The organism is Deinococcus aestuarii, assembly GCF_018863415.1.
In the GTDB taxonomy this organism is placed as follows: domain Bacteria; phylum Deinococcota; class Deinococci; order Deinococcales; family Deinococcaceae; genus Deinococcus; species Deinococcus aestuarii.
On record NZ_JAHKSN010000006.1, the window covers coordinates 112,265 to 169,935 of the forward strand.

At 68.5% G+C, this 57,671-nt stretch carries 48 protein-coding genes (1 of these 48 cut by a window edge); 26 read left to right on the forward strand and 22 right to left on the reverse strand.

The window, feature by feature from the left end; translation table 11 throughout:
- Positions 1-521 precede the first annotated feature (521 nt).
- Together IC605_RS10150 and IC605_RS10155 are read right to left on the reverse strand one after the other, a co-directional pair.
- Positions 522-1,364 carry a DNA adenine methylase gene (locus IC605_RS10150; protein WP_216322793.1) on the reverse strand — a complete coding sequence of 281 codons (843 nt, stop codon included), beginning with the start codon at positions 1,362-1,364 and terminating at the stop codon, positions 522-524.
- A gap of 245 nt (positions 1,365-1,609) precedes the next feature.
- Positions 1,610-1,879 carry a hypothetical protein gene (locus tag IC605_RS10155; protein ID WP_216322796.1) on the reverse strand — a complete coding sequence of 90 codons (270 nt, stop codon included), beginning with the start codon at positions 1,877-1,879 and terminating at the stop codon, positions 1,610-1,612.
- Positions 1,880-2,175: 296 nt separating this feature from the next.
- Between IC605_RS10155 and IC605_RS25095 the strand changes: the two genes are divergently transcribed.
- Positions 2,176-2,658, forward strand: coding sequence for a hypothetical protein (locus IC605_RS25095; RefSeq protein ID WP_216322798.1), 483 nt, complete (start codon positions 2,176-2,178; stop codon positions 2,656-2,658).
- Between the two features lie 315 nt (positions 2,659-2,973).
- Here the strand turns inward: IC605_RS25095 and IC605_RS10165 are convergent, their stop codons facing one another.
- Positions 2,974-4,194, reverse strand: coding sequence for an ROK family transcriptional regulator (locus IC605_RS10165; RefSeq protein WP_216322801.1), 1,221 nt, complete (start codon positions 4,192-4,194; stop codon positions 2,974-2,976).
- 153 nt (positions 4,195-4,347) lie between these two features.
- Here IC605_RS10165 and IC605_RS10170 point away from each other — a divergent pair, with 153 nt between their 5' ends.
- Together IC605_RS10170 and IC605_RS10175 are read left to right on the forward strand one after the other, a co-directional pair.
- Positions 4,348-5,976: a carboxylesterase/lipase family protein gene (locus IC605_RS10170; RefSeq protein ID WP_216322804.1), complete on the forward strand. Its 1,629-nt coding sequence runs from the start codon at positions 4,348-4,350 to the stop codon at positions 5,974-5,976.
- 88 nt (positions 5,977-6,064) lie between these two features.
- Complete coding sequence (locus IC605_RS10175) at positions 6,065-8,044, forward strand: glycoside hydrolase family 3 protein (protein WP_216322806.1); 1,980 nt, start codon at positions 6,065-6,067, stop codon at positions 8,042-8,044.
- 842 nt (positions 8,045-8,886) lie between these two features.
- On the opposite strand, the gene IC605_RS10180 is transcribed toward IC605_RS10175, so the two are convergent.
- Complete coding sequence (locus tag IC605_RS10180) at positions 8,887-9,171, reverse strand: hypothetical protein (RefSeq protein ID WP_216322809.1); 285 nt, start codon at positions 9,169-9,171, stop codon at positions 8,887-8,889.
- Between the two features lie 582 nt (positions 9,172-9,753).
- Between IC605_RS10180 and IC605_RS25380 the strand changes: the two genes are divergently transcribed.
- Positions 9,754-11,532 (forward strand): S9 family peptidase, encoded by a 1,779-nt coding sequence (locus IC605_RS25380; protein WP_216322812.1) that lies wholly within the window; start codon positions 9,754-9,756, stop codon positions 11,530-11,532.
- An 82-nt stretch (positions 11,533-11,614) separates the two neighbouring features.
- On the opposite strand, the gene dinB (IC605_RS10190) is transcribed toward IC605_RS25380, so the two are convergent.
- Entirely contained in the window at positions 11,615-12,703 is a 1,089-nt protein-coding gene (gene dinB / locus IC605_RS10190; protein WP_216322833.1) for a DNA polymerase IV, read from the reverse strand.
- A 253-nt stretch (positions 12,704-12,956) separates the two neighbouring features.
- Here dinB (IC605_RS10190) and IC605_RS10195 point away from each other — a divergent pair, with 253 nt between their 5' ends.
- Entirely contained in the window at positions 12,957-13,859 is a 903-nt protein-coding gene (locus tag IC605_RS10195; protein WP_216322836.1) for a phosphotransferase, read from the forward strand.
- Positions 13,860-14,147: 288 nt separating this feature from the next.
- Positions 14,148-14,555 (forward strand): HU family DNA-binding protein, encoded by a 408-nt coding sequence (locus tag IC605_RS10200; protein ID WP_216322839.1) that lies wholly within the window; start codon positions 14,148-14,150, stop codon positions 14,553-14,555.
- Positions 14,556-14,629: 74 nt separating this feature from the next.
- On the opposite strand, the gene nucS is transcribed toward IC605_RS10200, so the two are convergent.
- On the reverse strand, positions 14,630-15,391 hold the full coding sequence (gene nucS / locus IC605_RS10205) for an endonuclease NucS (RefSeq protein ID WP_216322842.1): 762 nt from the start codon (positions 15,389-15,391) through the stop codon (positions 14,630-14,632).
- A 145-nt stretch (positions 15,392-15,536) separates the two neighbouring features.
- Here nucS and IC605_RS10210 point away from each other — a divergent pair, with 145 nt between their 5' ends.
- Positions 15,537-17,822: a 3'-5' exonuclease gene (locus tag IC605_RS10210; protein WP_246580670.1), complete on the forward strand. Its 2,286-nt coding sequence runs from the start codon at positions 15,537-15,539 to the stop codon at positions 17,820-17,822.
- A 22-nt stretch (positions 17,823-17,844) separates the two neighbouring features.
- Here IC605_RS10210 and IC605_RS10215 read toward each other — a convergent pair whose 3' ends face one another.
- The 3 genes from IC605_RS10215 to ung all read right to left on the reverse strand — a co-directional run bounded on the left by IC605_RS10215 (position 17,845) and on the right by ung (position 23,759).
- A complete protein-coding gene (locus tag IC605_RS10215) occupies positions 17,845-19,962 on the reverse strand; it encodes a UvrD-helicase domain-containing protein (protein ID WP_343216571.1) in 2,118 nt (705 codons plus the stop codon).
- A 399-nt stretch (positions 19,963-20,361) separates the two neighbouring features.
- A complete protein-coding gene (gene dinB, locus IC605_RS10220; protein WP_343216572.1) occupies positions 20,362-21,465 on the reverse strand; it encodes a DNA polymerase IV in 1,104 nt (367 codons plus the stop codon).
- Entirely contained in the window at positions 21,432-23,759 is a 2,328-nt protein-coding gene (gene ung / locus IC605_RS10225; RefSeq protein WP_343216573.1) for a uracil-DNA glycosylase, read from the reverse strand. Before ung ends, dinB (IC605_RS10220) begins: the two co-directional genes overlap by 34 nt.
- Before the next feature lie 598 nt (positions 23,760-24,357).
- On the opposite strand from ung, the gene IC605_RS10230 reads away from it, so the two are divergent.
- Complete coding sequence (locus IC605_RS10230) at positions 24,358-24,981, forward strand: SOS response-associated peptidase (protein WP_216322850.1); 624 nt, start codon at positions 24,358-24,360, stop codon at positions 24,979-24,981.
- 245 nt (positions 24,982-25,226) lie between these two features.
- On the opposite strand, the gene IC605_RS10235 is transcribed toward IC605_RS10230, so the two are convergent.
- From IC605_RS10235 to IC605_RS25385, 5 genes are all read right to left on the reverse strand, one after another.
- Entirely contained in the window at positions 25,227-26,255 is a 1,029-nt protein-coding gene (locus IC605_RS10235) for a LacI family DNA-binding transcriptional regulator (protein ID WP_216322854.1), read from the reverse strand.
- 272 nt (positions 26,256-26,527) lie between these two features.
- Positions 26,528-27,406: a carbohydrate ABC transporter permease gene (locus IC605_RS10240; RefSeq protein WP_216322856.1), complete on the reverse strand. Its 879-nt coding sequence runs from the start codon at positions 27,404-27,406 to the stop codon at positions 26,528-26,530.
- Complete coding sequence (locus IC605_RS10245) at positions 27,403-28,311, reverse strand: carbohydrate ABC transporter permease (protein ID WP_216322858.1); 909 nt, start codon at positions 28,309-28,311, stop codon at positions 27,403-27,405. Before IC605_RS10245 ends, IC605_RS10240 begins: the two co-directional genes overlap by 4 nt.
- An 88-nt stretch (positions 28,312-28,399) precedes the next feature.
- On the reverse strand, positions 28,400-29,707 hold the full coding sequence (locus IC605_RS10250; RefSeq protein ID WP_216322861.1) for an extracellular solute-binding protein: 1,308 nt from the start codon (positions 29,705-29,707) through the stop codon (positions 28,400-28,402).
- Between the two features lie 219 nt (positions 29,708-29,926).
- Positions 29,927-31,462 (reverse strand): alpha-N-arabinofuranosidase, encoded by a 1,536-nt coding sequence (locus tag IC605_RS25385; RefSeq protein WP_216322865.1) that lies wholly within the window; start codon positions 31,460-31,462, stop codon positions 29,927-29,929.
- A gap of 245 nt (positions 31,463-31,707) precedes the next feature.
- Between IC605_RS25385 and araB the strand changes: the two genes are divergently transcribed.
- The 10 genes from araB to IC605_RS10305 all read left to right on the forward strand — a co-directional run bounded on the left by araB (position 31,708) and on the right by IC605_RS10305 (position 42,792).
- Entirely contained in the window at positions 31,708-33,354 is a 1,647-nt protein-coding gene (gene araB, locus IC605_RS10260) for a ribulokinase (protein WP_216322868.1), read from the forward strand.
- Positions 33,354-34,031 (forward strand): L-ribulose-5-phosphate 4-epimerase, encoded by a 678-nt coding sequence (locus IC605_RS10265; protein ID WP_216322871.1) that lies wholly within the window; start codon positions 33,354-33,356, stop codon positions 34,029-34,031. The genes araB and IC605_RS10265 overlap by 1 nt, the downstream gene beginning before the upstream one ends.
- Positions 34,028-35,575, forward strand: a complete 1,548-nt coding sequence (gene araA / locus IC605_RS10270; RefSeq protein ID WP_216322874.1) for an L-arabinose isomerase — start codon at positions 34,028-34,030, stop codon at positions 35,573-35,575. The genes IC605_RS10265 and araA overlap by 4 nt, the downstream gene beginning before the upstream one ends.
- 14 nt (positions 35,576-35,589) lie before the next feature.
- On the forward strand, positions 35,590-36,597 hold the full coding sequence (locus IC605_RS10275) for an arabinan endo-1,5-alpha-L-arabinosidase (protein ID WP_343216574.1): 1,008 nt from the start codon (positions 35,590-35,592) through the stop codon (positions 36,595-36,597).
- A complete protein-coding gene (locus IC605_RS10280; protein ID WP_216322879.1) occupies positions 36,594-37,622 on the forward strand; it encodes a zinc-dependent alcohol dehydrogenase in 1,029 nt (342 codons plus the stop codon). Before IC605_RS10275 ends, IC605_RS10280 begins: the two co-directional genes overlap by 4 nt.
- Positions 37,623-37,643: 21 nt before the next feature.
- The gene (locus IC605_RS10285; protein ID WP_216322882.1) at positions 37,644-39,620 is read left to right on the forward strand and encodes a glycoside hydrolase family 127 protein; all 1,977 of its coding nucleotides are present in this window, start codon (positions 37,644-37,646) and stop codon (positions 39,618-39,620) included.
- A gap of 481 nt (positions 39,621-40,101) precedes the next feature.
- Entirely contained in the window at positions 40,102-40,542 is a 441-nt protein-coding gene (locus IC605_RS10290) for a hypothetical protein (protein WP_216322885.1), read from the forward strand.
- 212 nt (positions 40,543-40,754) lie between these two features.
- Positions 40,755-41,771, forward strand: coding sequence for a tyrosine-type recombinase/integrase (locus IC605_RS10295; protein WP_343216575.1), 1,017 nt, complete (start codon positions 40,755-40,757; stop codon positions 41,769-41,771).
- Positions 41,772-42,043: 272 nt separating this feature from the next.
- Entirely contained in the window at positions 42,044-42,364 is a 321-nt protein-coding gene (locus tag IC605_RS10300) for a hypothetical protein (RefSeq protein ID WP_216322889.1), read from the forward strand.
- A gap of 44 nt (positions 42,365-42,408) precedes the next feature.
- Positions 42,409-42,792 (forward strand): hypothetical protein, encoded by a 384-nt coding sequence (locus tag IC605_RS10305; RefSeq protein ID WP_216322892.1) that lies wholly within the window; start codon positions 42,409-42,411, stop codon positions 42,790-42,792.
- A gap of 1,535 nt (positions 42,793-44,327) precedes the next feature.
- On the opposite strand, the gene IC605_RS10310 is transcribed toward IC605_RS10305, so the two are convergent.
- Positions 44,328-44,693: a hypothetical protein gene (locus tag IC605_RS10310; protein ID WP_216322897.1), complete on the reverse strand. Its 366-nt coding sequence runs from the start codon at positions 44,691-44,693 to the stop codon at positions 44,328-44,330.
- Positions 44,694-44,923: 230 nt separating this feature from the next.
- Here IC605_RS10310 and IC605_RS10315 point away from each other — a divergent pair, with 230 nt between their 5' ends.
- Positions 44,924-45,616 (forward strand): hypothetical protein, encoded by a 693-nt coding sequence (locus IC605_RS10315; protein ID WP_216322900.1) that lies wholly within the window; start codon positions 44,924-44,926, stop codon positions 45,614-45,616.
- Here the strand turns inward: IC605_RS10315 and IC605_RS10320 are convergent.
- Positions 45,591-46,355 carry a hypothetical protein gene (locus IC605_RS10320; RefSeq protein WP_216322903.1) on the reverse strand — a complete coding sequence of 255 codons (765 nt, stop codon included), beginning with the start codon at positions 46,353-46,355 and terminating at the stop codon, positions 45,591-45,593. The two genes, IC605_RS10315 and IC605_RS10320, sit on opposite strands and share 26 nt — an antisense overlap.
- Positions 46,356-46,520: 165 nt before the next feature.
- Here IC605_RS10320 and IC605_RS10325 point away from each other — a divergent pair, with 165 nt between their 5' ends.
- From IC605_RS10325 to IC605_RS10335, 3 genes are read left to right on the forward strand one after another with little or no spacing between them, the layout of a single operon-like run.
- Complete coding sequence (locus tag IC605_RS10325) at positions 46,521-47,003, forward strand: hypothetical protein (protein ID WP_216322906.1); 483 nt, start codon at positions 46,521-46,523, stop codon at positions 47,001-47,003.
- Positions 47,000-47,785: a hypothetical protein gene (locus IC605_RS10330; RefSeq protein ID WP_216322909.1), complete on the forward strand. Its 786-nt coding sequence runs from the start codon at positions 47,000-47,002 to the stop codon at positions 47,783-47,785. Before IC605_RS10325 ends, IC605_RS10330 begins: the two co-directional genes overlap by 4 nt.
- Before the next feature lie 13 nt (positions 47,786-47,798).
- Positions 47,799-48,020 (forward strand): hypothetical protein, encoded by a 222-nt coding sequence (locus IC605_RS10335; RefSeq protein ID WP_216322912.1) that lies wholly within the window; start codon positions 47,799-47,801, stop codon positions 48,018-48,020.
- Positions 48,021-48,656: 636 nt separating this feature from the next.
- On the opposite strand, the gene IC605_RS24595 is transcribed toward IC605_RS10335, so the two are convergent.
- Positions 48,657-49,967, reverse strand: a complete 1,311-nt coding sequence (locus IC605_RS24595) for a J domain-containing protein (RefSeq protein ID WP_246580672.1) — start codon at positions 49,965-49,967, stop codon at positions 48,657-48,659.
- Between the two features lie 114 nt (positions 49,968-50,081).
- Positions 50,082-50,855: a hypothetical protein gene (locus IC605_RS10345; protein WP_216322914.1), complete on the reverse strand. Its 774-nt coding sequence runs from the start codon at positions 50,853-50,855 to the stop codon at positions 50,082-50,084.
- A gap of 390 nt (positions 50,856-51,245) precedes the next feature.
- On the opposite strand from IC605_RS10345, the gene IC605_RS10350 reads away from it, so the two are divergent.
- Complete coding sequence (locus tag IC605_RS10350) at positions 51,246-51,542, forward strand: helix-turn-helix domain-containing protein (RefSeq protein WP_216322930.1); 297 nt, start codon at positions 51,246-51,248, stop codon at positions 51,540-51,542.
- 210 nt (positions 51,543-51,752) lie between these two features.
- Here the strand turns inward: IC605_RS10350 and IC605_RS10355 are convergent, their stop codons facing one another.
- Positions 51,753-52,193 (reverse strand): hypothetical protein, encoded by a 441-nt coding sequence (locus tag IC605_RS10355; RefSeq protein WP_216322932.1) that lies wholly within the window; start codon positions 52,191-52,193, stop codon positions 51,753-51,755.
- 309 nt (positions 52,194-52,502) lie between these two features.
- On the opposite strand from IC605_RS10355, the gene IC605_RS10360 reads away from it, so the two are divergent.
- Positions 52,503-52,739 (forward strand): helix-turn-helix domain-containing protein, encoded by a 237-nt coding sequence (locus IC605_RS10360; RefSeq protein WP_216322935.1) that lies wholly within the window; start codon positions 52,503-52,505, stop codon positions 52,737-52,739.
- Positions 52,740-52,844: 105 nt separating this feature from the next.
- On the opposite strand, the gene IC605_RS10365 is transcribed toward IC605_RS10360, so the two are convergent.
- Positions 52,845-53,753: a nucleotidyl transferase AbiEii/AbiGii toxin family protein gene (locus IC605_RS10365; RefSeq protein WP_216322938.1), complete on the reverse strand. Its 909-nt coding sequence runs from the start codon at positions 53,751-53,753 to the stop codon at positions 52,845-52,847.
- Positions 53,750-54,346, reverse strand: a complete 597-nt coding sequence (locus IC605_RS10370; RefSeq protein ID WP_216322941.1) for a type IV toxin-antitoxin system AbiEi family antitoxin domain-containing protein — start codon at positions 54,344-54,346, stop codon at positions 53,750-53,752. The genes IC605_RS10365 and IC605_RS10370 overlap by 4 nt, the downstream gene beginning before the upstream one ends.
- Positions 54,347-54,608: 262 nt before the next feature.
- Here IC605_RS10370 and IC605_RS10375 point away from each other — a divergent pair, with 262 nt between their 5' ends.
- Positions 54,609-55,019, forward strand: coding sequence for a hypothetical protein (locus tag IC605_RS10375; protein ID WP_216322944.1), 411 nt, complete (start codon positions 54,609-54,611; stop codon positions 55,017-55,019).
- A 560-nt stretch (positions 55,020-55,579) separates the two neighbouring features.
- On the forward strand, positions 55,580-56,878 hold the full coding sequence (locus tag IC605_RS10380) for a replication initiator protein A (RefSeq protein WP_216322947.1): 1,299 nt from the start codon (positions 55,580-55,582) through the stop codon (positions 56,876-56,878).
- Positions 56,879-57,279: 401 nt separating this feature from the next.
- Here IC605_RS10380 and IC605_RS10385 read toward each other — a convergent pair whose 3' ends face one another.
- Positions 57,280-57,671: the final stretch of a hypothetical protein gene (locus tag IC605_RS10385; protein WP_216322950.1), read on the reverse strand. The gene runs 625 nt beyond the window's last position; only the last 392 of its 1,017 coding nucleotides appear in the window; its start codon lies beyond the right edge, outside the window — the gene reads right to left on this strand; the stop codon is at positions 57,280-57,282.

Genomic DNA, 57,671 nt, shown 5'->3' on the forward strand with positions numbered 1-57,671 from the left:
TGGAGGAGGTGACGTTCGGTGCCCGTGGGACAGGGCCGGGCAGCCTCAGAACGGAATCAGCGGGTGGAACCGCCTCAGCTCGTCCGGCGAGTCGTCCGCCGTCCGGGTCGCCGCGCGTGCCGCCAATACCCGGAATTCCTCCTGGGGGGGCAGGGGCTGGCGCCCACACGCTGACCGTGGCTGCCAAGCACAGTCCCGGCCCCGCCCTCCTGGACCTCGCCGGGGTCATCACGAGGCCCGGGTTCCAGGTCGAAGCGGGCCCGCAGGACGCGCCCTGCGGCGCCAGGACGATGACCACGAAGGACGAACGCAGCTCCGGGACCCTGGCGCGCTGCCCGGCGTGAGCAACGCGAGCACGGCAGCCCCCCGGTTCGCCCCTCGAGCTAGGGCGACGCAGACGCAGGGCGAGCCACCCTGGGATCAGGAGACCTCGTGCACCCATCCGGGTGGGGAGTGGAAGGCGACGCTTTGGGGGTGAGCCGGCGCAGTGCCCGCGCCGGGAAGCCCGCCCAGCTCAGGGCCTAGCCGATCAGCAGTTCGTCCATCACGCCGTGATGGGTGTTCTTGATGGCGACCGGCCTCACCTGGAGGCCGTGCTGCGAAGCCAGGGCACGGACCTCGGGGGCGAGGTCGTAGGTCATCACCACGTCGTGCCGGTCGGCGGCGAACCCAAACAGCCGCGGGTGATCGACCACGTTGTAGGTGTAGAGCCGACGCCCCGCCTTCTTGCCCCCGGCGGTGTAGGGCGGGTCCACCAACACACTCACGTCCCGCCGACCGGCGTACTGCGCCAGGACGGGGAAGGCGTCCCCCTGGATGACCGTCACCCGGTCTCGCACGGCGTTCAGGGCGCGGATGCGGCGGGCCAGGGTCTCGGGATACCCGCGACTCCGCACGCCCTTGCCCCCCTCGCCGCTGTTGAGCACCCCGGCGCCGGGCGCGATGATGCCGCCGTGTGAGACCCGGTTCTGGACCAGCGTCCGCCACGCCACCTCCAGGGGGTTGACGGGGTCGCTGGTGAGGAGGGCCGCTGCCGTCTGCGGACTCAGGTCGAAGTCCAGGATGCGCCACACCAGCGCTTCCGCCTGCTCGCTGAAGATGACCTGCCACACAGCCGCAACCTGGTGGTCGAGTTCGACCATCACGACATGGTTGGCCAGCCCCTCCAGCAACGCGGTGCACGAGATGGAGCCACCCCCCGCGAAGGGCTCCACAAAGACCGCCGGACGCTCCCGGGAAGTCAGCCAGCGGCGCAGGCGGGGGATGAACCAGGACTTGCCGCCGGGGTAACGGAAAGGGCTGTATTGCGGCACCTGGGCGACGCTCACCACCCCGCCGGTCGGCAGGTCAAGCAGGCGGGACATCGAGGCGGGCACCCGGGCAGCACAGGACAGGACCCCCGGGCCGTGGCGGAACTGTCCGGCGGGCGCAGGATCACCCCACCCCGCGACCGTCAGGCTTCGCTGCCCCCTCTCCGGGCTGGGGTGGATGTCCTCCCGCGGGTCGCTCTTCCTCGGCACACCTGCCCCGGCGAGTGACCGGAGGACCCCTGTGGCCGCCCTGAAGGCGGGGGAACCTCGTGTGAGCCGTCTCGACGTTGGGAGTGCGATCACCCATCCGGGGAACGGGTCTCCACGTCAATGAACACCGTCAGGTACGGATAGCGGGGGTCTTTGCGCGGCAATCCGGCGACCGACCACTCGAGGAACGCCTTCCCCACCACCTGCTGGAGCCGGCACTCGTCCGTCTGGTTCGAAAGGTCCAGGTTGACCGCCAGGGCGACGCCGTGGTGAGGAAAGGTGGTCTTGTCCTTGAGACGGAAGCAGACGAGCTCTTTCTCGTTGTGCTCCAGGAGGTCCCACTCCGCGTGGTCGAGCACCGCCGAGAACCACTCGCTTCGGTGCTCGACGTAGGTCTGGACAGCGGTGAGGCGGGAGTCTTCTTGAGCCGTCGGGAAGTCATGCGGTCATTCTCGGTTCGGCCTCACCTCACGAACGCGCGCCCGGTGACAAGCGTGGTGACGTTCGTGAACGTCCTGCGTAAGAACGCCCGGAGGGGACCGGCCTCACGCTCGTCCTTGGCCGCCCGGCCACCCACCTCTCCCGAACCCACTGCCGAGGTCCATGCCCACGTCCACAGTCAAGTCAGGGCAACGCCCCCTGCTCCCACACGAATGTGCCCGACCACCTGCCCGTGACGGTCAAGCAGGGGTTCGTCTCCTGCGGCGAGAGAAGGGATTCTCCCGAACTGGTGGTCTCCCCGAGGGCCACGGGGTACGTCGTCTCTCCCAATGTGCGCCTCAACGACGTGTTCCTGATCTCGCGGGCGACCGAGCATCGGCAGAGCGTGCTGGGTCACCCGCGAGATCAGCACGTGGGCGTTCTGATTTTCGAAGAGCGCGACTTCAGACTGGTGCTCGCCATCATGGGCGAGACCGTCGCCCGTCTTCTGGGAAAAGCAATCCAGGAACGCGGCAAGCCGAAGATCCTGATCAGTGATGACGGGTCAACTCGACCCGTCGTGCCCTGGACGCCTGGGCACACCAAGAGGGCTCGAACGGAGCCTGATCGTCCCAGGAAAAACCCGTCCTGGAGGCCTGCCCTGAATCGCTGGGCGGACGCTTCCGTGACGGGTGCTTGCACCAGCACTGGTTCGTGAGCCTGCCACAGGCACGGCTGGTCCTGAGCGTGTGACGACGGGATGACAACGGCGTCCGGCCACACAGCTCGCCGAGCAACCTGGCGCCGCGAGAGGTTGCCTCCCGTTCGACGGGCTGAGGTCGGTTGTGATGAGGGGTTCAGGCTGAACCACAGGGTGGGGCAGGCTCAACGGCCTCCGGTCGGAGGGTGACGTGACCTGTCCTGCGGTTCGCCGTCAGCAACCCCATCGACGGAACGGAAAACCGCGGCGGGGACACCCCGTTCCGCGCCACTGGTCCCGACTGGCCCCGGGCGTCGGGCATGTGGTGGTGACTCACCGGCTGATGGACGGGGTGGGGTCGGGACGGGTCACCGCGTACAGCCGCTCCAGCCCGCCCGGGCTCAGCAGCCGTTCCAGCAGCAGGGCGCCGATGCCGAGCACGCCGGCCTCCGCACCGTGAGTGCTCAGGCGAATCTGCACGTTTCTCTGGCCGAGCGGCGTCCCCCGTTGCGCGACGGACCGGCACAGGGCCTCCAGCAGGGGCGTTCCCGCCGAAGCCACCTGTCCCCCGACGACGACCACCGACGGGTCCAGCAGATGGAGGAGGCTGGCCGTGAGGCGTCCCAGCAGGTCCCCGAGCACCTGCACGACCTCCTGCGCCGCCGCGTCCTCGTGGAGCAGGCCGACCACGTCCTCCATCCCGCTGTCTGGTCTCAGGCGCACGGACGGGACCCTGGCGAGCACCTGGCTCAGGACGGTGGGCAGAAGTCCGGCGGGGCCGCTCCCCGTTGGGGCAGGGACGCGCAGGTCCTCGGCCAGCAGGGGCCACACCTCCCCGGCCCCGCCGTGGACGCCGCGGTGCGGTCTGCCGCCCAGGATCAGGCCCGCGCCGACGCCCGCCCCCACCTTGAGGTAGACAAGGTCCTCGTTATGGTGGGCACCGAAGTACCACTCGGCGAGGGCCCCCAGGTTGGCGTCGTTCTCGATCAGGACGGGCACGCCAAAGAGCGCCCGCAGGGTGCCCGGCACGTCCTCTCCCCCCCAGCCCCGCATGAAGGGCGTGTCGGCCACCTGTCCCGAGACCGGGTCCACCGGCGCGGGCAGGCCGACGCCCATCAGGGCCACCTGCGCCAGGCGAACGTCGGCCTGCCCCAGAACACCCTCCACCAACCCGGCCAGGGTGCGGTAGGTCGCCTGGGGTCCCTGACGGATGTCGAAGGGCACCTCCCGCTCGGCGACGGGCCGACAGCGCAGGTCGAGCAGCGCCACGCGCAGGTGCCGGGCCCCCACATCTGCGGCGAGGAGGTGGGCCGCCCGGGGCTGGAGGGTGAGCCGGGTCGACTTGCGGCCCGTGGAGGCCGTCTCGAAGGGGGCGCCCTCGCTCACCAGCCCCGCCTGGAGAAGCCCCTGCACGATGTCGGACATGCTGCTGCGCGCCAGGCCGAGCTGCCGCGCCAGCTCCACCCGGGGCAGGTCACGCTGCCACAGCAACCGCAGCACCTGCACGACGTGGTGGTCACGAACCCCGGTGGCCTGCTCCAAGCGAAACGGCATGGTGGCTCCCAGCGTACCCGGTCCCCGCCCCTCCACCGTTTGTTAGGCGAACGAACAATGTCTAGCCGGGCGGCCACCTCCCGGCGGGGCCGGTGCTACCGTCAGCGCGTTCACACGTCACAGCCCGGGTCCGCCCGTTGCTCAGGAGGTCGTATGGAACGGCGTTTTCCCCACGTGTCTTCGTCGCCGCCGTCTTTCTCGCCCCGGGCCCGCCGACGCCGGGCGCTCCTGGTGACCACCCTGGGGCTGACCCTGGCGGCCTGCGCCGGGGTCACGCCCCCCGACGCCCTGACCGTCCAAACCGACCGGGGGGCCGTCCGCGGCGTCAGCGCCGGGGGCGTCGAGAGCTTCCGGGGGATTCCGTACGCCGCCGCGCCCGTGGGCGACCTGCGCTGGAAGGCGCCGCAACCCGCCCCCGCCTGGTCGGGCGTGCGGCCCGCCGGGGAGTTCGGGAACACCTGCCCGGCCCTGGAGAGCACGAACGGGCCCCGCTCGGAGACCGAGGACTGCCTGTTCATCAACGTGCAGCGCCCGGCGGGGACGAGTGCGGGCGCGGGGCTGCCGGTCTACGTCTTCATCCACGGGGGCGGGCTGACGAACGGCAGCTCCAACCAAGCCGACATGGACAAGATCGTCCGCGAGACGGGCGTGATCGGCGTGAGCCTCAACTACCGCCTGGGCGTCTTCGGGTTCCTGGGGCACCCGGGCCTCACCGCCGAGGCGGGCGAGTCGGGCAACTTCGGGTTCCTCGACCAGCAGGCGGCCCTGCGCTGGCTTCAGCGCAACGTCGCCGCCTTCGGGGGGGACCCGGCCCGGGTGACGGTCGGCGGGGAGTCGGCGGGCGGGTACTCGGTGTGCGGGCACCTGGTCTCCCCGGGGTCGCGGGGGCTCCTTTCCAAGGCCATGCTCCAGAGCCCCTACTGCTCCAGCCGGACCCAGGCGCAGGCCGACGCGGGCGGCACGGCCTTCGCCGCGCGGCTGGGCTGCACCGACCCGGCGAACGTGCTGGCCTGCCTGCGGAACGCCTCACCCGCCGCGCTGCTGGACGCCAGCGCCGGCTTCTCCTCCCTGTTCGTCCGGGGCACCTCCGCGCTCCCGAACGATCCCCGCGAGGCCGTCCGCACCGGGAACTTCGCCCGGGTGCCGGTGGTCATCGGGGCGACCCGCGACGAGGGCCGCACCTTCTCCCAGGGCAACATCGGCTGGACCCGGGCGCAGTACGAGGCGTGGGTGCGAGAGACCTTCGGGAGCAATGCGGGCGCCGTGCTCGCGCAGTACCCGTGGCCGCAGGGCGCCGACGAGTACACCGGGGCGGAGTTGTCCGGGGACATCCTGACGGATTCGGGCCTCATCGTGGGGATCGGGGGGTGCCCGACCCGCACCTTCGTCCAGGACTTCGCCCGCTCCACCCGCACCTACGCCTACGAGTTCGCTCACCGCACCGGCCCGGGGCTGGTCGACCGGGGCGAGTACGAGTGGGGGGCCGGGCACGCGGCGGAGCTGGCCTACCTCTTCCCGAGCTTCAATAACGGCACGCCCATCGCGCCCCTCTTCGACGCCGCCGAGCAGCAACTCGCCCGCGAGATGGTGGCGTCCTGGGGCTCGTTCACGAAGAGCGGCAGTCCCGAGGTCACCGGGCAGGTCCCCTGGCCGCCCCACAACGAGCAGGGCCGCACGCTCTCCCTGCGCGCAGGCGGGCAGAGCGTGATGATCGACGACGCGACCTACGTCGCCGAGCACCAGTGCGACTTCTGGAACACCCTGCCCGCGCCGACGAACTGAGCGCCGACCCGGGCGACCGCCCCCGGCGCCCCATTCACCCCCGGGAAGGCCGGTCCCGCGCTGCGGCCTTCACACCGACAGGAGAACCATGACCCCCAGATCCCTGCCCCTGATCGCCCTCACGTCCACCCTGATCCTCGCGGCCTGCACCCAGGTCTCCGGGGAGGTGCAGCCCGAGTTGGGCGCCGGGCCCGGCGTCACGCTCATCACCGAGGGCGGGCGAAGCTTCAAGGACCTGAACAAGAACGGGGCGCTCGACCCCTACGAGGACTGGCGCCTCACGCCGGGAGCGCGCGCGGACCACCTGATCTCCCGGATGACCCTGGAGGAGAAGGCGGGCGTGATGATGCACGGCACCGCCCCGACCACGGCGGGCGGCGTCGGCCAGGGCAGCAGCTACGACCTGACCCAGGCCACGCGGATGATCCGGGACGAGCACGTCAACACCTTCATCACCCGCCTGGACGGCGACCCGGTGAACCTCGCCACCCAGAACAACCGGCTCCAGGAGATCGCGGAGGCGACCCGGCTGGGCATCCCCGCCACCATCAGCACCGACCCGCGCAACTCCTTCCAGTTCGTGCTGGGCGCGACCAACGAGGCCGGGCAGTTCAGCAAGTGGCCCGAGACGCTGGGGCTGGCGGCCACCCGCGACCCGAACCTCACCCGCCGCATGGCGGACGTCGCCCGGCAGGAGTACCGGGCGGTGGGCATCCAGATGGCCCTCTCGCCCCAGGCGGACCTCGCCACCGAGCCCCGCTGGTCGCGCATCAGCGGCACCTTCGGCGAGGACGCCGCGACGGTGAGCGCCCACGTCGGCGCCTACGTGTCGGGCTTCCAGAACGGCACCCAGGGGATCAACAGGAACAGCGTGGTCACCGTCGTCAAGCACTGGGGCGGGTACGGCGCGGCGCGCGAGGGCTTCGACGGGCACAACAGCTACGGCAAGTACGCGGACTTCTCGTCAGGCGCCAGCTACGACAACCACCTGCGGGCCTTTCAGGGCGCCTTCGACGCGGGCGCCGCCGGGGTGATGCCCACCTACTCCATCCTGACCGGCGTCACCGTGAACGGGCAGGCGCTCGAACAGGTCGGGGCGGGCTTCAACCGTCAGCTTCTTCAGGACGAGTTGCGCGGGCGGTACGGCTTTGGGGGCGTGATCGTCTCCGACTGGGCGATCATGAACGACTGCAACGAGATCTGCGTGAACGGCAGCCCGGACCCTGCCGAGCGCGTCCGGGGCATCGCCATGCCGTGGGGCGTCGAGCACCTGAGCCGCGAGGATCGCTACGCCAAGGGCGTGGGCGCGGGGCTGGATCAGATCGGGGGCACCACCGACTCTGCCACCCTGATCTCGGCGGTGAAGAACGGGAAGGTCACCGAGGCGCGCATCGGCGAGTCCGTGCGCCGCATCCTGGTCCAAAAGTTCGAGCAGGGTCTGTTCGAGAACCCCTACGTGAACGCGCGGAGGGCCGGTGAGGTCGTCGGCAACGCGGGGTTCAGCCGGGAGGCGGACGACGCCCAGGTGCGTTCGCTGGTGCTGCTGGAGAACAAGAATGACCTGCTGCCGCTGGGGAGCGGCGTGAAGAAGGTCTACCTCTACGGGGTCGCGCCCGAGGCGGCTACCGCGGCGGGCTTCACCGTCGTCACCACCCCGGGGGAGGCGGACGTCGCCATCATCCGCGCCGAGGCGCCGTTTCAGACCCTGCACCCCAACTACTTCTTCGGCAGCCGCTACCACGAGGGCGACCTGGATTTCAAGGACGGCCATCCCGCCTACGAGGCCTTCAAGGCCGCTGCCGCCCAGGTGCCCACGATCCTGACCGTGTACCTCGACCGCCCGGCCATCCTCACCAACGTCAAGGACAGGGCGGGTGCGCTGATCGGCAACTTCGGGGTGAGCGACGCGAACCTCTTCCGGATGCTGACCGGGCAAGCGCGGCCGGAGGGCAAGCTGCCCTTCGAGCTGCCGTCCTCGATGGAGGCGGTCCGCGCCCAGAAGCCTGACCTGCCGAGCGACAGCGCCGCCCCGCTCTATCCCTACGGGCACGGCCTGGCGTTGAAGTAGAGGCGGACGAGTTCAGACCGCAACGAGCAGGGACAGGGCGAAGGGCCCTGCCCGTCCCTGCCCCTGCGTCCATGACTCCCGGGCGGCGCCCACGTGACCTGCCCGGGTCCGGCAGGCGGGACCGCTGAGAGAGGGTTCAGATCAGCGTGTTGGCGTTGATCTCCTCCGCCGTAGCGCCCAGCGCCCCCTCTCGCGCCCGGAACGCGTTGACGTTGCCCGGCCAGGGGTGCTCCCCGCCTTGATCACGGAAGATTCGATCCTCGCCCCGCTCCGGCAGACCGAAGAGGAGGTGCGGGTCACCCGGCAGCGGTCGAGTTCCGCCTCCGCCCCGTCCCGCCAGGAGGGGGCCCTCCCACCCGCGAAGGGATGGACTGGGCCGCTGGTGCCCTGGGGGATGCTGAGGGTTGGGGAGGGACAGAGGCCGCCGAGAACGCCGTGTCAAAAGTGTGTTCCAGACAGCCTTTCCTCGAACTGCGGGACGTCAGTCCTGCCCCATCCTCCCGCTCGCCGCGGGCGTCCGCACGCATGGGGCCGGTGAGGACCGGCCCGGGAGCGTCTGGGGTCATGAGGCAAGCTGGCGCAGCCGGTTCGGGCCAGGGAGACGCTCTGTGGCTCGGGGTGAGAGCGGCTGCTGACCGGGCCCCTCCGGTCGAGGTGAACCGGCTCACGTCTGATGGAGCCAGGGCCTCACGGAGCAGGCGGATCTGCGCTTCGTTCGCCTCGGCGTGGGCCTGGAGCTGGGGGTCGGGCACGGCCAGCAGGATGACAGATGAACCGCCCCCGGGCAGACGAACTTGCGGTACCGACTCTGGAAGGTTGCCCGTCGCCGCCCGCCCTGGGGCTCAGAACGGGATCAACAGGTTGAGGAGCCTTCGCAGCTCATCGGGGGTATCATCCGCCGTCCGGGTCGCGGCGCGGGCGGCCAGCACCCGGAACTCGTCCTCGGACGGCAGCGTCGTGGCCTCCACGGTCAGGGTGTGGGGGGACCACCCGGGCTTGGGGCCACACTCCAGGCGCACATCGTCGGGGCGGTAGCAGCGCCCGGGCTCCAGCTCGAAGCGCGCCCGCCACACCCCTTCGGGCGCCAGGACGATGAAGAGGAAGGAAGAGAGCGTCACTGCCCCCATTTTGCGCCTCCAAAGGTGAAAAGCGCGAGCACGGCGGGAACGTGGCCGCGTCCCAGCAGGGAGGGTCCGCAAATAAAGCAGGGCTCTCCCGCCGGGGGCCTCTCCGGGTGGGGTGCCTGAGGGAGGCGGCACCGTCCTCCTCCACCGCCCGTCGCCAGGAATAGCAGGTGAGGAGGTCGTTCACTCTCGTTTCTGGTCGCGAACTCGAACGGCCCATAAGAACCGGTGAACAACGCGCGCTCCGCCTGCACTCCACTCCCAGGGCTCTTGAGGATTCGGCCTTCACCCCTGGGATCAGCTTCACGCCTGGAGCAGCCTGCTCCGCTCACCGACCAGGCCCGCGAGCGCACCGCCTTCACTGTCCGGGGACACCGCGAGCGACCAGGCCGCCCACCCCGCGCAGCCCTGCCCTGCTTTCCCGGCCTGAACCGTCAGGCACCCCCGCCGAGCGGTCCCCTCCGGGTGCCTTCCTCTCCACCCCGCCGTCGCGCGGCCGCTCCACCCTGCGGACCTGCCGGGTGAGCCGGGGAGCTTCACTCCGGCCTGGAGGGCGGCACGACGCGGCGGGGGTACGATCACCGGGTGAGCGACGCTGACTTCCGCCGCTACCTCAACGTCCGCTCGTGCGCGAACGGCAGCCTGCGCGCCGACGGTGCTCGCCTGGCGTTCCTACACAACGCGGACGGCACCATGCAGATCTGGACCGTCGACGGGCCGGGCCGCTGGCCACAGCAACGCACCTTCTTTCCGAACCGCGTGAGCGGGCTCGTCTACGCGCCGCACGGCCACCAGGTCCTGTTCGGCATGGACGAGGGCGGCAACGAGCGAGACCAGCTCTACCTGATGGACGACGAGGGCCTGGAGGTGCGTGCCCTCACGGCGGACCCCCGGGTGAGACACACGTCGGGCGTGTGGAGCCCGGACGGCACGCGGATCGCCTTTACCGCCACGCGCGAGAACCCGAGCGACTTCACGCCCTACGAACTCGACGTGGCGAGCGGCGAGGTCCGCAAGCTGGCCCCCCTGGGCGGCTACGTCCTCGCCTCCGCCTGGCTGCCCGACGGTTCGGGCGTGATCCTGACGCGGGCGCACTCGCGGCTGAGACACGAACTGCTGCTGGTGCGGGGCGGGGAGGTCATGCCACTCACCGGGCCGGACGCGCAGTACCTCGCCGTGCGGCCCTTGCCGGGCGAGGCGTCCGCCCTGGTCCTCACCGACGCCGGGCGCGACTTCACGAACCTCGCGCGGCTGGACTTCACGACCCGTGAACTCACCTTCCTGTCCGACCGTTCCTGGGACGAGGAGGGCGTGCACGTCACGACAGACGGGACGTTGGCCCTGCTCGTCTGGAACGAGGAGGGCTTCGGGCGGGCCGAGCGCCTCGACCTCGCCTCGGGCGAGCGGCGCGAGGTCACGGGCCTGCCGCGCGGCGTGCTCGACGGGCCCGACCTGGGCCGCGACGGGCGCACCTTCCTGCTGACCGCTCACGGTCCCACCGAGGCGATGAACGTCTGGGGAGTGAACGCGGACGCGGGTGAAGCGACCCGCTGGACGGGGGCCACACTCGGGACCGTGCCGCAGGCGGCCATCGTGCAGCCCGAGGTGGTGCATTTTCGGAGTTTCGACGGCCTGCGGGTCCCCGCCCTGTACCTGCGCCCGCATGGCGCGCAGGGCATGCTGCCCGTCGTCGTGGTCGCCCACGGCGGGCCCGAAAGGCAGAGCCGCCCCACCTTCAGCCCGGTCGGTCAGTACCTCGTGGCGCAGGGGTACGGGGTGCTGCTGCCCAACGTGCGCGGCTCGACCGGCTACGGCAAGGCCTATACCCACCTCGACGACGTGGAGCGGCGCATGGACAGCGTGGCCGACCTGCGGGCCGCCTGGGACTGGCTCGTGCGGGAGGGCGGCGCCGACGAGCGGCGCATCGCCCTCTACGGGGGCAGCTACGGCGGCTTCATGGTGCTCTCGGCCCTGGCAACGTACCCCGACCTCTGGGCGGCGGGCGTCGACCTCATGGGCATCGCGAACTTCGTGACCTTCCTGGAGCGCACCAGCCCGTACCGCCGTGCGGTGCGCGAGGCGGAGTACGGCTCGCTGGAGCGCGACCGCGCGTTCCTGCACGCCATCTCGCCGCTCACGCAGGTGGACCGCATCCGCGCGCCCCTGATGGTGATCCACGGGGCGAACGACCCGCGGGTGCCCGTGTCGGAGGCCGAGCAGATCGTGGCGGCCCTGCGCGCCCGTGACGTGCCGGTGGAGTACCTGCGCTATGAGAACGAGGGCCACGGGCTGGTGAGGCTCGCCAACCGGCTCGACGCCTACCCGAGGGTCGCGGCCTTCCTCGCACGCCATCTGGGGAGGTGACCCGTTCCCAACGCGTCTCCCCTCGCTGCTGCCGGTGAAGGGGCTGCGCCTTGGGTGTGGCGAACCGCGCTCCCGGCTGACTTCACCGCCCCTGACTTGAGTGCCTGGGGGCGTCCCATCGTCTTTCGGCTCCTGGCCGAGGGCTGAGGTTGACGACGCTCACGCCGAGCAGCCGAACCCGGTGCCCACCCAGCAGCTCCGGCGTCAACACCTCGGCGGCGGCCTCGGCCAGTTCGTCCGCCCTCGCCAGCGGCGCCTCCCGGGTCCGGTGCCGCGTCACCCGCGTCCCGTCCTCGTACCGCAGCTTCAGGACGACGGTCCGGCCGGCGTACCCCCGCTTGGAGAGCCGCGCCTCCACCTCCGCCGTGATCCCGGGCAACTGGGCCAGCAACTCCTCTCGTGTGGTCAGGTCCCGCTCGAAGGTCTCCTCGACCCCGATGGACTTGGGCTCCCGGTGCGCCTCCACGGGCCGGTCATCCACTCCTCTCGCCAGGTCGTACAGCCGGGGCGCGAGCTTGCCCGCACCCAAGATGGCTTGCAGCTCCGGCAAGGACCGCGCCCGCAACTCCGCCCCGGTGTGGATGCCCTGGGCCTGGAGCTTCCCCGCGATCACCGGCCCCACCCCATAGAACTCCTCGACCGGCAGGGCCGCGAGCAGCGCGTCCACCTCCTCGGGAGGGATGACGGTCAGGCCCGCGGGTTTCTTCATCCCGCTCGCCAGCTTGGCGAGGAACTTGTTCACCGACACCCCGGCGGAACAGGTCAGTTCTGTCTCCGCCTGGATGTCCGCCTGGATGCTGCGGGCGATCTCCTCGGCCTCGGCGAGCGTCCGTCCCTCCTGGGTCACGTCGAGGTACGCCTCGTCCAAGACCAACGGCTCAATCACCTCGGTGTAACGGGAGAAGATCTCGTGGATCTGGGCCGAGACAGCGCGGTACACGTCCATGCGCTGCGGGATCAGGATGATGCCGGGGCAGCGCTGCCGCGCGAGGTGCACGGGCAGGGCGCTCTTTACCCCAAAACTTCTTGCCACATAGTTGGCGGTCATCACCACGTCCCTGCGGCCCGGCACGATGACGGCGACGGGTTTCTCCCCCAACTCCGGCTGGTCACGCACCTCGATGGAGGCATAGAAGGCGTCCATGTCCACGTGCACGATCAGGCGGGTCATGCCCGCAGTGTCGCTCACCCTGCCAGAACTTGGAGTCGGGAATCCCGCCTTCTGCACGGTCGCGTTGGTGCCCACCTGCCGTGGAGCGTGCGTCACCCGGCGCAGGGCCTACTGGTCCCCCACCGCTTTGTGCCTTCGCGCGCCCGTCGTGTGGACCTTGAGCGGCCGTGGTGCTCCCCACCCTCGTCCCGCACCCTCCAACTCAGGAGAGCCACCTTCGTGCCTCCGGTCCGCCGACCCTTAACATCCCGGCATGGCCCGCTCCTCCGCAGCCATCGACCTTCCCACCGCCACGGCGCTTCTTCGCGCCGATCTCCCCCAATTCGCGCACCTCGCCGTGACGCTCCTCGGCGAGGGCACCGACCACCTCGCCCTCGACCTGGGCGGGCACTACGTCTTCCGCTTCCCAAAACGACCAGACACGGCCGCCGCCCTCCAGAGCGAGGCGAGGCTCACCGGGTGGCTCGCCCCGGTGTTCCCCCTGGCGATCCCCAGGTACGAGTTTGTCCGGAGACTCGGCCAGGACCCGGCCCACAGCTACGCGGGCTACGCGAAACTTCCCGGAACACCCGCCTTGTTCCGGGAGGCCCAGCACACCCCCTTCGCCGTCGTCGGACCTCCCCTCGGCACCTTTCTGCGTCGGCTGCACGACATGAGGGTCGAGGAGGCCCGGGCGCTCGGCGTCCCAGTAGAGGACGACCCCGGGCTCGACGAGTGGGCGCAGGAGGCATTGAGCGACCTCGCTCTGGCGGTGGAACGCGGGGAGGTGTCCACCGACGCCGGGAGGCAGTGGGAACACCTGCTGATGACCCCGCCCTCGCCCGAGACCGTCGCACCCTGCCTCATCCACGGTGACCTGGCCGCCGAGCACGTCCTGCTCGACGAGCAGGGCACACCGACGGCGGTGATCGACTGGAGCGACGCCGAGGTGGGTGACCCCGCCCGGGATTTGGCCGGTGTCCTGCACTGGGGCGGCGACGGACTGCTGCACCTGGTCCTGGAGACCTACGGCAGGGTGGATGAACGCACGCTGGAGCGGGCACGCTGGTTGGCCGTGTGTCGCGCCCTCGGGGACCTCACGTACGGCGCGGAGAACGGTCTGGACGCCTACGTTCGTGCGGGGAAGCGGGCGTTGGGTTGGCTCTCCCCGCCTTGATCCTGAAGTTCCTGGGAGGAGCAGGCGGAGGCTTCGCCTGGCCGCCACGGCCCGACCTCGACGAGCACCTCGAGGTCGGGCGGCGGGCAAGACGGGGAGGTCGCTGAGCTTGCCCTGCCCTCGAATGACACAGGCAGAGGGCACGGGCGCACGAGCTGGCCCAAGACGTCTCCGAGTTGCACCGCGTTTTCCACGGAGGGGCAGCAGGGAGGCGGGAGAGCGAGCAGAACAGCGTCCTCCGGGCAAGTTCGCTTGCATTCCGAGGGTGCAGCCGTCACGATGCAGGCCATGACCAAAAAAGCGGCGAAGGCTCCGGCCAAGAAGACGGCAGCGAAGCAGCAGGCGGCGGAAGCCGAGCCGACCCCTCAGACTCCAGCCGAGAGCAGCGCGGGCGGCAAGATCGCCAAGACGCAGCTCGTCGAGCAGGTGGCCCAGCAGAGCGGTCTGACGAAGAAGCAGGCGGGTCAGGCTGTGGATGCGGCGATGGAAGTGATCGTGGACGCGATCAAGCAGGGGCAGAGCGTGGGGTTGCCTGGTCTGGGGACGCTGAGTGTGAAGGCGACCGCCGCCCGCACCGGCGTGCGCCCGGGGACCAGCGACCGGATCCAGATTCCGGCGGGCCGCAAAGTTGCCTTCAAAGTCGCCAACACCCTGAAGGGGGCGCTCGGCCCCACGGGTGACACCGCCGCCGAGTAAAACCCTGCCACCCGAGCGCCCTCCAGGGGGCGCTTTTTGCTTGAGTCACGCGGGAGGACCGACGCCCAGGAGAGTCAGGAGTCGAACAGGCCCGGTTGCGTCGAGACTGATACGGCCACGGGCAGGGCTTGCACTTCCCGGAACTCCAGCCCGCGCCCCTCCAACTGCGCTCGCGCCGGCGCCGTGATCGAAGGCGCGGCCAGAATTCCTCGCACCACCGCCGGCCCCACCGTCCGCTGCACCGCCTGCACGTACCGGGCGAGTTGCGACACCGCATCCTGCGTCGCCCGCCCCCGCTTCAGTTCCACCACGACAAAGCGTCCCTGAGCATCCTGCGCGTACAGGTCAATGCCGCCTGACTCCACCAGCAACTCCCGGTTCAGCACGCGTAAGCCCGGCTCGATCAAGTCCGGGTGACGCGCAAGGGCGTCCTGCATCTGCGCTTCCGACCCCGACAGCACAAACCCCGCTTCCTCCGAGAGTTCCAGGGCTTGCGCGAGGTGCGCTTCCAGAAAGACCACCCGCACCTGTTCCGCCGGACTCCGCCGAGAAGCCATCAACACGCCCTGCCCCTCCTCGACCCGGGCCGTGATCTCGTCCGTGCGCGGCTGCCAGTTCATCGGCCGCACGCCCTTCGGCGCATGGATTTGCACACTCCCGTCCCGCTTGAGGAGGACCAGGTAGGAACCGACGTCCGCCGTGCTGGCCGCACGACCTTGGTACGTGACCTCCGCCAAGCCCGCGACCTGCACCAGGCAGTCGCGCGTCCGCGTGTGCCGCAGCAGGAAGGCGACCAGGTCCGCCGCAGAAGGGGAGAGCAGTTGCTCGCGAATCACGCGTTCAACTCCCGGAAGACGTTGGGGAACGGCATCCCTCTATCCTGAAGGACAAACCAGCAGAAAGGAATATGCTGGAGGCGTATTTGGTAGCGCCCCCTGTGATCCCTTGGCTCCTCCCCCTTCCTCCATGAGGCCGCGAACGTTGAGTCACCCCCTCACCCACCACCCGGCTGCGGAAGGACTGGACCCCTGGGTGTTCGGGCATGACTCCACCCCGGGCATCGTGTCCGTCCACGCCGACCTCACGGGTCAGGCGCTGGTCTGGCGGCGTGATGGGGAACAGGTGGTGCTGGAGCGCACCCGCTTCCGCCCCTGGCTGTACGCGCAGGACTTGGTGGACGTGCAGCATCTCGGCCCGCGTCTCACCCGCGACAACGACCAAGCCCCCTTCAGCGTGCAAGAACTCCCCGGACCCCCAGGCAGCCTGAAGTACCTGCTCACAGCACAAGATGGCCGGACCCTCCGGCAGGCCATCCTTTCCGGCGCATCCCGACGCCTCGGGCGGCCCGTCACCAGCCTGCACGACCTCCGCGGGTACTACACGGTCGGTCCCACCGAGCAGTACCTGATGGCTTCCGGCCGCACGTACTTCAAGGGGATGACCTTCGACGACCCGCACCGCCTCCAGTTCGACCTGGAAACCACCAGCCTGAGCCCCGAGACCGGGCGCATCTTCATGATGGCCGTGCGCGATAACCGCGGCTTCGAGACCGTGCTGGAAGTTCGGCGGGCGGTGCAGGAACCCGAGCTGATCCAAGCACTCGTGCAAGTCATCCAGGAACGCGACCCAGACGTTTTGGAGAACCACAACATTCACGCGTTCGACCTCCCGTTCCTGATGGGCCGGGCGCAGATGCATGGCGTGGAGCTGAACCTGGGTCGCCCGGGGGGCCGACCAGGCGTGTGGCGGGTGCAGGACGGTCGCTCCTCCCCCCACTGGGCCTGCGCGGGTCGAGAGATCGTGGACACCATCGACGCCGTGCGCCGCCTCGACCTGCCGAGCGCGAGCCTCAAAGTCGTCTCACGACTCTTCGGCATCGCTCCCGAGGACCGAGTGTACCTGGAGGGCGACCAGATCGCCGACACCTACCGCACCGACCCCGCCACCGTGCGGCGGTACGCCTTGCAGGACGTGCAGGAGGTCGACGCCCTCGCCCGCCGCGTGCTGGCCCCCTCCTTCGCCCTCGCGAAGATGGCCCCACGTCCCTATCACCGGCTGCCCTACGCTGGCACCGCCACCGGCCTGCTCGAACCCATGCTGGTCCGTGCTTACCTGCAAGCTGGACACGCCCTCCCTGGGGACCAGCCCTTCGCTGGGGAGCCGCACCAGGGCGGGGCCGTCCACCTGTATGCCGAGGGCGTCTTGCCGCGTGTCGTGAAGGTCGACATTGCCAGCATGTACCCCAGCCTGATCCGCCACGAGCGCATTGGTCCCACCTGCGATCCGCTCGGCGTCTTCCTGCACCTCATGGATCACCTGACCGCCCTGCGGCTGTACCACAAGGCGGCGGCCAAGCGCGGCGACCCAGGTGAGCACGACGCAATGCAAAGCGCGATGAAGCTGGTCGTGAACTCCGGGTACGGGTACCTGGGTGCCGGGAGGCTGGCCTTGTTCGCCGACCGGGAGGCGGCCGACCGCATCACTCGGCGGGGACGCGAGGTGCTGCACCAGGTCGTCGAAGCCATTCAGGAGCGCGGCGTCACCCTGATCGAAGCGGACACGGATGGCGTGTTCTTCTCCTGCCCGGACGGCTGGAGGGAGGAAGACGAGCGCAAGCTCATCGCCGAGGTCGACGCCCTGTTGCCGGAGGGTGTGTCCCTGGAGTTCGACGGGCGGGCCAGGGCCATGCTCAGCCACGAGATCAAGAACTACGCCCTGCTGCGCTACGACGGCCAGCTCGTCCTCCGAGGCGCGGCGTTCGAATCCAGCCGGACCGAGGCGTATGGACGAGCGTTCTTGCACCAAGCCCTGACGTGCCTGCTCTCCGGGGACGTGCCCGGTGTGCAGGCGGCGTACCTGAGCACCCTGCGCTCGCTGGAGACCCGCCGGTTCACGAACGCGGAGGTGGCGAGCCGGGTGCGCCTCACCAAGACGCCCGAGGACTACGCGGCGACGCGTGCGACGCGCAAGGAGGCCGCGTACGAGGCCCTGCATCGCTTGGGCCGGACCTGGCGGGCGGGGGAGCGGGTGACGCTGTACCACCGGACCGGGGTGGGGCTGGTGCCGCTCGACACGAACCCGAACGGGCAGGACTATGACGTGAAGCACTACGCGGCGAACCTGCGGCAGGCGTACGCGACGCGCCTGCGCAAGGCGTTGCGCCCGGAGGATTACCGGCAACTCTTCGAACACGTCGGCCAGCCGAGCCTGTTCGATCAACCTGTCGAGGGCATGCAGTCGATTTGGTTGCCGGTCACGCCCTCCTGAGGGAGACCTGATAGTCTGACCATCACGGCGACTTCAGCCGGAGATGCATTCCCAGCGGCGTGAACGGCTCCCCGAGGAGTTCGCCCGTGCGAGGGTCGAACCGGAACGCCTGACCATCCACGGTCACGCTCCACACCCGTTCCCCCCGGCGCGTCACCTGCCCCGCTCGCACCCGCGCGAAGTGGTGGTCAAACACCACGACGGCCACTTGCTTGCCGGTCAAGGCCTGCATCAAGGGCACGGCGAGGCGGGCTTGACTCGCGGCGCGCTCCACCTGTTTCAAGGTCGCCGCGTTCACTTGGACGGAACGGCTCCCCACCGAACGGAGGAGAGTCAACGAGCCTTCCGCCCATTCGCGGAGGGCTGGACGGGGTTCCTCCAGCAAGGCTTCCAGGCGCTCGCGCAGAGCTGAAGTGGGGAGGAGGTCCGACCCAACGTACAAGGGCAGGCTCCGATGGTCCTCCACCGCTTGCGGGACGTGCACGTCCCGCAGCCGCTGAACGTGCTGCCCCCGCTCCTCAACGGAAGCCGCAGGCACCTTGAGTCTGGGAGGCAGGGGTTGAGGGAGAGCGTCTTCCACGGGCGTCTGCCACACCGTCTCGACGGGCGCAGCTTCCACCTCCACCAGGTCCTGCGGTGCAGCCTGGCTCTCCGGGAGCGCAGCAGGTTCCACCCTCCAGCCGTTCGCCCAACTCTCCTTCCCGTACGCCAGCCGCAACGTGTCCTTGGCGCGCGTCAGGGCCACGAACAGCACGCAGCGCTCCTCTTCCGGGTCCCCATGCGGAGACGGCATCAACTCCGGGTACAGCAGCGTCACCCGCTCCCACTCCAACCCTTTCGCTCGGTGAACCGTGCTGAGCAGCACGTCCGCGTCCTCGTGGTACAAGCCTCGCAGCACGCCCATCACGTCGGTCACACTGGCCGTTCCACCAGCCACGTTCGCCGCGCGTAAGGCCAACAGGCGCAGGCAGGCGCACAGGTCCTTGAGTTCCCCCAGCCCCTTCTTCGCCGCCAGGTCCCCTTCCTCCGCCTTCTTGACCAAGGGTGTCGCACGCTTCTCGTACAGCCCGTTCACCAGGTTCTTGATCTCGTCTTTGGTGAACGGGCCCGGGAACGCGTCCTGCGCCGCCGTCTCCAAGCGGGTGGCCAAGTCCCGGCCTCGAATGTTCACGCTGACGTTCTGCGTCATCAACAGCAGGGCGGCACGGACGAGTGGGGCGTTCAGGCGAGAGAGGATCACGTCCCCACGCGTGTACGTCGCCGTGTCCGCAGCCAGGTGCTCGACGGTCCCCGCCCGTGCTTGGGGGGCCGCCTGGATGAAGGTGCTGGCGTTCCGAGCGAGGTGCACGTGGCTGACCGGGCAACGAAAGGAGACGCTCAACGGTAACTCCTGAGCGTCTAAGCGCTCGGCGAGGCGCCATAAGCCTTGCGGGTCTGCCCCAGCGTAGGTATAGATCGCCTGCTCGGGGTCTCCCACCGCAATCAGCCGACCAGCACGGCGGTCATGGCCGGCCAAGCCCAGCAGGTGGGTGACGAAGCGCTGCCGAAGGGGGGTGAGGTCTTGAGCCTCATCCACGAGGGCCACACCCAGCGTCCCTTCGGCATACCCCAGTTCCAGCGGGAGCCAGAGGAAATCCGTGAAGTCCGGCCCTCCTCCCGCTTGCCAGTCGTGCAGGCTGAGTCGCTTCATCCCATGCAGGACCCAGCGTAAGGTGCCCAGGTCTTGCTCCTGGGGCCATTCCGCCGCGAGGGCCAGGGCGACGAGATCATCCTCGTGAGCATCCCCGTCCAGCGCTTGCTCCCGGGCCGCATCCCACGCGCGCGCCGCCACCCGCACCACCCGGCGCTCCACCCGCTCGCCCGCATACAGCACCCCGGCCAGACGCAGACTCTTGTCCTCCTCCACGTCGAGGGCGGCCTGGCGCTCCCGGCACAGCACCCGCAGCCCGTACGCGTGCAGGGTGCTCGCTGACACCCGGGGCGGCAAGCGAGGCCCCACGTCCACCACCGCGTGCTTGTTGTACGCGAAGTACACCACGGGGCGTGTGGTGTCCAAGTGCCAGGCCGCTTCGGTAAGCGTCGTCGTCTTCCCGCTCCCAGCGGTCGCGCGCAAGACCAGGTGCCGTTCGGTGTCACGCACGGCCACCACGAAGGCCCGTTGCTGCGGCGTGAAGTGCTGCGGGAGAGGGCGTGGTTTGGACGTTCGAGCGCGGAGCTGACTCCCCCGCCAGGACACGTAACTCACAGAGGTGTCTTTCGGGGTGGGAGTGAGGGCATCGCAAGTCCTTTCACGGCGAGGGAGCCATCCAGCGGGTGGGCGCAGCAGTCTCCGCCCGAATCCAGGCCCTCACTGTGAAGCAGCACCAGCAGCAGATGCAAGCCAACCCGTCCAGCAGGACGAGGTGGAGCCTCTGTGGCTCGACACGCCGCGGTTCTGGCTCAACGGCACTTGCTCGCCCAAGGACGTCTCGGGCGCCGCCGCGCAGCTCCTCTCGGACTCCAACCCTTCACCTGTGCGCTCCCAGGGCTGAGCAAGCCTTCACACGCCCTTCCCGATTTCGCCCGGCGCACTGGGCCCCCGGCGGACCAGCGTCATGACGCTGATCCCCAGCAACCGCACCCCCCGTCCGGCCAAGAGGTCCGGAGTCAGCAATCGCTTGGCTGCCTCGGCCAGGTCGTCCGCACCCTCCAGGGGCTGGGCCCAGGTCCGGCGGCGAGTCACGGGCGTCCAGTCCTCATACCGCAGCTTCAGCACCACCGTCCGGCCCACATACCCGCGCTTCGCGAGCCGGGCCGCCACCTCGGCCGCCACCCCCGGCACCTCCCCGAGCAGCGCCTCCCGCGTCGTGAGGTCTGAATCGAAGGTCCGCTCCACCCCGATGGACCGCGCCTCACGGTGCGCTTCCACCGGCCGCTCGTCTATCCCGCGCGCCAGCTCGGACAGCCGGAGAGCCAACTTGCCCGCCCCCAGAATCGCTTGCAGTTCGGCCAGCGACCGCGCACGTAGCTCTGCGCCGGTCTGAATGCCGCGTGCCTGGAGCTTGCCCGCGATGACCGGGCCGACCCCGTAAAAGTCCTCGATAGGCAGGGCGGCCAAGAGCGCGTCCACCGCCTCGGGAAGGATTACGGTCAGGCCGTCCGGCTTGTGTCGCCCGCTCGCGAGCTTGGCGAGGAATTTGTTCACCGAGACCCCCGCCGAGGAGGTCAAGCGCGTCTCCGTCAAGATGTCGGTCTTGATCGCCCGGGCGAGGCGTTCCGCGTCAGCGAGCGTTCGTCCCGCCTGGGTCACGTCGAGGTACGCCTCGTCGAGAGCGAGCGGTTCCACCACGTCGGTGTACCGGGCGAAAATCTCCTGGAGGTGGGCCGACACGGCGCGGTAGACCTCCATCCGCTGGGGGATCAGCACGAGGTCGGGGCAGCGTTGCACGGCAAAGTGGACGGGCATCGCGCTCCTGACCCCGAAACGCCGGGCGACATAGTTCGCCGTCATCACCGCCCCCTTGCGGGCGGTAGCGATGACGGCGACAGGCTGCTCGGCCAGGTCCGGGCGGTCGCGCACCTCGATGGCGGCGTAGAAGGCATCCATGTCCACATGCACGATCAGGCGGGTCAGGGCGCCGTGTTCCTCTCCAGGAGGCACCACGCCACCTCCCCGCGCCCAGCCTCCCGCAGCGCCGCGTTCGCTTGGCTGAAGGGCCGACGCCCCAGGAAGCGCGCCGCACTCAGCGGGCTGGGGTGCCCCGCCTCCAACACGACGTGGTGGGAGGCGGTGATGAGTCGGGCCTTGCGACGGGCGTGCGCCCCCCACAACAGGAAGACCACCCGCTCAGGCTGCGCGTTCACCGCCCGGATCACCGCGTCCGTGAACGCCTCCCACCCCCGGTTCGCGTGGCTGCCCGGCTCCCCCTGCCGCACCGTGAGCACCGCGTTCAGCAGCAACACCCCCTGCCGTGCCCACGCCCGCAGGTCCCCGTGGCGGGGAAGGGGGCACCCCAGATCGTCTGCGAGTTCCCGGTGGATATTCGCCAGGCTGGGCGGCACCCGCATCCCGGCCCGCACGCTGAAGGCCAGGCCCTGTGCCTGTCCGGGGCCGTGATACGGGTCCTGTCCCAGGATCACCACCCGCACGTCCTGGAGGGGCGTGAGGTGCAGCGCCGCGAAGACCTCCGGCTCGGGCGGGTAGACCGGGCCCCGCTCGCGCTCAGAGGCGACCAAGGCCCAGAGGTCGCGGAAGGCCGCTCGCGCCATCACCGGGCCCAGGGCCGCCTGCCAGTCCGCCGGGAGACGCGGCAGGGTCACCGGTGGCACCTCGGGAACCAGCATGTCGAAGAGCAGGGGTTGCCCAGGGGAGAGGATCGGGCGCAGAGGGGAGGGCGCTGGGCGGGTCGCGACCGTTGTCCGCTGCCCCCTTCGGCTCGGGGCCATCCGCCCTTCCGCCCGGAGCTGGGCCTTCTTGCGGCTCCCGTGCCGCTCGTAGACCTGCCGCGCCACCTCGCGCCCGGGGTCCTTCACCTGGGCCTCCCGGTGACGCTCCCTCGCCGCCCGCACCGCCTCGCGGTCGTCCACGATGGGCTGTGGGTAGCTCTCCCCCACCCGGAAGCCCACCTCGGCCTGCACGAGCGGCGGGGTCAGGTGGGGCTCATGCACGTACGCCGGGGGCAGGACCCGCAGCTCCGGGAGCCAGGTCCGCAGGAAGACGCCCTCCGGGTCCTGGTCGCGCGCCTGCTTGGTCGGGTTGTAGATGCGCAGCGTGTTGATGCCGACCATCCCCGCCTGCATTTGCACCTGCGACCAGTGGATGCCCGGCTCGTTGTCCAGCCAGTGCCGCGCGAGGTGCAACCCCACCGCCCGCCAGGGCAGCCAGAGTTGCTCGGTGGCGAAACTCACCAGCAGCGCGCGCATCCGGAAGGGCAGCCACCCGGTCGAGAGCAGCATCCGCATGCAGGCGTCCACCATCGGGAAGCCGGTGTGCCCGCTCGCCCAGGCGTCGAACGTGATCCTGGCCTGCTCGTCCAACTCCTGTGGGCGCAGGTCGGCGAGGGTGGGGTTCAGGCCGCGGAACTCCATCTCGGGCTCGCTCTCCAGGCGCTGCATGAAGTGGCAGTGCCAGTGCAGGCGACTCTCGAAGGAACGCAGCGAGCGGACCCAGCGCGGGTCGGCCTCGGGGTCGCCCGCCACGGCGGCGAGGCGCTGGCGGGTGGCGTGGACCACCGTGCGCAGGCTGAGGGTGCCGAAAACGAGGTGAACGCTCAGCCGCGAGCAGGCGTGCTCGGCGGTCAGGGGACTCGACATCTCGCGGGTGTAGTTCACCCCGCGCTCGTTGAGGAAGCTGTGCAGGGTGGCGTGCGCGAGGCGTTCGCCGAAGGTGCCCGGCGGCCAGGGCAGCACCTTGTCATTCTTGGGGAGCCCCAGGTCCCGGTGGGTAAGCAACTTCCCCGGAGGAAGGTGGCCAGGACCGCGCAGCCGTTCGGGAGCCGGTCTCGGTGAGGTGCCCAGGCGGGCTTCCCACTCCTCGGCCCAGGAGTCGCGGGAGCGGAGCCTGCGCACGACGCCGTTCTGAGGCGGCTCGTAGAAGGGGAGGCCTCGCCCCTTTGTCCAGGCCCGGACCCGCCGATCGCGCTGATAGCTCACCCAGTTCCCGGTCTCCTGATGGGCCCAGAGAGCGGAGAAGGGCGCCTCCTGCCGCAGGGCCTCCAACACCTCCACTGCCTCCCCGTGACGCATCAGCAGCGGGATACCCAACTCGCCCAGCCGCTCCCGCAACTCGGCGAGGGCGTCGTTGAGGACGCTGAGGTGGGCGGGGTGGAACTCGGGGTGGCGGTACTGCTCGGGCTCGTACACGTACAGGGCCAGGACCTCGCCGCACTCGGCGGCCCCGAGCAACGCGGCGTGATCCTGAACCCGCAGATCGCGCTTGAACCAGACGAGATGAGGCACCGGCTGAGTATCTCGGGCCACCACGAGACACACCGTAGGAAACTTGGGACTCAGGTCCGAGGTCAAGGCTCGGCGGAACCCCAGGAGCCGCCCCTGGGTAGGCTCGTGAGCGGCCAGTCCCGGAGGGAACCGTCTTCCTGTTCCACGCGGGCGAGGTGGCCTTCGAGAGCGTCCACGGTCAGGCAGCCGATGAGCACCCGCTCAGGCGGTTCCGAGGTCATGCTCGCACCGTCGCGCAGGGAGGTGCGCCGCGTGGGCTCACTTCCCCCAGAAAGAGCAAGGGTTCTCAGCTTCATGGCTTGGGCAACAGCCCTGACAGGGCGACCGCCTGCTCGTCGTCGCGTCGCTTGACCACCGGCTGCACCTCGTGGAGTTCAACTCCTTGTGCCAGCCGAACCTCTCGTGTTCTGCCGTTCGGTGAACCCCTCAGCACCCCTGAGAACACGTCCGAGGCCCCTTCCTGGCCCTGCTATGAGGACGCATGAAAAACGTCGTTCAGCACAAGGAGAATTTCGACAGTATTTCGCTGGTGTAGAAACGTCTTTTCTTGATTATGTTCTGGACGTAGAATAGAGGCAGCTTCTCAAGGAGGTGCGTCATGTGCAACCGCGCGGAAGACCAGTTCGCCTCACCCGCCCGCCAGGATCTGCAACGCTTGTTCGGTGACATCTTCACCTGGCCCGAGCCGCGGGAGCGGATCAACCCCACGGACCCGCTCCTGGCGGTTCGGTTGCAGGGCGACGGCTACGCCGCCGTACAGCTCCGCTGGGGGCTCATCCCCCCAGGGAAGAGCCCTGAGGACCTGAAGCGCCTCACGACGACCAACGCCCGCGTGGAAACCCTGAGTGAGAAACCGACCTTCCGGGGTGCGTTCCTGGAAGGTCGGCGGTGCGTGGTGCCGTTGAGCGCGTTCTTCGAGCCGGACGCCACGCACTCGCCGAAACGGGGGGAGCGCAAGCGCTGGCACCGCGTGTATCGCCCGGACCACCGACCCCTCCTCGCTGCCGGGCTCTGGGAAGTCACCGTCACGCCGGACGGCCCGCTCGAGAGCGTCACCGTCGTGACCCGCGATCCAGTGCCGGGCCTGGATGTGCATGACCGCATGCCGGCCCTGCTGTTGTCTCAGGACCTCGACGCCTGGCTGCACGGCACGCCGCAGGAGGCCCTGGAGGCCGCGATGACCAGTTGGCCTTCCGGACTGCTCGTGCAGACCACGGCGTAACGTTGTGCCTGGGCTTGACCCCGAAGCGTTGACCCAGCGGCTTCAGCCGTTCAGGCCGGGCTTCCACACCCGGATCAGGCGCGTTCTTGCGTGGGGCACAGGCGGGAGCAGGGGTGCATTTGCTGGATCGCGTGCTCCCTCCCAGAACGGTGGCCGCGACGGCTAGACCGACTCCTGGGAGAGGCGAGGTCAGCTTTCTTCACCTCCCTGGGTGTTCCAGAACGAAAAACGTCGGCACTCGTCTTCTAAGCTCGGGCACCCGGGGGCGCCGTGGTGGCCCGCACGAGGAGGTGTGGCTGAAAGACATGATGCGACGCGCCCAGCCGCTGCCCCTGGATACGGCGCATCAGCTCCTCCAGGCTTTTGCGCCCGAGCTGGGCGAAGTTCTGCTGAACCGTGGTGAGCGGCGGCTGGTAGAAGGCGGACTCGGGCGTCCCGTCGAACCCCACGACCGAGACATCCTCCGGGACCCGCAGACCCATTCGCGCGAGGGCGGACAGCACACCCAGCGCCATCTGGTCGTTCCCGGCAAAGACCGCGGTAAAGGCGGTGTCGGCCCCGCGCGCCTCCTCCACGGCCCGGAAGCCGCTCTGCGCGCTCCAGTCCCCGGTCAGCCTGGGCAGTTCGGGCAGGCCGTGGGCGGCCAAGACGTGGCGGTACCCACGGTGGCGCAGGTCCGCGTCGTTCCACTCCACGGGACCGCCGATATGGAGAATCCGGCGGTGGCCCAGGTGGACGAGGTGTTCGGTGGCGAGGCGCCCACCCTCGAACTGATCGACGCTGACGCTGGGACCCTCCACCTCCGTGGTGGCGTCGATCATGATGAAGGGGACGCTCGCGCTGATCACCGGCACGATCTCATGCGCGTCGTACGGGGTCAGCAGCACCAGCCCGTCCACCCCGAACTGCTGTAAGCGGGCCACGGCCTGCACCATCTCCGCCGCCTCGAAGCGGCGAAGCGTGGTGAGCATACTGTCGTACCCGGAGAGGCGGGCCGACTGCTCGACGTGCTGGACGATCTGAGCCGGGCCGTACTGGTCGGTCGCGGAGGCGACGATGCCGATGAGGTGCGACCGGCGGGTGACCAGCCCCTTGGCGATCAGGCTGGGCCGGTAGTTGAGGTCCTCGATGGCGCCCAGCACCCGCTGGCGGGTCGCCGGGGCCACGCTGGGGTGGTGGTTGATCACCCGCGAGACGGTCTGATAGGACACGCCCGCCCGCTGGGCGACGTCGTGGATCGTGGCGTTGCGCGTGGACGGAGCTACCTTCGACATGGGAATCTCTCCGTCCTCACCCTGGAGGGCCGGAAACGCCCAGGCCGGGTCCAGGGAGGCCGAGCTTCGTTTGAAAGGGCTGTTCATGCATGGGAAGTCGTCCTCGGCAGTCGGCGCGAATCATTTCATGACGGAGGCGCCTGTGCAGGAGGCTCCGTCTGAATCCAGCGTTCAGAAAAAGGGCGTGGGGAGGTGATGGCCCTCCGAAACGGGGCGGGACGGGAGGCCAGCCGCGCGCCCCGTCCCGCCCCGCTGCGGGCCTCCGCCTCCCGCTAGCCCTTGAGGCCCGCCGTCGCCATCACGCCCTCGGTCACCCGGCGCTGAAAGATCAGGTAGGCGATCATGGTGGGGAGGGCCGCCGTCATCGCCGTCGCCATCGTCTTGGCGTAGGCCACCCCGTAGGCTGACTGCACCTGGGTGATGCCAACTGGAATGGTGAGCTTGGGCGGGTCATTCAGGACGATAAAGGGCCACAGGAAGTTATTCCAGGCCGCAATGAAGGTCACGATGGCGAGCGCCACGGTGATGCTCCAGTTCAGGGGCAAGAAGATGCTGAACAGCACCCGCCATTCGCCCGCCCCGTCGATGCGCGCGGCGTCGCCGAGTTCGTGGGGAATCTGGTCGAAGAACTGCTTATAGATCACCACGGCGATGGGCGCGGCGAGCTGCGGGAGGATCAACCCGGCGAAGTTGTTCACCAGGCCCAGATTGTTGATCAGGATGAAGAGCGGAATCAGGCTCGCCTGGAAGGGCAGCATGAAACCCACCAGCACTAGCCAGTACAGCCACTGCCGCCCCCGGAAGTCGATCTGCGACAGCGCGTACGCGCACAGCAGCGAGAGCAGCAGCACGAGCACCGTGATCGCCAGCGAGGTCAGGATGCTGTTCGCGTACCAGCGCACCAGCGGGCTGTTCTGAAGGATGTAGGTGTAGTTGCTCAGGTCGAGAGTCTGTGGCCAGAAGGTCGGCGGCGTGACGATGGTCTCCTCGTCGGGTTTGATGGACGTCACCGCCGCCCAGTACACCGGGAAGACCCACAGGGCCGCGAGCAGGACGGTGAGGGCCGTGACTACCCCGCCCCACAGCCGGGCGAGCCGGACGGAGGGGGAAACGGTGCGGCGGGCCGTTCTTGGAGCAGAGGCGACGGTCATGCGCGTTCTCCCCGGTTGAGTACCCGCGACTGGAGCAGCGAGGCGGCGAGGATGACCACCATCAGCACCACGCCGATGGTCGAGGCGTAGCCTCCGTGCTGCTGCTGGAAGCCCTCGCGGTAGGAATACAGCAGCAGCACGAGCGTGCGGTCAAAGGGGCCGCCCGCCGTGAGCAGGTAGACCTGATCGAAGATTTTAAACTGGGCGATCAGTTGCAGTAGCAACACCAGGCTCGTCACCGGCCAGAGGTTCGGCCAGGTGATCGACCAGAAGAGCCGGGGGCCGGATGCCCCGTCGAGCGCGGCGGCCTCGTAGATCTCGGGCGAGATGTTCTGGAGTCCGGCGATGAAGAGCAGGATGTTGAAGCCCACCGTCCACCAGATCGTCACGAAGGCGACGGCGGGCATCGCCCACACCGGGTCCTGAAACCAGGCGACGCTGCTTCCGGTCAGGGTGTTCACGATGCCGAAGTTCGAGTCGAGCAGCCAGTTCCAGATGTTCGTGACCACGCTGACGGGCAGCACGTACGGCAGGAAGAAGCAGGCGAGGACCAGCCCTTTGAGTCTCTTCAACCGCGTGACCAGCAGCGCCAGCACCAGCCCCACGATGGTGTTCGGAATCACCGTCAGCAGGATGAAGTACAGCGTGTTGAGCAGGGCCGTCCAGAAGGTCGGCTCGCGCAGGAGCCGGGTGTAGTTGCCCAGCCCGATGTACTGCCCCTGCCCGGTGAGATCGGCGTTCGTGAGGCTGAGTTGCAGGACCCGGAAGGTGGGGAAGATCAGGAACACCAGGTAGATGATGACGAAGGGCGCGACCATCAGCAGGGCGGTGATCCAGCGGCGGCGCAGGTGGCCCCGCTTCTCCCGGCTGACGAGCGTGGCCCCCTGGGAGGCGGTGTCGAGCATGAGGCCTCAGGTCTCCTTTCCCGGATGAGCGGCCCGAAGGGGGAGGGCCAAAGGGGAGGGGAGGCCGTCTCGCCTCCCCCTCACCCGCTTACCTGCCGAGGTTTTGCAGGGCGGTCTTGAACTTGCTCATCCCCTGATCCACCGTGAGCTGGCCGAGCAGCACGGGCGTGAAGTTGTTGCCCACCGCGTCGTAGATCGGGCCGCCCACACCGAAGATGGGCAGGGTGGGCTCCAGGGTCGCGTTCTTCGCGGACGCGGCGCTGTACTGCACGTTGGGCTGGAGCGCCTTGTAGGCCGCGCTGTTCTGGGTGGGCACGTACGACGGGATATGACCGCCGCCCGCCCAGCCCACGCCGCCCTGCTTTTGCACGTAGGCGGCGAAGGTCATCACGGCCCTGAGTTTCTCGGGGCTGATCTGGCTCTTGGTGTTCGCCGGGATCGCCAGCATGTGCGAGTCGGCCCAGGTCCGGTTGTTGGCGTAGAGCTTCGGGAAGCTCACCACCCCGTAGTCGAACTTCAGGCTGCCCTTGGCCTTCGCGTCCACCATCGTGGGCACTTCCCAGTTACCGTTCATCATGATGGCGGTGCGCCCCGCCGTGAACAGCGCCACGTTGGCCGGGTACTGGGTGTTCTTGGGGATTAGGCCCTCTCCCGCCCAGTCCGCCATCACCTGGAGGGCGGCCTTGCCCTTGGTGTCGAGGTCCGTCAGGTCGAGCTTGCCGTTCCGTACCAGCGTGCCGCCCTGTTGCAGGAACAGGGTGTACCACAGCCGCCAGACGTTGGCGGGGTCCTGGTTGGTGCTCAGGCCCAGGGGCGTCACGCCGGTCTTGGCCTTGATCTGGCGCAGCACGTTCGTCATGCCCGCGACGGTGTTCGCGCCGGTGATCTGGCCGTTCGCGCCCAGCACGCCCGCCTTTTTCAGGAGGTCCCTGTTGACGTACAGGACGACGGTGTGGGTGTCGAGCGGCAGGGCGTACCAGCTCGCCTGCCCGGCCTGCGCCCTGGCGTCGCCCACCATCGTGTTCACGAGGTTGGTCTGGAAGTCGGTGGGGTTGAGACCCGCCCCGGTCAGCTCGGCGGGCGTGATCGCGCGCAGGTCTTTCTTCTGCAACCCGGCGGGCAGCGCCGACAGGTGGTAGGTCATCACGTCGGGCGTCTGCCCCGAGACGACGGCGGTGTGCACCTTGGTGTAGAAGGGGTTGCCCCACGTCTGGGTGGTCCGCTGCACCACGATGTCCTTTTGGGACGCGTTGAACTCGTCCACGATCTGCTTCATGCGGATGCCGTCGCCCCCGCCGAAGAAGTCCCAGAAGACGATCCGTGTCTGCGCCTGGGCGGCGGAAGCGAGGGCGGCAGACACCGAGAGGCCGAGGGCGATCATCCGGATTGGGCGCATACATTCCTCCATGAGGCGAAGTGGACGGGCAGGGATGGGGGTGCGGCGGGTGGCCGGCAGGAGGCACAGGAGCCGTCCTGGGTGGAAAAACCGGGATAAGAGGCAGGGAGCCTGAAACCAAACCACGAGGGGAGCCGTCAGAGCGCTGAATTGTCTGTATGTGAACGGTCACATCCTAAACGTTTGGTGAAACGCTGTCAAGCGGTTGTAGGAATCCTCTCAGTTCGCGGCGTGGCGGGTCAGAAGGGCCGTGAAGGAAAGGGGCGGCAACTCCAGCGTGAGGGCGCGGCCTTCCAGACGGGGAGGGGTGAGTTCGTAGGGCACCACGTTCTCGGGCTGCTCGAAGGAGTTGGCGGCGAAGGGGTCCTCGCCGTGCATCTGCCACGCGCGGGTGACAGTCTGCGGGGCCTCGTCCTCCCAGCAGAGTCTCGTGACGAGGGAATGGGTCTGCGAGCGGTTGACGAGGAAGACGGCGCCTTGCCCGGTGGCCGGGTCGAAGCTGGCGGAGGCGTCGAGCTGGGGGACTGGGCCGTGGCGCTTCGTTTCCTTGAGGGGCGCCTTGACGAGGGCGTCCAGGGCAAACCCGCTCGCGTGGTTGCTGAAGAGCGTCAGGGGGTAGAAGATCGTCTGCTTGAACATCCCGTCTTTGTTCGTCATGATCGGCGCGATCACGTTCACGATCTGGGCGATGCAGGCGATCTTCACGATGTCGGCCTTCCGGAGGAAGGTGTTCAGCCACGTCGCCACGACGAGGGCGTCCTCGAGGTTGTACTCCTCCTCCAGGATGTGCGGCGCCTCGCTCCACCCGCCGTCGCCGCCCTTGGCGCGGTACCAGACGTTCCACTCGTCCCAGCAGAGGTGGACGTCCTTTTTCGAGCGCCGCTTCGCCTTCGCCACGCGGATGGCGGCGGCGAGGGTGTCGGCGTGTTCCTCGAAATGGACGCTGCTCGCCAGGTAGGAGTCGGTGTCGACCGGCAGACGCTCGGTGTTGGAGACCGTCGGGTACGGGTTGGCCGCGTAGTGGTGCATCGAGAAGTAGTCGATGTGGTCGTAGGCGTGGCCGAGCACCGTCACGTCCCAGTCGGGGTAATTGGGCATGGCGGTGGCGGACGACCCGCAGGCGATGGTCTGGATGCCAGGGTCCATCCAGCGCATCAGCTTGGCGGCCTGGACCGCCTTTTCCGCGTAGGTCGCCGCGTCCATCTGGCCGATCTGCCAGGGGCCGTCCATCTCGTTGCCCAGGCACCAGTATTTGACGTTCCAGGGCTCGGGGTGGCCGTTTTTCGCGCGCAGGTCGCTGTAGAGCGTGCCGGTCGGCAGGTTCATATACTCCACGAGGTCGGCGGCCTCCTGAATGGTGCCCGTCCCCAGGTTCACCGCCCACATGGGCTGGGTGCCGATCTCCTGCGCGAAGTCCATGAACTCGTGCGGTCCGAACTGGTTCGTCTCGACCGAGCGCCAGGCCAGGGCGCGGCGGCGTGGACGGTCTGCGCGCGGGCCGATGCCGTCCGTCCAGCGGTAGCCGGAGACGAAGTTGCCGCCGGGGTAACGCATGATGCGGTAGTTCGTCTCCCGCAGCGCGGCCACCACGTCCTGCCGGATGCCCTTCTCGTCGGCCAGGGGTGAGCCGGGGTCGTAGATGCCCTCGTAGATGCAGCGGCCCATATGCTCGGCGAAGCCGCCGAAGATCAGGGGAGAGATCTCGGAGATGACGCGCTGGGTGTTGAGGGAGACGGTCGCGTGCTTCTGGTCCACGGCGGAGGCGTCCTTTCGGGAGCAAAGGGGCGGAAAGCCCGCCCACACGTGTGCGGCGGAACCTCTCGCCCGGGGCGAGCGTTGACAGGCTGACCCCCCCAGCATACGATGTGATCGTTCACAGTCAAGCCCAGGCAGCGTCCGCCTCTCTGCCCCAGTCCTGCGGACGTTGACGCGAGGGTCTGGAAAGGCGGACCCCCGGAGGTTCCCCTTGTCGTCTTCCGCACCCTTTTTCGGAGGTTTGTATGGTTGAGCGTTACGCGGTCGGCGTGGACTTCGGCAGCGAGTCGGGCCGCGCCGTGGTCGTCCGGGTGTCCGACGGCGCCGTGCTGGGGGAGGGCGTCACGCCCTACGCCCACGTCGTGATGGACCGCACCCTGCCCACCGGCGAGAAGTTGGGCAAGGAATGGGCCCTGCAACACCCGCAGGACTACCTGGACGTGTTTCGGCAGGCCGTCCCCCAGGCACTCGCCGCTTCCGGCGTGTCCCCGGATGACGTCGTTGGGGTGGGCATCGACTTCACCGCCTGCACGCCGATGCCCACGCTGGCCGACGGCACGCCGCTGTGCTTCGTGCCCGAGTACGAACGCCGCCCGCACGCCTGGGTCAAGCTGTGGAAGCACCACGCCGCGCAGCCGCAGGCCGACCGGATCAACGCGCTCGCCGGGCAGCGCGGCGAGTTCTGGCTGCCCCGCTACGGCGGCAAGCAGTCCTCGGAGTGGTTCTTCGCCAAGGCTTTACAGATTCTGGAGGAGGACCCGGAAGTCTACGCGGCGAGCGAGCGCTTGATCGAGGCCGCCGACTGGGTGGTGTGGCAACTGACGGGGGTGGAAACCCGCAACGCCTGCACGGCGGGCTACAAGGCGATCCACCAGGACGGGCGTTTCCCGGATCAGAGCTATTTCGCGGGATTGAACCCGGACTTCGCCGACGTGGTACAGACGCGGATGAAGGAAGACCTCGCGCCGCTGGGCGGGAAGGCCGGGGGACTCACCGCGCGGGCCGCCGCGTGGACGGGCCTCAAGCCGGGCACCGCCGTCGCCGTCGCCAACGTCGACGCACACGTGACGCTGCCCGCCGCCGGGGTGACGGAGCCGGGGCGGCTGGTGGCGATCATGGGGACCTCGACCTGCCACGTCCTCCTCGGCGACCAACTCCGCGAGGTGCCGGGCATGTGCGGCGTGGTGCCGGACGGGGTGGTGCCGGGCCTGTACGGCTACGAGGCGGGACAGAGCGGGGTGGGGGACATCTTCGCCTGGTTCGTGAAGAACGGTGTTCCGCCCGAGTATCACGAGCAGGCGAGGCGGGAGGGGATCGGCCTCCACACCTTCTTGGAGCGGGAAGCATCCACCCAGGCTCCCGGCGAGCACGGTCTCGTCGCCCTCGACTGGATCAACGGCAACCGCAGCGTGCTCGTGGACGCCAACCTCAGCGGCATGATCCTGGGCCTGACGCTGGGCACCCGGGCGCCGGACCTCTACCGGGCGCTCATCGAGGCGACGGCGTACGGCACGCGGGTGATCGTCGAGAACTTCGAGGCGAGCGGCGTGCCTGTGAACGAGGTCGTCGTCTCAGGCGGACTCAAGCGCAACCGGATGCTGATGCAGATTTACGCCGACGTGACGGGCCGCCCGCTGAGCGTCCTCGACGTGGAGCAGGGCCCGGCGGTGGGAAGCGCAATGCACGCGGCGGTTGCGGCAGGCGAGTACCCCGACATCTTCGCCGCCGCCAAATGTATGGGGAAGGTGCGGCGGGAAGCGTTCGTGCCGGACGCGGGGAACCAGCGGACCTACGACAAGCTCTACGGCGAATACGTCACCCTGCACGACTACTTCGGGCGGGGAGCGAACGAGGTCATGCACCGCCTCAAGGCGATGAGGAGGGCGGACTGATGTACGAGGACCTGAGAGCGGACCTCACCCGGCTGCACCTGGAGCTGCCGAAGAACGGCCTGGTGACCTGGACGAGCGGCAACATGAGCGCGCGGGCCGGGGAACACATGGTGATCAAGCCCAGCGGCGTCACTTTCGAGGACCTGACGCCGGAAAGCATGGTGCTCACCGATCTGGACGCGAACGTGGTGGAGGGCCAGTTCAGCCCCTCTTCCGATACCGCTACGCACGCTTACATCTACCGACACCTGCCCGACGTAGGCGGCATCGTCCACACCCACAGCCCCTACGCGACCGCCTGGGCCGCCAACGCACGCGAGATTCCCTGCATCCTGACCGCGATGGCTGACGAGTTCGGTGGGCCGATCCCCTGCGGGCGTTTTGCCTTAATCGGCGGCGAGGAGATCGGCGCGGAGGTCGTGCGGGTGCTGCGGGGGCACCGCTCGCCCGCGATCATCCTGCAAAACCACGGGGTCTTCACGGTCGGGCCTACCCCCAAGGCCGCCCTCAAGGCCGCCGTGATGTGCGAGGACGTGGCGAGAACGGCCTTCCTTGCCTCCCAACTGGGTGGGGTGCAGCCCATCGCCCAGGAACACATCGACCGGCTCTACGACCGCTACCAGGGCGTGTACGGGCAGAGGTCCAGCACGCCTGTGAGCGGGAAAGGAACAGCATGACGACCCTCACCCAGACCGTCCCCCAGGCCCAGGCTCCCGTCCACCTCGCCCCGGCGGAGGTGTGGTTCGTCTGCGGCTCGCAGCATCTCTACGGCCCAGAAGCTCTCGAGCAGGTCGCCGCCCATGCCCGGGTCGTGGGGGAGGCCCTCAACGGTAGCCCCTCCATCCCCCTTGAAGTCGTCACCAAGGGGGTGCTGACCACCGCCGAGGAGATTCGCCGCCTGTGCCGGGAGGCCGACAGCGACCCCAGATGCGCCGGGCTGGTTTTGTGGATGCACACCTTCTCGCCGTCGAAGATGTGGACCGGGGGGCTGAGCACGCTCAGAAAGCCCTTCGCGCACCTGCACACCCAGTTCGACCGGGAACTGCCCTGGGCCGACATCGACATGGACTACATGAACCTCAACCAGTCGGCACACGGCGACCGGGAGGCGGGCTTCCTGCATACCCGACTGCGGCTGGAGCGCAAGGTCGTCGTGGGCCACTGGTCCGACCCCGAGGTGCATGAGCGGCTGGGCACGTGGGCGCGGGCGGCGTGGGCGTGGCACGACCTCCAGGGGGCCAAGTTCGCCCGCTTCGGCGACAACATGCGCGAGGTGGCGGTGACCGAGGGGGACAAGGTGAGCGCGGAGGTGCGCTTCGGCTTCTCGGTGAACGCCTACCCGGTGGGCGACCTCGCCGAGCGGGTGAACGCAGCGACCGAGGCGCAGGTAGACGCCCTAATTCAGACCTACCTTCAGGAATACGAGGTCACGCCCGAGTTGCGGCCCGGTGGTGAGCGTCACGCCTCCTTGCGGGACGGGGCCCGGATCGAACTCGGCCTGCGCTCCTTCCTGGAGGAGGGGGGCTTCAAGGGCTTCACCGACAACTTCCAGGACCTGCACGGCCTGAAGCAGCTTCCCGGCCTCGCCACCCAGCGGCTGATGGCGGACGGGTACGGCTTCGGTGGCGAGGGCGACTGGAAGACGGCGGCTCTCGTGCGCACGATGAAGGTGATGGCGCAGGGTCTCCCGGGCGGCACCTCCTTCATGGAGGACTACACCTACCACCTCGAACCCGGGAACCATCAGGTGTTGGGCGCGCATATGCTGGAGGTCTGCCCCACCATCGCGGCGGGCCAGCCCCGGCTGGAGGTGCATCCCCTGGGCATCGGCGGCAAGGAGGACCCGGTGCGGCTGGTATTCGACTCGCAGCAGGGGCGGGCGATCAACGTCTCGCTGGTCGATCTGGGCAACCGCTTCCGCTTCATCGTGAACGAGGTGGAGGCGGTCGACCACCCGGAGTTGCCGAACCTGCCGGTGGCCCGCGCGGTGTGGGAATGCCAGCCCGACTTCAAGACGGCGTGCGCGGCGTGGATTCACGCGGGTGGGGCGCACCACACCGGGTACAGCTATGCCGTCACCACCGAGATGATCGAGGACTTCGCGGCCATCGCGGGTGTGGAACTGGCGGTGATCGACGCCGGGACGCGGCTGCGCGAGTTCCAGCAGGGATTACGCCTGAATGACCTGTACTACGTCCTCGCCCAGGGCCTGCGGGCATGAGGAAGAGGTCGGGGGTGAGCCGGTTCACCCCTCTCCTCCCCCTCGCGTTGGGCTCGCTCGCGCTGGGGGGAGGCGGGCGCCCCACCCAGCCTATCTTGAAAGGTGACCTGCAAATTCACGACCCCACGCTGCTGAAAGTTGGAACCACCTACGTCGCCCTCGGCACCGGCTACGAGAATGTGGGCGGCGGGACGCTGCGGATCAAGACCTCACCTGACGGCGTGACGTGGACGGACGCGGGGACGCTGGGGGAGACGCAACCGGCGTGGGTGGAGGGGCAGCTCGGAACCGCACCACCTAACCTCTGGGCGCCGCACCTCTTTACCCGCAACGGGACGATCTACCTCTATTACGCCGCCTCTTTCTTCGGGAAGAACACGAGCGCCATCGGGCTGATGACGAACAGAACCCTCGACCCCAGGAACCCGGGCAGGGGTTGGGAGAATCAGGGCATCGTCGTCACCAGCGAGGAGGGGGACAACTTTAATGCCATCGACGCGGCCCGCATCGACACACCGGACGGGCGAGCGTGGCTGGCCTTCGGGTCTTTTTGGGACGGGATCAAGATGCGGGAACTCGATCCCACGAGCGGCAAATTGAAGACCGACAACCCGCAGCTCTACAGCCTCGCCTCACGCGGCGGCGGAGCCATCGAGGCGCCTTCGATCCTGCGACGTGACGGTTACTACTATCTCTTCGTGTCGTTCGACCGCTGCTGCGCGGGGTTGGAGAGCACCTACCGCATCATGGTGGGCCGCTCGAAGAACGTGACCGGGCCGTACGTGGACGAGGAGGGCGTGCCCATGCTGCAAGGGGGAGGCAGCCAGCTTCAGGCCACCTCGGGCCGTTTCATCGGGCCAGGCGGGCAGGAGGTCGTGCACGACGGCACGCGCGACCTGCTCGTCTACCACTACTACGACGGGGACCTGGGGGGCACACCTCAACTCCAGACCGCGCTCCCGCGCTGGGGGGCCGACGGCTGGCCCACCCTCGACCCCCTGCCTCAAGGAGGACGGCCATGAGCCACCCCGCCGCCATACTGACCGGCCCCGGCCAGTTCGCCCTGACCCAGCGTGACCTGACTCCGGCCCAAGCGGGCGAGGTCGTGGTGGAGATCCGCACTGTCGGTGTGTGCGGCTCCGATATCCACATGTTCGCGGACGGGCGCATCGGGAACATCGAGATCGCCGAACCCCTCGTGCTCGGCCACGAGTTCATGGGCGTGGTGGTGCAGGCGCCGGAGGGGACGCTGGGCGGCGACGCTAGGCCGCTGAAGGTCGGGGACCGGGTGGCCGTCGAGCCGCATGTCGCCTGCGGGCACTGCCGGGAGTGCCGGGAGGGGAATCCCAACCTTTGCACCCACCACACCTTCATGGGCGTGTTCCCGCGCGACGGGGCCCTCCAGAAGTACCTCACCGCGCCCGCCCACAACTGCTTCGTCCTGCCGGAGGGCGTGACGGACAACGGCGGGGCGCTGCTCGAACCCCTGGGAGTGGCCCTCCACGCCCTGCGGCTGGGACATGTGAACGTGGGAGACCGGGCCGCCGTCGTGGGCGCCGGACCCATCGGCCTGCTGCTCGTCCAGCTTCTCAAGCTCGCAGGCGTCACGGCTCTGCACGTCATCGAGCCGCTGGCCTGGCGCCGGGACTTCGCCACCCGCAGCGGCGCGACTTCCGTAGCCGCGTCCTTCGACCCTTCGGAGGACTCCCGCTACGACGTGGTGTTCGAGGCGGGGTGGGCGGACGACTCGGTGCAGACCTCGGCCCTCCTCGCGCGGCCCGGGGCGAAGGTCGTCCTCGTCGGGATTCCGGGGGACGACCGTTGCACGGTGCAGCACTCGCTGGCCCGGCGCAAGGGGCTGTCGCTGATCTTCTCGCGGCGGATGGCGCACACCTACCCGGAAGCCATCGCCCTGGTGGAACGCGGCATGGTGGACGTGGACGCCCTCATCAGCGACGTGTTCCCTCTGGAACAGGTACAGCGTGCCTTCGAGCGCCACTCGGGGTATGAGGACGGCGTGATCAAGGTGATGGTCCAGGTGGGGTAAGCCCCGCACCCGAGGTTTCGCATGACGGACACGGCAAACGACCGCCTGCGCTTCACGCCCCTGCCCCTTCAGGACGTCACGCTGAATGACCGCTTCTGGCGTCCGCGTCTGGAGGTCAACCAGACCACGACCCTGCCCTTCCTGTACGGGCAACTGGAGAAGGTAGGGGCGATACGGGCCCTCGACCTGCAACCCCGCCCGCTGATCATCCCCCGGCAACCCAGCGGCGTCACTCCCCAGATGTGGTGGGATTCGGACCTCGCCAAGTGGATCGAGACCGTCGCCTACACCCTCGCCACCCACCCTGACCCGGCCCTGGAGGCGCAGGTGGACGCGCTGGTGGGGAAGATCGCGGCGGCGCAGGGGCCCGACGGCTACCTCAACACCTTCTTCACCGCCATCGATCCTGCCGGGCGGCTGACCAATGAGCGTGACTGGCACGAGCTGTACAACGCCGGCCACCTGATCGAGGGCGCGGTCGCCTACACGCAGGCCACCGGGAAGACGACCTTCCTGGGCGTGATGGAGCGCTACACCCGCTTCCTGATGGGCGTGTACGGCGACGGCCCCGATCAGAAACGCGGTTACCCCGGCCATGAGGAGATTGAGCTGGCGCTGGTGAAGCTCTTCCGACTGACCGGCAGGCGCGAGTACCTGGAGTTTGCCCGCTTCCTCGTGGAGGAGCGCGGGCAGCAGCCGTACTTCTTCGACGAGGAGGCGCGGGCCCGCGGGGAGACGCCCGATCACGCCCTCCTCTCGCACGGCGACGCTCTTCCTTACGAGTACATGCAGGCCCATAAACCCGTGCGTGAGCAGGACAAGGTGGTCGGCCACGCCGTCCGCGCGATGTACCTCTACAGTGCGATGGCCGACCTCGCCGCAGAGCTGGGAGATGAATCGCTGCGCCACGCCTGCGAGCGGCTGTGGGAGGACCTCACGTCGCGGCGGCTGTACATCACGGGCGGGCTCGGCCCCTCCGCCCACAACGAAGGGATGACCACGGACTACGACCTGCCCAACGACACGGCCTACGCCGAAACGTGCGCCGCCGTGGGTCTGGTCTTCTGGGCGCAGCGGATGCTCAACCTCACCGGGGACGGTCAGTACGCCGACCTGATGGAGCGGGCGCTGTACAACAACGTGCTGAGCAGCGTGGCACAGGACGGGCGGCACTTCTTCTACGACAACCCGCTGGAGAGTCACGGCGACAAACACCGCTGGGAATGGCACATCTGCCCTTGCTGCCCACCCAACGTCTCGCGCCTGCTCGCCTCCCTGGGACACTACCTGTACGGCGTCAGCGGGGAGGGCATCGCCCTTCACCTGTACACGAGCGGGACCGCCCGATTCGAGGTCGGGGGCCAGCAGGTCACGCTCCACCAGCACAGCGAATACCCCTGGGATGGGAAGGTCACGTTGAGGTTTGACCTGGACCGGCCCCTCCGGTTCACCCTGTCGCTCCGTTTGCCCGGTTGGTGCCGTGAGTCCCAGCTTGCCGTCAACGGCGAGGCGGTGGACCTGTCGGGCGCTCGGGACGGCTACGTTCACCTCACCCGGGCGTGGAGCGGTCAGGACCAGGTGGATCTCACCCTCCCTATGCCCGTGGAGCGGGTGTACGCGCACCCGGACGTGCGGCAGGGCGCGGGGCTGGTCGCTCTGCAACGCGGTCCCATCGTGTACTGCGTGGAGGGCGCCGACGCGGATGTCCCACTGCACCGGCTCGCCCTGTCGCGCGAGGCAGCCCTGACGGCGACCTTCGAGCCGGACCTGTTGGGCGGCGCCACTGTCATTCGCGGGGAGGTCCGGGCCGAGGAGTCCGGCGACTGGCCGGGAACGCTGTACCGGACGGCTCCCCCTCGTCAAGCCACCGCCCCGCTGTGCGCCGTGCCCTACGCGCTGTGGGACCAGCGCGAACCTGGGGAGATGCGCGTGTGGTTGCGTGAAGAGGGAACAGAGCGCCGTCCCTCGTCCGCCCCTCATCCCGGGAGGAGCCCATGACCACAGCTCCCGCCCTGCAAGCTGCCGTCCGGCACGTTGACCCCGAGGCCCCATCGGCACCCCCTCCCCCCGAGTGTGCGGCCACTGATGCCCTGAACGGCAACGGCGGAACGACGGCAATGATGGGGTTGAAGCGGACGCATGACGAACACACCGTGATAGTCATCCGGGGGCGGCCGCTCGGCCTGATGGCTCGGGGTTTGGAGGACTGGGCTCATGGCTGCCGGGTGGAGCAGAAATGGTTGTTTCATGCGGGGGGCAGGGGTGCGTCTACGTGGCCGCGTGCCCCTGCCCGTCCAATGGCCGTCCTGGTCCCGGCTTCCCGGCGGCTGAGCCCCGTGCGTGGGCCACGTCTTCCGGCGGCCTCGGACTCTGGTGCCTCAGCCTGCGCCAGCACGGCCTCACCCGTCAACACGCCCGACGGCGGACCCCCGCCTCAGCCACAGACCTCCCAACTCGGACACGCCACACTCACGGCCTGATGAGCCAGCCGCGCCTCCTGCACGTCGGGGACCTCTACGCCCTGCGCCCTGACCTGAAGCCCCGCTGGCGCGTGGCGGCCATCCTCCACCGAGGCCGCTCCTACGATGACGTGCGGCTCGAACACCTCACCAATCCCACGCTCACCAGCCGAGCGCGCGTGTACCACCCGGGTCTGAATCCCACTGACCTCACCCTTCCCGTCCTCGTGCGCCTGCTGGACCGGGCGTACCGCGCTGACCAGGGAACATTCAGGACGTCACCCTTGAACGAGGCAGACCGCCAGCGCCTCGCGGACTATCTCGCCTGCCATGACCTCGTCCGGGAAGCCGCCTGGGAGGACTGGAACCGTGAACTCGGCGTGCGCGAGCAGGATGCCGCGCGGTACTGGCTCGACCTCACCCTCATGGACCCCGCCCCGGAAGACGCGGACCGGCGCTGATCAGGAGGGGGGCTCGGCCCCGCCGTCTGCCGAACCACCGTCAGCGCTCGGGAGAGTGCGAGCCGAGTCGTCAGGTGCCCAGTGCTTTGCGGCCGTCCTCTGGGTTCGAGGTCGCTGTTGGAAGGCAGAGCGCGTCGTTCTTCTCCGGCGGTTCTGGGACCCTGCCTCTCCCCTGTTTTGTTTAGTCGATAACATGCCTTATCATCTAAAATGTGACCTCTCTAGGAGACGCCGTCACTGCGCAGCAGGGGGCCTCATACACCCTTGACCTTAAACGGGGTGCCCTCCTCGACCAAGCCTCCGCCTGGACCGCCTTACACGAGGACGAGTTGCGCCGCCGCGCCACCGAGGCCGCCCGCGACAAGAACGGGGAGGTTCTGTGGGACCTGACCCTCGCGTACCTCACCACGCTGTCCCGGGTCGGCATCACCATCAGTCCGCACACCCTGCGCTCGTACCGCACCGGCGTCCGGCAATTCCTGACGCACGCTGAGGACCGCGCCTGGAACCTCCTGCGACCGAGGCGCAACGACGCCGCCTTCTGGATCACCAGCCTGACCGCTAACCCGGGCGGTGAAGGGCGGAAGGCGGCGGCCACCGTCCGCTCCCGAGTCGCGGCAGCAAATACCTTGTACGCCGCCCTGCGCTGGGCCGGGGCGACGGACGCCCACCCCTTTCAGGACGTCAAACAACCCCGGGACCGCACCGAGGCCATCAGCAAACGCCCCCCCTACCGCGAAACCGTCGTCCACCGGGCGCTCGGGGCCGCCGAGCGCGCCGGGCGCACCGACCTGCGGGTGCTGATCTTGCTGTGCGCCCACGCCGGGCTGCGCATCGAGGAAGCCCTCACCCTCACCTGGCCGGACGTGGACACCCGCCACCGCCGCCTGACCGTCCGGGGCAAGGGGAACAAGGTGCGCATCGTCGGCCTCTCCGGCACCCTGCTCGACGCCCTCCAGGACCACGCCGGGCGCGGCAAAGGCGGGCGGCTATTCACCTTCCGGTACCGCTCGGGGGCGGCGTACCACCTGCGCCGCCTGATGGAAGCCGAGGGGCTGCGCTGGACCGGCTTCCACCCCTACCGCAAATACAACGGGACCCTCCTGTACAAGCGCACCCGGGACTTTGCCCGCGTCGCCCACCACCTGGGGCATGCCTCGGTGAACACCACCCGCGCTTATGTCGAGGTGCCCGCCGATGACCTCGCGGACGAACTCGCCGACCTGTAAGGCCCCTCGTCCACACCCCCTGGCGAACCAGCCTGCCGCCGCACGCTCATCCCGACGAGGAGACCTGTCAGGTCAGACCCCCAAGCCTCCGTCCGCCAACGCCGTCTTGGATCAGCTCCAAACCGTCCGCTCACGCGCTGAGCCAGGCACGGGCCATCTGGACGTTCACCTCCGGCACACCTGAGGCAACGTGGGGCAGCAATAATGAGGAGCCTACCTCCTGCACCCACCCCTAGGCTGGTCCGGCAAGTTCTGACTCCCAGGAGGAACGTATGCTGATCACCGGATTCCGCCGTCCTGCTCCTCTCAAGGGGCGCGTCCGCCTGCTCCTGCCCGCCGTGGCGTTGGCCTTCCTCGCCTTCCTCCAGCCCACCCTGGTGCCGCTCGCCCTGCTGGTGCTGTTCGCCGTAACCGTCCCGGTGGGCACCGAGTTCCAGAGCGTCGTGGCCGTCTTCGGGCTCGGACTGCTGGCCCTGCTCGCCGGCTCGGCCGTCTGCCTGGCGACTGGCAGCCTCTGCGCGGTCACGACGGTCAGCACGCTGGCGTTTCTGGGGACTGCCATCGTGGTGTTGTGGCGCACGCATAGGCGCTGAAGTTCGCTCCACGCCGTAACCACTTCACCCCTACAGTCAGGTCCATGCTGCATGGATCATTGATCGGCCAGGTCACGTCGACCCCCCAGGTGCTGACGTCACCTGGCGGCCTTCTTTTTTCGGTCTGCGCCGGCAACTCCGTGCTCGACGTGCTCGTGACGCACGAGTTGGCGAACAAGGCCAGGCGGCAGCTCGCCCCGGACCGCAGCGTGTTCGTTCAAGTCGGTCACGTGCATGGGGGGCTGCTGGTGGCCTCCGCCTTCGACCTGGTGATGCCCGGCACCCCCCCGCTCAACATGTTCAACGTCTCCGGTCGGGTCTCCGGCTGGCCGGAAGAGCGCCAGGGCGAGTTGCGGGTCCGGCTCCGTGTCGAGGCGGCGGACCTGCCCTCCACACTGGCCCTGACGGCGCCGCAACACCTGCCTTAGCTCGGCTCTCTTCAGCTCGAACACGGCGTACAGGGGTACTGCCTCAGAAAACCCTTCAAGCGACGATGCAAGACTTCGCCATCTCCAGCAGCTTAATCCAGGGGCAGGCGTAGCCCAACCCCAAGCGCAGCCTGACGTGATTGTACCAATCACGAAAAAGGACGACACTATCGCATAATTCCTGTATGGCCGCGAACTCCTCGCGGAAAACGAACTTGTATTTCACACTGCCCGTCCGATGTACTCGGCCGCAGTCGCCCGACGGACCGGTCCCGCCGCTTCAACCCCACTGGGAGGACCCGCATTCACCGGCACCGCGTCCAGCCAGAACGCGCTGGGGCTTGACCTGTGATCGCGCTCACCTCGCTCCCTGGCTCCGCACGGTCACCACCCCAGCTCTCCCCGCAGGCTCCCCAACGGGGGGGCGGGTAGGAGACGGAAGACCCAGATGATCCCGGCCTGCGCCCGCCGCATCCAGGGACCAGAGGAGCCGCCGCAATAACCGGGCGACAGGGAGAGGAGCAACCAGAAGCGACGCGTCGGGAGGCGAGGGCAATCCCGGCGACGAAGTCCCGGAGGTAGCCCTTCAAACGGGCGGCCGGAGGCGGGAGGCGGGGCCAGTTGCTCCAAGTTTACGGGGTGGCGCGGCCCAGGAGGGCTGGCGGCGCCACCCGACACGACATAACGTGATAGGAGATCGTACCGCCCGAACCCCAACCTCAGGCCGTCCCCATGACACCGGTCCGGACAGTCAGCCAGATGCTCCTCACCGCGCCCAGCACCAGAACTGTTCAACCCCCTTCCCGCAACGCCAGGAGAGGTACTCCCACCCCTGGTCCGTCCGCTTGCCCGGCAACCTCGAGACGGCCCGCCGAGGCCTCACCAACCTGCCGGAAGACCGCCTGACACCCCACCCTGCCCCAGCGAAGAGAACGCCAAGGGGCCAGGCTGAAGCGCATCATCCGAGCATTGTCTCTCCGAGGCAAAACCTGGCAGATCAACAACCCGGGCGGGGCAGCAGGACGGTCACGGAAACCCCGGGTGGCAAGACTGCGGAGGGAGATAGACCCGGGCAGATCCGGTGTGTCCAAGAGTGAGAAACTTTCCGGCTCACTGCGTGCCAGGTGCCTGGGCGGACACCAGCATCTGACACTGGACGCCTGGACCCGAGCGTTGAACCCGGCGAATCGGAGAGCCTGGCTAGAAGGCATCTGTTGCTGATTACCTCCCCACTAGACGGGCCGGACAGACCTGATCCGGTATTTAGACCAGGCGTGATTTCGAGCAGGCAGGTTGACTGCAGCGCCTTCGGCACCCTGTTGCAATGAGGAGGACGTGTACCGGTCACGCCGCAGGATGTGCCGTCGCCGAGGCTCCCTCTCGTCCTCGTCCCGGGCTTTGGTCAAACGGAGACCGAGCATTCCCATGACCTTCGACCTCACCCAGACACGAACTGGGTTCGGGACGCAAAGGTGGTCTACGGCCGTTCGTCCGCTCTCATCCCTGGGCGTTTCCGCCACACCTTCGGCGTCGGCCTAGTTCCCACCCTCCACTCCGTCACGCTTGGCGAGAATCTTTCGCAAGCCCTCTATGATTTGCTCCATCCTCTCGACCAGTTGGGTCTGGTTTGCCTCCAAGGAGTCCATGCGCCTGAGAAGTTCCTGGGCCGATTCCGACGGAATAGGTGCGGTGTACCTGCCCAGCAGTTGCTGGATGGCTTGCTTGAAGTTCCCCGCCTTCCCGCTGGTGAGGAGTGCGTGTGCTTCCCGCATATGCGTCACCGTCTGGTCATTCATCAACCGAGGGCGTGCCGTACCCATCTCCGCGTGATAGATATTCAGCCTCTTCGAGATGACGCTGGGGTCGACGTCGAGTTCGCGCGCGAGTTCGGAAGCAAGCATGCCCCAGCATACTCGCCAGACTAGCTCTGTATAGGACATGCCAGTGTTCATGGACTGGCAAGCCAACTGCCCTCACCCGACAACTTTTTGAATTTTGCAGGTTTTTCCCTTGCAAAATCATAATCTGTTCCGGGAAGGAGAACCCCCACGCCCCCCGCCTCCATCCCCAGCCACACGGCGGCGGGGCGGAGCGGGCACGCACAACGGATAACGGTGTGCCATCATGGCCCATGCCAGGAGAGCACCCCGCCACCCAGAAGGCCCGGCTGCGTACCGTGCTCGCCGTCGACCGGACGCTGACGACGGTGCAGCTCGAGCGGCGGGGGCTGCTGCGGGCGGCGACGTGGCTGGGGCTCCCCCAGGTGACCCTGACCTGCCGGACCCGGACCACCCAGCCGCACAGCGATACCGACCTGAGCTTCGTGGCCCTGGACGCCCGGTGGCTCTCGCGGCCACCCCGCGACCTTATGCACGACGCGGGGCTGGGTGAGGTGCGGCACCGGATAGAGCAGAAGAACGCCATGCCTCCCCGGGCCGTCTGGCAGCATGTCACGCTGGCTGGCCGGCAACGCGCCCACCTCCCGGACGCGGAGATCCTCAATCCCCACCCGCGGCTGCGGCGGGACTGGTCGGTGGAGTTCGACGCGGGGTACGCCCCCACCCGGGTGGAGCAGAAACTGGAGGCCGCGGCCCAGGCGGGGTACAACGTGATTATCTGGGCGACATCGGTCCACACGCGAACCGCCAGCGTGAGCAAGCAGGCCAAAAAGCTGCACGACTGGGACCGGCTGCCTGGAGTAGATGGGGTGGTCGTGGTCTTCGTCGATTTCTGGTCGGCGCGTGACCCTTACGAAGACCGGCCGAGATGCAAAAAGAACATGATCAAATCGACCTGGTTCACGAAGCCGGCCGGGGCAGGATGAGGAGCCTCACCCGGGGGTAAAGCGAGGACACATTCCTGGGGTTCGCCTGGGCGCGCTCGGCCTCCAGGACCCGCAGGAGGCTTCGCAACTGGCCCTCCTCAGGCACCGCGAGGATCAGGGGGTGGCGCCAGTTGTCGATATCCAGGTGGTGCCGGCGCAGGAGCGTCCGCACCCGGGGCAGCCCGATTCCGCCGCCGCCAATGCTGGCGTACAGGCTGGGGTAACCGAGCACCTCCCCGAAGATTCCCCACTGGTCCGCCTCCGGCTCAAGCACCCGGCGCACGAAGTAGCGGCCGCTGGCGAAGTAGCTCTCGGTGTCTTTCAGCCTGGCCGCGTAGGCGGGCGGTACCCGCAAGACCGTGCGCACGATCTGGCTGGTGGTGCCCGCCTGGTAGCCCACCTTCCCCGAGCGTTTGTACTCGTGCCGGTGCAGGGTGTACCCCTCCGCCTCCAGCAGGGCCAGCGCGTCCAGCTGGTAGGCCCGGTCGGCGACGGCACTCGGACCGGTGAGGTAGGGGGCGTCCGGCACGACCTGCTTCTCCGCATTGAGCCCGTGGGCCCGGGGGGTGACCGCCAGCACCGCGCCGTAGGGCGTGTGTACCTCGCGGAGGTAGCCTTCCCGGAGCAGGCGTGACCAGTTGGGTTTGGGGCCGTGCTCGGCGATCACACGCCGGGTCGTCAGGGCGCCCGCCTGCAACACCTTCGCCAACACGGCGTTCTCCAGCTCAAGCGTCCCCATGCTCCCAGGCTAGCCGCGCAGGGGGAGGGACGTCACCCCCGCCGGGGGCGGGGGTCCGGGCGGAGGCGAGCGATGTCCTGCGCCGTGGCCGGACCGAGAGCGGGGCACACCGCATGAGGGGCACCGGCGGGTGGAGCAGGCACCGCAACCGACGGGAACGGCCGGGTGCGCAAGGTCTTCGATCAGGGCCAGGTGGCCATTGCGCTGTGCTCGGATACGGGGGCGACCAGCGCTCACCTCCAACACCGAGGCGAGAGCCTGATCGACGACTTGCCCTCGACGCAGGAGACCCCCAAACAGAGGAACGCCCGCATTGACCGGCTGGGGCAGATGAAGCGGGTGGAAGTGCCCCACCTCGTCACCGACACCGCCTCTGACCGCGACAACGTGCGGCGCCTCACTCGCAAGCAGGAGCTGGGTTCAATTCTCCAGGGAGAATACGGGGACATGGACGACAACGGCCTCGCCGCTTCCATCCGCCGCGCCCACGCCGAGCGGGAGGGGGACTTGCCCGAGTGGTGGGAAAAGCCGCTGGGCCCGGCCATTCACGAGGACGCCCGGCAGGAGGCTCAGCCGGACGTGCCGGCCGATCTGCCCACCTCCCCTGAACACACCGTTCCCGGCACAGATGCCAGGGTGAGTGCATGAAGCCTCCCCGAGAGCGGCCCCTGAGACTCGTCTTGATGGTCCGGCGCGACGGCGTGCGGCAGGGCTACCAAGTCGCCGAGCGGGACCAGGAGCCGGAGGTGAGTCTGGGCCTCGACCGGCTGCCCGCCAGCGGGAACGTGCCCTATGACTGCCTGCTGCGCTACGCCTCGCCGCGCGCCGTGGTGAACGCGATGACCCACGAGCTGCACCGCCGTCATCCGCTGCCGGGCCCGGTCCGGCTGCGCTACGTGCACACCGAGCGCAAGCTCGAACGCTACGCTCGCGAGCACGGCCTGAGTGCGGTGCAGGTAGAGGATTTGACCCTGACCCGCTCGGCGTTCACTGGGCAGGAGGTTTTGATTCTGCCGCTGCTGTGGCATGACCTGGCGAGCGAGTTCATGGACGCCCGCGCCAGAGGTGCGCGCACCCTCGCGCACGAACACTGGCACGCCCTCAAGGGGTACGTGGGCGGGGAGTTTCACCCGCTGGAGGAGGGCGGCGCGGACCTGTACGGGGAGCGGGCCACGCGCGATCTGCTGGGGGGCGTCCCGCCTATTCCGACGGCCTACCCTGAGGCCATGCGGGCGGTGCTCGCGTTGGAAGACCGCTTCGGGGCGGCGTGGTTGCTGGAGAGCCGGCGCGCGCGACCAGCACGCCTACCTGAGCGCGGCGCTGCATACCCTGAACGTGGACCCGGTGCTCCGGCAGGAGGTCTTGTCGTACACTGCTTTTCGAGAGCAGTCAAGTTTCCGGCGAGGAATCGAAGACTTGCTCGCCCGTGAAAGGCGGTGACGTATGCCCAGCCTCGCCCCCCAACCTCAACCCGGCACCGAGTACCGCGAGCCGCCCGTTGTTGCGCGGCTGCGCGCCCTTTTCGCGTCGGGGGCGAGCGATGATGAGCTGCGCGCCGCGCTGTACGAGGCCCGGGACGCGCACATGAGCCCTTGCGACCGTGCCATGTCGGGCGAGCTGATGGGTGAAGTCGCCAAGTACCTCGTGTTCAACGGGCGAGCGTAGCCGGCTCACATGACGGCCCGACCTCGGGCTGCGGATCGCGACAACGGACGAGCACAGACGGCTCTGATGGAGCGGGATGGGGAGTTCCCCGCCCCTTCTTCTTGGCCCCCGTGCGTGCCGCCAAGCAAGCCCGGGGCTCCGAGGGAGCAACGTCCTGACCCGGATCGGCCTGGCCTGGCACCCCCGACAGAACGGCCTCACCGGCGTCCAGCCGCACCCGGAGGACACCCGGGCAGGGATGGAGCACAGGGCTCGACCACAGGGTCTGCACACGTGTCTCACACCTCGTCCGCCCTGCTTGCGATCTTTGCCTGCCGGACCTCCAGTGCCCGAGCCTCCACAGCCCCTCTCGGCATCCCAAGCCGCGCACCTGCAGAGCCACCCGCTGGGGGATGTTCATGCTTGCCACCTCGGGCACCCCTACCGGAGGTTTGGCAGGACCGCGCTCCTGCCGCTGCAAGTTCAACGTGTGCCTGGAAGCAGCGCGCGCCAGGAGGGTGGCGTCAGGCGCCCCTCCGCCTTCCAGAAGGCGGGCAGGCGTGACCACCGACGGAGTCGTGTCCGCCAGCTTGCTGGACAACACATCCTGCACGCGCTCGGTCCGCAGGAAGTCGCTTCTCCTCTTCGCCCCAGCGCTCAACCCAGGAGCTTGTGGTAGGCCGCATTGATCGCCTGCATCCGCCGCTCGGCCAACTGACGGAACTCCGGCCCTAGGTGCCCGACCCGGTCCGGATGGTACTTCTTGGCCAGCTCCCGGTACGCTGCCCGAATCTCCTCCGGCGAGGCGTCGGGTGCCACCCCCAGCACTTCGTGCGGTCCTCCCCCGCCGTCCGCACCTCCCAGCGTCTCCAACGCCTCAAGCAGGTCCTCCGCCCCCCCACGCAGGCACCACACCTCACCAATCAAAGAGAAGTCCGTGTCCCGGGCGCGGGGCTGCCACACCACCGGCACGCCCTGAAGCTGGCGCGCCGCGTGCCGCACCTGGTCGTGGATCTCCCGCCACGACTTCACCCGGTCCCCTCTCGGCGCCCCCAGGTCCATCCGGTCCGTCCTGGCCTTCACGTCCACCACGTACTTCTCTCCCGCCGGCGACACGAGGATGGCGTCCGCGTCGCCCCCCGAGGCCAGCAGCAGGTTCGGGATCATCTCCCACTCGGGGGGCATGAGGTTGTACAGCTCCTGAACGGCCTCCGCCTCGACCCGCCGCCCGAGGTCAGCGGGTGAGGGCTCGAGCGAGGCCTGCTCCAGGTTGCGCCGCATCCCGGACCAGGCCTGCAACTGCCCGGCGAGTTCGTCCGCCGTGCCGATCACCGTGCTCACCCCATGCTCGGCGGTCGTCTCGTAGTCCCCCTGGGCTCGCGGGGGCTTGACCACCCACAGAACGTGCTGCCCACGGCTCACCACCCCGGGGTCACGGGCGGCCAGGGCACGCACGGTGTCGGCGGTCACGTCCCGCCAGTTCACGTGCGGCGTGCCGTACCGCTGCTCGGCCCGTCCGGGCGTGATCCCGACGAAGAAGGTCTGTCCCTCCGGGCTCACCAGGACCCGCGCGACGTGGTAAGCCTGCGGGTCCCTGGGCAGGTAGACCTTCCACCCCGCACTGAGGCTCCTGACCAGGCGTCCGAGGTGACGGTCGAACCCCAGCGCCCGTCGGTGGAGTGCCAGGTGACGCAGCGCCAGGAACGCCAGGACCGGCGCGATCAGCAGCACCGCAGTGTTCCCGGGAACCAGGCGGGCCAGCAGGAAGAACATCACCAGCAGCGCGACCGCGAGCAGGCGCCCCACCTGATCCTGGGAGCGCAGGCTCAGGGCAAAGACCACCAGGGCAAGCACCACGGGCACTCCACCCTGGAGTCCCAGAACCCGTTGCGCGAACAGCAGGACCGTGAACGCCACAGCGGCCGCCGCGAGGCTCCGGGCGCCCCGGATGTCTGGGCTGAAGGTCATCGCCTCCTTCCTGGCCCCGAGAGAGCCCAGGAGATGTAGGAGCCGTTGCGGGACGGGGGGATGGTCAGCGGACACCGGGGGTCCTCTCGCTGATGATCTGGAGAGCCCGATGAGTCACGGCTGGTCCTCCATCACGGGGGAGGCCTTCACGATGTGCTCCAACAGCGCGGCGAGTTGCAGGTCACGCCCAACGGTGCGGACCGAGGGGCCGCCCTCCCCGGAGACAACCTCCCGCAGCAACCCCTCCAACACCTGCGCCGCCGGCTGTCCGCTCCGCAAAGCCCGGCGCATCCAGGTCCTGGCCCGACGCACCTGCTCCTCGAGAGACAGGCTCAGGGCAGCGCTGCCTTGAGCGCCCAGCTGGCGGAACCGGAGGGCCGCCTCCCAGCAGATTTCCAGGACGCGGTCAGGTTTGGGTTGGCCCCCGAGCACGATCAGCGCCAGTTGTACTCTCAGCAGCGCGACAAGCTGCTCCTCACGTGGACTTAGGGGCGGAAACGGCAACTCCACCGGCTCAGGAATGTCGGGCGCGGGCGGTAGCCCCGCCAGACGCTCGACCGCCAGCGCCCCTTTAAGCAGCGCGGTCACCTCCGTCGCTGCGCGGGAGGCGTCCCCCGGATCGAGGGTCACGGTCCGCAGGTTGAAGAGCTGCTCCGCGTCCCGGGTGCTCCGTTGCACCGCCAGGTTGTCCTCGAACCGGGCCGTGTTCAGGCACAGCGGCCAGAAGAACCCCTGGACACTCGCGCAGTGGTAGGCCACGCCCCGCAGAATCTGGGCGGTCCGCAGGGCGAAGTGCCGCACGTCGGGCGAGGGGTCCGACTCCTCCCGCAGCCACTCCCCCACGGCGACGGCCATCAGGAGAACCCGCTCGACGGTCTGCGGGGGCAAGGGAGGCACCGACGATTTGGGGATGCCCCGGCGCCGCTTGGCCGGGCCGCCGTGCTCTTCAGGTGCTTTGCCGGTCACAGCCTTGAACCCCCAGGACCGAGACCGTGACCCATCGGATTCCAGGCGGGATGAGGCGAGCGGGCCGGCGTCTGCCCTCCTAGCGGGGCGTAGGGGGGATCAAGCCTGGTGGTATGGAACCCGGGGAGAGGCGTGAGAAGCATGGATGGGCCGTCCTTTCGTGATGGAAAGCGTGACTCGAGACCCTACAGACCAGCCAAAAGATTCTGCCGAGTACCAGGGGCGCTCTCTGGTCGGTGCGTTGGCTGACCAATATTTTAGGCCATAATTTATAGCGTCGCCACGAAGAAGGTGGGGGGCGAGGGTGGCGGGATGCCGTCACGCAAGCGTCAGGCCCGTCCCGAGCACCTTGCCTTTCAGGTCGCGCTGGGTGAGTTGATCCGCGCCGGGCGCAAGCCGAGGTTCAATCAGGACGACTTTGCGGACCGGGTGGGGGTGTACCGCAGCCACATGGGGTTGATCGAGCAGGGCAAGCTCGACCTGCGCCTCTCTACCCTGTTGGCGGTAGCCGAGGCGCTCGACCTGCCCCTGTCCGAACTCATCCGGCAGGTCGAGGCCCGGCTGGCGGAGGACAGCCTCTCCCCTACTTCCCCATCAGATCGCGGGTGAAGGTCAGGAGTTCTCGGAGTGCCGGTGGTCTCCGAGGTGGCCTGGGCGCCGATCTGCCTGTGCTTCCTTGACACCACCGGAAGTGGCGTGATCGGCCACGACTAGGCAAAATCCCGCTCGCAGGTCAGGTCGCACGGAATGGAGCGGGAGTGCCGAGCCGTACCGACAGCAAGCGCGGCTTAGGCAGATCGACCCTCGGTGGCCTCTCCCCTACTCCTCTCCCCCCAGGTCGTGGGTGAAGGTCAGCGGCTCTCGTGTCTGCCGGTTGTACCCGAGGGCCCGGGCGCTGATCCGCCCCTGCTCCCAGCCCACCGTGAGCAGCACGTGATCCTCATTGAAGAGGTCCGTCCCCAGGCCCTGACGAAGCCAGATCACATCCTGTTCGAGGGGAGCGAGTTGACGGTCGGGGTACATCAGCCACTGGCCCACCCAGTCCAACTTGCCGGGGGAGACGGTCTCCAGGCAGTCGCTCCAGCCTAGAACGTAGCGCTCGTCGAGGGCCAGGGGTTGCCGGCGGAGTTCCGGGTCGCCGCAGATGTACCCGGCGGGGGCGGCATATTGCACCGAGAGGTCGCTCGCGCTGTGGAAGCCGAACAGCGGGCCCCCCTGGTAGCTGCCGGAGGCGTAGAGCCGCTCCCTGAGGAAGGCCACGGCCTGGAAGCTTGGAAGCTGAGGGTGATGTGCCCGATGGGCTGGGCCTGCTCGTCGCTGCGGGACCGCCGTGGACCGGGGAGGTCCAGGAAACGCTGCTGTGAACGCGTGAGGTCACGCATCAGGCGCCCCTTTGGTCCGGGAGGTTTGCGGGTCGGTGTTATCCTGCATCTGATCCACCTCAAGTTGGATTCTGAAGGGGCTTGAGTTTCTCACGCCCTGGCCCCTTCAGGCTTGCACTATACCATATCGCGTAGTATTGCGATTTTGCAGTAACGCTGGTCTGTATACTCAGTCAAACTATTGGTCATGTCTGCAACGCGGTGGAAGCTCGCCGATTTCCTCAAGGCTCGTGGCTTCTCCGCCTATGCTCTCGTGAAAGCCAGTGGGGTGAAGCAGCCCAATACGATTTATCGCATCGCACGGCCAGGTCATGAACCGACTCGAGTAGATTTACCGACCCTCACCCTCATTCTCGATGGCCTGCGCCAACTTACCGGCGAGGACGTCCAGATCGGCGACATCCTGGAGTACCACCCAGACTGAGACGGGCAACAGGGTTCGGGCGTTCGCAGGGAAACGGTACCTTGAACAGCACCAGGACGCTCTGGCCCTCGCCCTTTCAGCTTGTCCCAGGGCAGAGCCACTGTGTCAGGCCCAAAGAGGCGCCCAGGCCCACCCCGAGCAACCGCTAGGACTGGCCGGCACGCCCGCCGCAGAACTACAACTTGTGATGTGCTGGTAGGCGACACTCATGTCCGTGACCGCGTGGTCGGCGTCGCGGGCGAGCGCCGCGAAGGGGACACGCCACTCCTCAGGGGGAGGACGCAGCTCGTCGGACCTGGGCAGCGGATGGGTGCCGTAGCGGGTGAAGACGTCCTGGGTGACGTGTTGGACGTCGGGACCGGGCGCCAGACGAAGTTCACCGATGATGAGGCTGAGGTCGAACAGATCCTTGACGCGGGTGCGGACGTCATTGGGGCGGGGACGGGTGTACGCGTGGAGCTTCTCCGCGAAGTGCTCGGGAAGAGGGTAGCTGTACATCGCGGGCGAGTCGAGTTCGGCAAAAGCCAGGTCGATGCGGGCTGGCAGGCGCTCGGGGGCGTTGATCAGGGTGTCGCACTGGCCGACATCGACGAGGAACCACGTATAGGGCTTCCCGTCGAGCTGCGCCTCGACCCGGAAACGCCGGCCCCCTTCCGGAGGGCCCTGGAGGGCGCCCCGGCCCGCCTGGGGAGGCGTGACGGTGAAAAGGAAAAAGTCGCCGAGGTCAGCTTCTGCGGCATCGGCAAGATCATCGAGGATGTCCTCGGCGGGTTTGGGAGGGGCGTTGAAGTCGAGATCCTTGGTAGCGCGGGCATGGCCGCCGAGGCGGAGTTCGAGAGCGTACCCACCCTTCAGAACGTACGCGTCCTCGTGAACACGGTTGAGGCGGGCCAGGAATCGCTCGTACGCGAGCCGACGTTGGAGATGGGCGAGGTCCTCACCGTTGTCCTCAGCGAGGGTGCGAAGGCGGTCGCTGAGGGCCCGGCGGAAGGCGGCGGGTGTCTTGTACCTCACGAGGCCTCCAGAGCGTTCAGCAGGCGGCGGCGGGCGGCGGGCGGCAGGTCCTGGGCGGCGGCCAGCAGGCGGCGTGGGCGGATCAGCCCACGTGCTGAGGCCTCCTGAACGGCGCGGTGCAGGTGTTCTGGGCTGAGGGGGCTGTCCGCCAGATCGAGGAGCGTGCGCGCGGGGGTCGTCACGCGGTACCCGCCGGCGGGCTGGGTGTCCTGGGGCGCGAGGTGCGCCCGGTGGAGGACCACCCCACGCGGTGGGGCCTTGCGGAAACCGGGCGGGACCGTCAGGTGCACCCGGCTGGGATCGTGATCGCTGAGGTCGTGGTGACGCAGGGCGGTGTCGTGGGAGACGACCGCCTGGGGCTGGTCGTGGAGGTCGCGGCTCCAGAGGGTGAGGCGGGCGAACTGATCGGCGCGGCCCTCGGGGTAGTCGCGCAGGCGGTAGACGCCGCGCTCGGGGCGCAGCCATTCGCCGATGCGGGCGTAGTGGTGCTGGAGGCGACGGGAGAAGCCGGCCGCCTCGGCCTGCTTGGCACTGAAGTAGCCGGCCTGGCCGTCGGCGACCTCGAACAGCTGCCGCCGGTGTTGCTGAGTCACCTCTGCCTTTAACCGACCCACGTACCAATATTACATATTATGTAATATCTGTGCAAGATTGGGCGGAGAGGACGTCAAACCCTCCTCAGTGGAGTGAGGGCACCGGTCATTCCAGGAGGACGGCGGCTTTGAAGCGTGGCCGGTCCCAGAACAGCCTTCCTTGCCCGCGCGTGCGGCTCACCTGGGCGGCCGCCACCCCCCGCATCATCCCCGTGGGCTGACCGGCTTGACGCGCCGCCTGCCCTGCGCCCAGCCTGGGGGCATGACGGCCGTGCCCCGCTCCCCGCTCGACCACCCGGCCAACAAGCAAGCTTTTGAGACCTGTATCGCGCTCACCCTGCAGGTGGTCGCCGCTGTGGAGTTCGCCCCCGCGCTGGGCGAGGAACGGCCCACCCGGGAGCTGCTGCTCTCCTTCGCCGAGCAGGTGGAGCGCAACGCGCGGGACATCGCCCTGATGGCTGGGCACGGGGGGACAGATCTGCGGGCGCTAGGCGAGGACTGGTGTGGCAAGCTCGCTGCCACCCAGGACGACCCGCTCGCGGTGGCGTACCACGCGCTGCACTCGGCGGCATACCTGGGGCTGGAGCACGGGGTGACGACGGCGACGGTGCTCGCGGCAGTGGGTTACGCCCTGCGGGTGCTCGCCCTGCGCGAGGGTCGGCTCAGCCACTGAGTTGAACCGCCCGTTCAGTCTGTGCCCTGGGTCCGTTGCAGGCGTCAGCGTGCGTGAGACAGACCGATGTCCCCCTACCGGCGCCCGCGGGAGCAGCTGGATGGTTGGTGGGGCATCCCCTGCAGCTGTCCGTGTGACGCGAGGCTCGGGTCCACCACGACCCTCCGGCAGCCAACCTCGCTACCTTTGAGTCTAACTTATCGCTAGGTTTGAGTTTGGCGAGGAGATCTGACGGCCCAGACGTTATTTCTCAACTATCGCTACCTTTGAGTCGACCCCCGTCTTTTGGGTCCTAGAGACACGCTACCTTTGAGTCACATGCCTGCCGGGGCCGTCGCCAGCTTTGAGTCTTCAGGACTGAAAAGGCACGCTACCTTTGAGTCGTGCCCTCGCTAACTTTGAGTTACATCCTCGCTAGCTTTGAGTCTCCAGGGAGTGGAATCCTCGCTAACTTCGAGTCACTTCCATGAGGATTGCCGCGCCAGGAGCAGGTCTCCCCCGGCGCTTGATGATGCAATCAATCTTTTCTTGATCTTTTAAAGTCATTACAATCATCCATCATGAGCCAGGGCAACGAAAAGTGGATCAACGAGCTGACCCTGGCGCGGTCCGGGGTATTCAGCATCCTGAACCGGGACAACGGCGATGACCAGAGCTGGGAGACCACCTTTAGCATCGGCGACCGCCACTTCTACGTTCAAGGCGTCGCGGCCCGCGGTCGGCCGCACGGCGTGGACCCGGATGTCCTGCTCGCGCTGCAGACGTTGTTCTTCGAGGCGGGTTGCCCGGACGACGACACTGTGGAATGCACGGCCTACCGACTGCTGAAGCTCACCCCGCTCGGCACCCGCGGCAACGCCTACGCCCGGCTGCGCGAGAGCCTGCTGCGGCTGGAGGGGGTGAGCTGGCTCACGCGCGTCTCCCGTCAGTCGGGCGGGCGGTTTCGCGGCACCACCGAGACCAACCGCCTGATCGACCGCATCTCCGTGCGGGACACCAGTCTGAGCGCCAGCGGCGAGGGGGGGACCATTGAGGCGGGCGCACCCCTGCGGGTGACCTTCTCGCGGCAGTTCGCCCAATCGATCCGCGAGGGCTTCTACCAGATCCTCGACGCCGAGTTGCTCAATGATCTGAAACAGCCCACCGCGCGCAGCCTGTACCGGGTGCTGCAGGCGCACCGCGTTGGGGACGACGGCTCACTCGTGCGGGAGCTGCCGGTCATCATGGCGGCTTGGCGGGAAGCGACCGGGCTGAGCGGCCAGCGGCCCAACAACGTCAAGCGGACCCTGGATGGCGCCCACGTGCACCTGATCGCAGCCAAGTACCTGCGCGACGTGTCCTACGAGGGCTCTGGCGAGGGTGCGCGCATCAAGTACGAGTTCGAGGGGGAGGTGGACCCCGAGCTGGTCCGGTTGCTGACCGAGATGAAGGTGAGCCGCCCGGTGGCCGAGGCCCTCGTCGCCGATCACCCCGAGCGCATCCGGCCAGCGGTGCGGGCGGTGCGCCGGCGGCTCGACGAGGGCTACCGGCCGAGGTCGCTCGCCGCAACGGTGGTGGACGCCGTCCGCCATCCCGAGAAGTACGACGTCAGAATGGGTGAATTCAAGAAGGCGCCCACCCAGGCCAAGGTGAAGGCCCAACCCCAACCGCAGCCGGTGCTGCTGCCCCTGAACCGCCAGGAGTCGCTCGGCATGATCCGCTCGATCCTGCGGGTGAAATTGGGCCGCGCGCCCCGCGGTGAGGCCCTCGCCAGTCTTGAGACCCTAGACGACGCGGCCGTGGACCGGCTGTCCGCCGCAGCCCGGGGCCAGGAGGACCTGATCGCGTCCGTGGAGGAGCTCACGGGCGAGCCCCTTTGATCCGAAAGAGCCCCCGGTCGTGCAGGACTGACCTGGCCCCAGCGGAGCAAGAACCCTCCACGGGAGCCGGAGACGTGGAGTCTAGGGAACCGACAGCGTCTCATCGGCGGAACGGATCACCACAAGGAGGACCCGCTGGACCCACTCTTTGGACGGGTCGAGGCGACTGCACTCGCGGACGGTTGCCCCACGCCTCCTCGCCACGTCCGGCGCCGGTCGGCTCTCAGGACCCGTGCCGCCGGCTACCGCCGAACTGCCACCTCGTCTGGGGAGACGGCAGTCGGCCTGGACGCGGTGAAGACGGTGTGCGGGGACCATGCCCGGTTCGCATCCTGGCCTGTTTCTCAGCGGCGGCGATCGAGCGCGGCACAGCCCGGGCACTCCAATCAGGACACCTCGCCTCACGTGTCGTGCAGGTGGTGCTCCCCCACCGGCTCCCCCGGTCCCCGGTGGCGCTCCTGATGAATCCGCAGGTCGACCTCGACGCTGCCAAATTGCTCGATCAGCGCGGGCGTGTCCAGCAACAGCAGCACCTGCCGTCCCTGGCCCTGGGCTGCGGCGAGCACGTCCGGCGCGTCGAGGGCCACGCCCCGCACCACGACCAGGTGCCCTGGCGGCGTCTCGGCAAGCTGCTGGGCCGTGACCTTTGCCCCTGCCGTCAGGACCTCCTCCCACACGAGGGGGCGGGCCGCCCACTGCAAGATGGGCAGCCATCCCCGCGACACCTTGGGTTGGAGCAGCCGTATCCGGCGGCCCTGAGCATAAACGGCGCGCAGCAGCAGCTCGAGCGAGG

Coding starts and splice junctions, on each gene's coding strand:
- IC605_RS10150 (WP_216322793.1), bottom strand. CDS start 1,364: ATGTCCCGCCTGCTTGACCTGCCGACCGGCGGGGTGGTGAGCGTCGCC.
- IC605_RS10165 (WP_216322801.1), bottom strand. CDS start 4,194: ATGCCGTTTCGCTTGGAGCAGGCCACCGGGGTTCGTGACCACCACGTC.
- IC605_RS10170 (WP_216322804.1), top strand. CDS start 4,348: ATGGAACGGCGTTTTCCCCACGTGTCTTCGTCGCCGCCGTCTTTCTCG.
- IC605_RS10175 (WP_216322806.1), top strand. CDS start 6,065: ATGACCCCCAGATCCCTGCCCCTGATCGCCCTCACGTCCACCCTGATC.
- IC605_RS10180 (WP_216322809.1), bottom strand. CDS start 9,171: ATGGGGGCAGTGACGCTCTCTTCCTTCCTCTTCATCGTCCTGGCGCCC.
- dinB (WP_216322833.1), bottom strand. CDS start 12,703: ATGACCCGCCTGATCGTGCACGTGGACATGGACGCCTTCTATGCCTCC.
- IC605_RS10195 (WP_216322836.1), top strand. CDS start 12,957: ATGGCCCGCTCCTCCGCAGCCATCGACCTTCCCACCGCCACGGCGCTT.
- IC605_RS10200 (WP_216322839.1), top strand. CDS start 14,148: ATGACCAAAAAAGCGGCGAAGGCTCCGGCCAAGAAGACGGCAGCGAAG.
- IC605_RS10230 (WP_216322850.1), top strand. CDS start 24,358: ATGTGCAACCGCGCGGAAGACCAGTTCGCCTCACCCGCCCGCCAGGAT.
- IC605_RS10235 (WP_216322854.1), bottom strand. CDS start 26,255: ATGTCGAAGGTAGCTCCGTCCACGCGCAACGCCACGATCCACGACGTC.
- IC605_RS10240 (WP_216322856.1), bottom strand. CDS start 27,406: ATGACCGTCGCCTCTGCTCCAAGAACGGCCCGCCGCACCGTTTCCCCC.
- IC605_RS10245 (WP_216322858.1), bottom strand. CDS start 28,311: ATGCTCGACACCGCCTCCCAGGGGGCCACGCTCGTCAGCCGGGAGAAG.
- IC605_RS10250 (WP_216322861.1), bottom strand. CDS start 29,707: ATGCGCCCAATCCGGATGATCGCCCTCGGCCTCTCGGTGTCTGCCGCC.
- araB (WP_216322868.1), top strand. CDS start 31,708: ATGGTTGAGCGTTACGCGGTCGGCGTGGACTTCGGCAGCGAGTCGGGC.
- IC605_RS10265 (WP_216322871.1), top strand. CDS start 33,354: ATGTACGAGGACCTGAGAGCGGACCTCACCCGGCTGCACCTGGAGCTG.
- araA (WP_216322874.1), top strand. CDS start 34,028: ATGACGACCCTCACCCAGACCGTCCCCCAGGCCCAGGCTCCCGTCCAC.
- IC605_RS10280 (WP_216322879.1), top strand. CDS start 36,594: ATGAGCCACCCCGCCGCCATACTGACCGGCCCCGGCCAGTTCGCCCTG.
- IC605_RS10285 (WP_216322882.1), top strand. CDS start 37,644: ATGACGGACACGGCAAACGACCGCCTGCGCTTCACGCCCCTGCCCCTT.
- IC605_RS10290 (WP_216322885.1), top strand. CDS start 40,102: ATGAGCCAGCCGCGCCTCCTGCACGTCGGGGACCTCTACGCCCTGCGC.
- IC605_RS10300 (WP_216322889.1), top strand. CDS start 42,044: ATGCTGATCACCGGATTCCGCCGTCCTGCTCCTCTCAAGGGGCGCGTC.
- IC605_RS10305 (WP_216322892.1), top strand. CDS start 42,409: ATGCTGCATGGATCATTGATCGGCCAGGTCACGTCGACCCCCCAGGTG.
- IC605_RS10310 (WP_216322897.1), bottom strand. CDS start 44,693: ATGCTTGCTTCCGAACTCGCGCGCGAACTCGACGTCGACCCCAGCGTC.
- IC605_RS10315 (WP_216322900.1), top strand. CDS start 44,924: ATGCCAGGAGAGCACCCCGCCACCCAGAAGGCCCGGCTGCGTACCGTG.
- IC605_RS10320 (WP_216322903.1), bottom strand. CDS start 46,355: ATGGGGACGCTTGAGCTGGAGAACGCCGTGTTGGCGAAGGTGTTGCAG.
- IC605_RS10330 (WP_216322909.1), top strand. CDS start 47,000: ATGAAGCCTCCCCGAGAGCGGCCCCTGAGACTCGTCTTGATGGTCCGG.
- IC605_RS10335 (WP_216322912.1), top strand. CDS start 47,799: ATGCCCAGCCTCGCCCCCCAACCTCAACCCGGCACCGAGTACCGCGAG.
- IC605_RS24595 (WP_246580672.1), bottom strand. CDS start 49,967: ATGACCTTCAGCCCAGACATCCGGGGCGCCCGGAGCCTCGCGGCGGCC.
- IC605_RS10350 (WP_216322930.1), top strand. CDS start 51,246: ATGCCGTCACGCAAGCGTCAGGCCCGTCCCGAGCACCTTGCCTTTCAG.
- IC605_RS10360 (WP_216322935.1), top strand. CDS start 52,503: ATGTCTGCAACGCGGTGGAAGCTCGCCGATTTCCTCAAGGCTCGTGGC.
- IC605_RS10375 (WP_216322944.1), top strand. CDS start 54,609: ATGACGGCCGTGCCCCGCTCCCCGCTCGACCACCCGGCCAACAAGCAA.
- IC605_RS10380 (WP_216322947.1), top strand. CDS start 55,580: ATGAGCCAGGGCAACGAAAAGTGGATCAACGAGCTGACCCTGGCGCGG.